Raw genomic sequence first — 57,671 nt, forward strand, 5'->3', positions numbered from 1 at the left:
GGTTTGCTGGCGTTGACGTGTTTTTTGTCATCTCAGGCTTTTTGATGGCATCGATCATCCTGACCCGCCTGCAGCAACAAAGTTTCAGCCTGGGCCACTTTTATCTGGCCCGCGTGCGGCGGATTGTGCCGACTCTGGCGGTGCTGGTGACCAGCCTGCTGCTGATCGGCTGGTGGCTGCTACCGCCCATCGATTACCGCGATCTGGCTGCCAACGGTCTCTACGCTCTGATGTTAATCGCCAACATCCGCTTTCAGCGCGATGCCGGTTATTTCGAGGCGGCTTCTCACGACAACTGGTTGCTGCACACCTGGTCGCTGGCCGTGGAAGGGCAGTTCTATCTGGTGTTACCTCTGGTGCTGATGCTGGTCTGGCGTTTCAGCCGCAACGGCCTGCTACCGGTGCTGATGGCCTTGATGCTGGTATCGCTGGCCCGGTCCGCCTGGCTCGCCCACAACAGCCCAGATGCTGCGTTCTTCCTGCTGCAAAGTCGCGCCTGGCAACTGCTCACCGGCGCCATTGTGTTTATGATCAGCCAGCGCGCCGTCGCTGGCCGAATACAGCCGTACGCAACACCCGTCTCTGCCCTGGGCTTGCTGCTGATCCTGGCAACCATTGTCAGCGTTGATGCCAGTACTGTCTGGCCCGGCATCGCTGCCATTGCGCCGGTGGCCGGCACCGCCATGATCCTGCTGATGGCACCGCAGGCGCCCTGGATGCGTGCTGCCCCTTTGTATTATCTGGGCCTCAGCTCATATTCCCTGTATTTGTGGCACTGGCCGGTGGTAGTGGCGCTCATTTTTCTGGGAATCGCCGATAGTGTGCTGGCCATCAGCGGCGGCATGGCACTGTCGGTGCTGCTGGGTCTGTTGTCCTGGCGGTTGATCGAAAACCCCAGCCGAAAGACGCTAAAGTCCGCCTACGTGCTGGCCGGCATAGTTGCCGTCACGCTCACGCCCGCCGTATTGATCTACTCGCAGGACGGCATCCCGGGCCGATTGCCGGCCAATGCCGAACGCGCCGCGGCCGAAGCGCTAAATTTTGACCCACGACGCGGGGAATGCCTGGCGCGTAACGGCCGCGACTTTCCCTGGTGTCAGTATGGCGGGCCGGATACCCGGGCCATTGTGGTCGGCGACAGCCACGCCAGCAGCCTGTTTACCGCCATCACATCGCTTGTGCAGCAGGATGATGCAGCGGCCGAGGAAGAGCCCGAAGCAGGCATACTCGCCAGCGCCTACAATGGCTGCCCGACCCTGATGCAGGGCAGCAGTGTCGATAACAGTGCCGGTTGCCGTGCTTTTAATCAGTTTCTGGTCGAGCAGCTGGCAAGGCTCGACAGCAATATCCCGCTGATCATTGTCAATCGCAGCAGTGTCTATCATCTGGGCAGCGCCGTGCGCAGTGACAGCGACTTTCAGCGGCCATTGGTGAGTTACGGGCGCCGCCAGGCCCGGCCCAGCCCCGCGCTCACGGCGCGATACCGCGAAGACCTGATTGCCACTGCCTGCCATTTTGCTGCACAGCGGCCGGTATACCTGGTGCGACCGATTCCGGAGATGCCAGTGGATGTACCACGCAGCATGGCGCGCCGGCATCTGCTGAAGCGGGCAGGGGAGATCCGCCTTCCTCGCACCGTCTATGATCAGCGCCACGCCGCCGTGTGGCAGGCCCAGGACCAGGCCGCACAGCAGTGTGATGTGCAGATTCTGGATCCGACGCAGGCGCTGTGCGACAGCGATGACTGCTACGGCAGCGACCACGGACGACCGCTGTACTACGACGAAGACCACCTGTCAGAGTTCGGTGCGGTAAAGGGGACGGAGGGATTTAGCCTGCGTTAAATCCCTCCGTCCCCTTTACCGAAAACATACCCATCAGTCTAATAGTCAGGCTCTTCTGCACCGGCGTAGTATTAAACGCTCTGACATTCCAAATCTCGCCAAGAGGATACAGGTCATGAGTCAGCATCTTGTTTTTCTAATCCATGGCATGGGCGAACACAAGAAGGACTGGTCTCTCGATGCGCAGTCCACGCTTAAACGTGCCTATGAGCAATACCCCAACCTGGCGTCCATGCCGTTTGATGACGCCTATATGTTTCACGAAATTACCTACGATCACCTGTTTGAGGACATCCGTGATGCCTGGCAGGGTGAGGCGGATGCGGTAAAGGAACGACTGGTTGCCATGGGGGTGGGCAGCGGCCTGATTCATACCCTGACGCGCCTGGCACAGTCAGGCACCGGCGACGGTTTCTTTCGCACACATGTGCTGGATGTGATCTTCTACCGGTTTTTCCCCACCGTGCGCGACCCGGTACGCATACACGTGGCCAAGGCCATCACCGAAAAACTCAATGACGTGCGGCGCAACAGCACCCATGCCATCAAATGGTCGGTCATTGCCCATTCACTGGGCACGGCTGTTGCGCATGACACGCTACATTACATGTTTGCCGAACCGTCCCACACAAACAGCATGCCCGACATCGAACCCTTGAGCGTGCGCAACTTCTCACCGCATGTATATATGGCCTGCGCCAATGTCTCGCGCATCCTGTCCAAAGGCAACGAAATTCCCGTCTACAACTCACGCTGCCGGCCCGCTCTCACTCCCAGCCGCGACGCCATCATGCGCTACTTTCTTAACGCCTGGAACATGTTCGACCCCTTTACCCGGCCCTCGCGCTTTGAGCCGTCGCACACCTGGCTGGATGCGCGCACCCAGGCCGCCCGGCATGCCCGGTTCCAAGACATCAAGACCACCGAGGTGCGACAGAAAAACGTCCACGCGCTGGAACATTACCTGGAAAACCCCGCCGTGCACGTGCCATTTTTCCGCGCCACTAACGACTTCATGGGCATCGTCAGCCAGAGCGAAGCCAGCCAGGCGCTGCAGGATTACCGACAGTCCGTGTTGCAGGCGCACCTGGGTTCGCATACCGAAGAGCTGCGCGCGCTGATCGAAACACATGGTGGTGAGCTCGAAGACCTGTTGAGCATGGCCCACACCTTCCAGACCATGCAGGAGGCACTGCGATGAAAACACTCAGCCGCGTTTCCATACAAAGCAGCCGGGTCTTCCTGCTGATTCTGAGCCTCTGCTCAAGCGCCTTGCTGTTGATGCCGGCCACCGCTCTGGCACAACTTCCTGCATGCACCACGCCCACGGGCAACACCGTTGACGAAATTGTGGGCAGCCTGCAGACGCAGTTGCGCAACAACTGTTATGGCGATAGCCGCGACAACAGCGAACTGAAACTGTGGTTCGACCGGCAACTCACCGAGGCGGAAATCCCGGACCAGGGCGATCTGCAGGAAAGCCACCTGCAGGCGGTAGAGGCCATCATGCAGCGCCTGAGCAGCACTGTGCGCAGCCATGCAGCAGCCTTCGAAAATGCCAACCGGCCCGGGTCACTCGCCTTGCGGACCGTGGCAGATCGCCTGGCCAGCGAAACGCCTTCACAAACGTCGGGTCCTTCCCCGGCTACCGTCATCGATGACAACGACGGCGGTTGGGGCGTGTATTTCGACGATGACCTCTACGGCCCCGATGCCAGCAGACAGCCGATGTTTTCCCCGCGCCTCGACTTGCTGCAACCCAATTGCCAGGGGCAAACCGGTAGCGACGATTGCCAGGCCGCTATTGAGGCACTGGTCGACCTGGTCCGCGTCGCCAATCTGATGCAATCGGTCCATCAGCGAGCAAACCGCAGCCTGGGTGTTAACCTGCTGGCCTACCAGCGCGCAGAGGTGATGTGGGACCTGTATACCAACGAGGCCCGCGTGCAATATCCCTGGGAGATGTGGCTGAACGGTCGTTTCTACCAGGCAGACATCGATAAACTGGAAGCAGAGCAGGAGCGTGAGCTGGCTCTGGTTGACCGCTTGCCGCCCGATCGTCAGATCATCCTGCTACACCCCGGGGTAGGGCTGGAGTACGTGGACGATGCCAGCGATGGCGGTCGGCTGGAACCTGCTGTGGTCATGGAGTGGGTGGGGTTTAACAGCTGGCGCTACCGGGGCAGCGGCAGCGACGTCACCATGGCTCGGCCGCTGGGCGTGTCGCTGGTAACCACCCTGTCTGATCGCAACGGTAGCAAAAACGTTGGCCATGGCCTGGCGTTCCACTGGAACCACACCATGACCACCGGCGTCACCTGGCGCAGCGGCGGCGAAGTCGGCCTGTTTATCAGCATCGGCCTTGCTGACCGCTTCAGCAGTGAGCAGGGCAGGTTGTCCAAAATCAAGGATATTTTCGGAGCATTGCGACCCTGAGGCATTTAAGGGGACGTTTAAGGGGACGGAGGGATTTAGCCTTCGTTAAATCCCTCCGTCCCCTTTTAGGCCAAACATAGCCATCTTTCCTATTGCCAGCGTCCCCTTCGTACAATTAGTATGTTCAAGCATTGAACAGAAGGTTCCGTCTAACCCTCAAGCAGAACAACAACAATGCTGACAGATGACGCCCGATACAGAATTCTCAAGACCCTGCAGTCACGGCCGGGCATCAGTCAGCGCGAGCTGGCCAGAGAGCTGGGTATCAGTCTGGGCAAGGTCAACTACTGTCTAAAAGCCCTGATCGACAAGGGCACCATCAAAGCTAAAAACTTCAGCAAAAGTGAACACAAGACCGGCTACCTGTATGTGTTGACGCCATCCGGGCTGGAAGACAAAGCCCGCATCACCGCCCGGTTCCTGAAGCGCAAAGTGGAAGAATACGAAGCCCTGAAGCTGGAGATCGAAGAGATCCAGAAAGAGCTGGGGGCGTAGGAATGAGCCAGCAACGCCAAACAACTGCACAGGGAACGTCTGTAAAGGGGACGGAGGAATTTAGCGAGCTAAATCCCTCCGTCCCCTTTACCTGGTACCTGCTACAGTGCAAGGCCCGGCAGCAAGGCCGTGCCGAGGAACACCTGGAAAATCAGGGCTTTGCCATCTACTCGCCGCAGCACAAGGTCAAGCGCGTACGCCGCGGCCGCTACGAAACCTGCATCGAATCGCTGTTCCCCGGCTACCTCTTTATTCAACTGACCGACGACAGCAACTGGCGGGCCCTGCACGGCACCCGCGGGGTCAGCAGACTGGTCAGTTTTAACGGCCGCCCGCACCCGGTCAGTGACGCGCTGATTGCCGCGCTGAAATCCCGATTTATCGCCCAGACTGAACCGGAAGCGCTGTACCGGCCCGGCCAGCGGGTAATGATCACTGATGGCTGCTTCCGGGATCTGGAAGCGATTGTCAAAGCCGTGACACCTGACGAACGTATTATTGTGCTGCTCAACATCATGCACAGCCAGCAGGCGCTGGCGATGAGCCCGACACAGCTGGCCCGGACCGGTTAGCGGAGAGCGGGTTGTTAAGGGGACGGAGGGATTTAGCTCGCTAAATCCCTCCGTCCCCTTAACAACCCGCCCCCTTACCCCCCCAAAGCCAAACCAAGATGCCGCAGAAATGCACGGGTAGGGCGGTAGCGTGTCTGAGGGGACAATAGACAGGACAATAGACAGGACAAGGGCCTCAAAACATTGCAAAATGCACACATCCAACCAAAACAATGAAAAGCGATTCTATGATTAAGTTGAATACCGGCCGTTTGGCAGCACTGCTATGGCTGATACTGGCAAGTACCCTGGGTGCGTCATATTCACTGGCTCAGGGCGTGACGCTGACCCCCGAGCAAATCCAGCAACTGCAAAGTCTGTCCGAAGAGGAACGCCGGCAACTGCTGGACCAACAGATCAACGGCAACGCCATCAATCAGGAACCCATCGACAACCCCGATGTGGTGATGCCCAGAAACGTCAATGACAGTCGCACCACCGTCAACCAGGGGCAGAATGCCCAGCGCCGCCCCAGTCAGCTAAACCAGCAGACACCGCAAGACCAACAGAACCAGCAACTGCAGCAAAACTCACAAGGCCAACAGAACCAGCAAACCCAGCAATACCAACAAGGCCAGCAAACCCAGCAAAACCAACAGAATCAGTCGCAACAGGCCGGCCCGGAAAACGAGCTGCTGCTGGTCAACCCCTGGCCCCAATTCCAGCAACCGCCCCGCGACCCACTGCTGATAGAACAGCAACGCCAGCGCTTCGATCAGGACCTGGAACCCTTCGGTTACGACCTGTTCGCCGGTACCCCCACCACCTTCGCGCCGGCCACCAATATCCCCGTGCCCAGCACCTATATCGTCGGCCCCGGTGACACCGTCATCATGCAGCTCTACGGCCAGCGCAACGTCACCCACGAACTGGTGGTCAGCCGCGAAGGCCAGCTGATGTTCCCCGAAGTCGGCCCGGTCAATGTCAGCGGCCTCAGCTTCGAAGACATGCGCGCGCAACTGCAGAACATCGTCGCCAATCAGCTCATCGGCCAGAACGCCTCCATCACCATGGGGCCACTGCGCTCCATCAACGTGTTTGTGCTCGGCGAAGCCTGGCGCCCCGGCTCCTACACCGTCAGCTCACTGAGCACCATGACCAACGCCCTGTTTGTCAGCGGCGGTGTCACCACCGTTGGCTCGCTGCGAAACATCCGCCTGATGCGCAGTGGCGAACAGATCACCGAACTCGACCTCTACGACCTGCTGCTGCGCGGTGACACCAGTGGCGATGCGCGCCTGCAACCGGGCGATGTCATTTTTATTCCTCCGGTCGGCCGTACTGTGGGCATTGCCGGCGAAGTGCGCCGTCCGGCCATCTATGAACTCAAGGATGAAACCAGCGCAGCTGATATTCTGGCGCTGTCCGGTGGCCTCACGCCTACCGCATTCCCCGCCGCCTCCCGTATTGAACGCATCAATGAGCGCGGCGAACGCACGCTGATCGACGTCAATCTCAGCAATACCAACAATACGCCGCCACTGGCTGATGGTGACGTTATCCAGATCCACTCGGTGATGGATCAGCTGGAAAGTGTGGTGCTGCTGGAAGGCCACGTGCAACGTCCCGGTGGTTTTCAGTGGCGTCAAGGTCTCCGAGTCAGTGATGTACTGCCCAGCGTTGGTGCCATGTTGCCCAATCCCGACCTGGAGTACGCGCTGATCGCGCGCGAAGTGCAGCCCACCCGTCGCATCGAACTTATCTACGTCAACCTGGGCGCCGCCATCAACAACCCCGGCTCCGCCGATGATCTGGTGCTGCAGCCACGCGATCAGCTGCATACCTTTGGTGCCAGCCAGAACCGCCAGGTGCAATTGCGCACGTTGCTGGATCGACTGTACGAGCAGGCCAGTTTCGAAAACCCGCCGCTGGTGGTCGAGGTCAGCGGCAATGTCCGTTTCCCCGGTGAATATCCGCTGGTACGGAACATGACCCTGGGCGCTGCCATCCGCTTTGCCGGCGGCCTGCTGGCCAACAGCGAACTGGAACACGTGCTGCTGGAGCGCCGCATCGATCAGCGTGGCACCATCGCTGTCGAGCGCCATGGCCTGAACCCGCAAACCCTGAGCACCGAGCAGTCAGTGACGCTGCGCGAACTGGACCAGATCATCGTGCTGAACGCCAACGAGCCACGTGAAGAGCTGCTGGAAGACACGCTGGAACAACTGCGCACCCAGGCCACCACCGGACAACCGACACAAGTGGTCAGCGTCAATGGCCAGGTGCGCTTTCCCGGTGACTATCCGCTGACGCAGAATCTGAGCGTGGATGCCCTGATTGATATGGCCGGCGGCCTGAATGAAAGCGCTGATGCGTCCACTGCCGAAATCACTCGATTTGATGCCGACCCGGCCATCGGCCGGGAAATCGCCCACGTGGAGCTCGATCTGCAAACACCCGGACTGATCGGGAGAGGTTTCCAGTTGTCTCCTTTTGACCAGTTGGTAATCCGGCAGATGCCCAACTGGACCGAGTACGAGACGGTCTATATTGGCGGCGAAGTTAATTCACCAGGCACCTACTCCATCACCAAGCGTGACACGGTCAGTTCACTGATCGCGCGGGCGGGGGGGTTAACCGATTTCGCTGACCCGCGCGCGGCCATTTTCCTGCGCGAGGAACTGCGTGAAACCGAACAACAGATGCTGGATGAGTTTCGCGATCAACTGGAGCGCGATGTGGTGACCCGCCGTCTGCAGGCTGACAGCAACAACGGTGCCACCGGCAATATGGAAGTGATCGAGATGCTGGACCGTATCAGCGACATCACCGCCACCGGTCGCCTGGTGATCGATCTGCCGAGAATACTGTCCGGACGGGCCGATACTGACGCAGATCCGGTATTGCGCAATGGAGACGAACTGCTTATCCCCCGCACCCAGCAGCAGATCACTGTGGTGGGGGAAGTACACCAGCCCACCTCCCACCTGTTTGATCGGCGCATGTCCGTGTCCGACTACATCGGCAGCAGTGGTGGTTATACCCAGGAGGCCGACCGCGGCAGTGTCTATATCATCAAGGCCAGCGGTGAAGTGGTGTCCTACGGCGACACCCGCTGGTTCTTCCAGGAACGTGAACGCCTGAGTGCCGGCGACACCATTATTGTGCCATTTGACACCTACCGGCCAAACTACCTGCAGACCTGGACCAGCATTTCGCAGATTCTGTTTAATATCAGCACGACTTTGCTGGCGATTGAGAGGGTGGGGAACTGATGGATAACAAAGATCCCAGGACTGGCGCGCACCAGCCAGCCTTGGGCTATCCAGCGCAAGGCTATAGCCAGCCCCAAGATGGTGAAATTGACCTGCGGGAGTTGTTCGGCATTGTGTGGGCGGAGAAATGGCTGGTCATTGGTATAACTGCTATTTTCGCTATCGGCTCTGTGATTTACGCTCTGAATCAGACAGATATATACCGGGCGGAAGCGGAGCTGGCGCCAGCGGACCCGGAACGAAGCGGCGGTAGTCTATCATCACAGCTTGGAGGGGCAGCAGCTTTGCTAGGTGTAAATATTGGAGGTAGCAATGGTAATGATATCAGCACCGCGCTCGCAACGTTACGTTCCCGTCAATTTCTGGGGCGATTTATCAGTGATAACGATTTGCTGGTACCGCTGTTTGCATCTGAATGGGATAAAAATTTACAGCAAGCCATCATCGACGATACGGTATTCGACCAATCGACTGGAGAATGGCAGCTGGATAGTGGAGCACCCACCGAGCATGATGCCTACCGCAGAATCAGCGGAATCCTTTCCGTCAATGGTCCCGACACTCAAACCGGCATTGTTACAGTTGCCATCGAATGGCCAAACCCGGAACAAGCCGCAAAGTGGGTTAACTGGCTGGTAGATGCTATAAATCAGGAGGTGCGGGTGCGTGATATTCAGGAAGCCCAAAACGCCATCGATTATCTTCAACAGCAACTGCAAAGCACACAGTTGGTAGATATGCAGCGCGTGCTCTACCAATTAATTGAGTCGCAAACAAGGATCACCATGTTGGCTGATGTTCGGGAAGAGTATGTGTTTCGTGTAATCGATCCCGCCGTTGTGCCGGATCAAAGATCAGCGCCAAGGAGAACATTTATTGTCGTTATCGGCACCATGATAGGTGGTATGTTAGGACTGATGATCGTGATTGTCAGGCGGCTTTTTCGGGTTTAACTAGAGCGCCGAGACGCATCTCTATCATTTACCGATTAAAGAATCTGTGTTCAAGTTATAGGATGAGCTCAACTTCTAAACCTAAAAAGATGCCGAATTAAATCTGATGAAATGTGCGTTGAAGTGGCGAATTAGTTGAATATCACTAGAAGAGAAGGGGCAAACCGATTGTCATCGATAAAGAATTTCGCCTTAATAGGCGCTGCAGGCTACATAGCACCGCGCCATATGAAAGCGATCAAGGAGACCGGAAACGAGTTGATTGCTGCACTGGATCCAAATGACTCAGTCGGCATTATTGACAGCCACTTTCCGGATGCCAATTTCTTTACCGAATTTGAACGCTTTGATAGACATATCGATAAACTTCGGCGCGCCAACAATGGCAAAGCCGTCGATTACATGTCGATCGCTTCACCTAACTATTTGCATGACTCTCACATGCGCTTTGCTTTGCGCAGTGCGGCTAATGCCATCTGCGAAAAGCCGCTCGTATTAAACCCCTGGAACATCGACGGTTTGACCGATATCGAAAAAGATACTGGCCAACGGGTACACACTATTTTGCAATTGCGATTACATCCAGCGATCATTGCATTGCGCGAAAAAGTGACTAAGGTGAAAAGCGATAAAAAGTTTGATGTCGATTTGACTTACATCACGTCGCGTGGGAACTGGTACCTACAGTCCTGGAAAGGCGATGAAAAAAAATCTGGCGGCATAGCTACCAACATTGGTGTGCATTTTTATGACATGTTGCACTTCGTTTTCGGCAAGCTTCAAACCAACATCGTGCATTATAATTCGTCGACCAAGTCAGGCGGCTATCTTGAGTATGAGAGCGCACGAGTGCGTTGGTTCCTGTCGGTGGATGTCAATGACGTACCCGAAGATATACGCACTGCAGGTCAACGCACCTTTCGCTCTATTATAGTAAATGGCGACGAAGTAGAGTTCTCTGGCGGCTTCACAGATCTACACACTCGCAGTTACGAAGAAATTCTTGCCGGTAGAGGGTTTGGTCTGGAAGAGAACCGTATTGCTATTGAAACGGTCGCCAGTATACGAACACAGACGCCGGTAGGGCTAGCCGGGGACTATCATCCGTTTCTGGACAGGTTATAATTATGAGCGTCACGATCCATGCCTCCGCAATTGTAGATGAAGGTGCACAAATTGGTGGCGGCAGCCGCATCTGGCACTTTGTTCACGTTTGTAGTGGCGCTGTTATCGGAGAAAATTGCTCGCTTGGGCAGAATGTGTTTGTTGGTAATAAAGTAGTTATAGGTAATAACTGCAAAATTCAGAACAATGTCTCTGTGTTCGACAACGTGATATTGGAAGATGGAGTGTTCTGTGGTCCCAGCATGGTGTTCACCAATGTCTACAACCCTCGTGCAAGTATAGTCCGCAAAGACGAATATCGCGACACTCTCATAAAACAAGGCGCCACATTGGGTGCAAATAGCACCATAGTCTGCGGGGTCACGATAGGCGAGTACGCATTTATAGGTGCTGGCGCTGTTGTGAACAAGGATGTGCCCGCCTATGCATTGATGGTTGGTGTGCCAGCCAAACAGATTGGCTGGATGAGTCAATTTGGTGAGCAACTATCTATACCGCTGCAGGGCAACCTGGACCACACATGTCCGCACACGAAGCAGGTGTATCAACTCACGGGTAATACGCTAAAGGTAACAAAAGGGTGAGTATTCCGTTTGTTGATCTGAAGACCCAATACGAGGCGTTGAAAACGCAAATTAACGCAAGAATTCAAACAGTTCTTGAGCATGGCAAATACATCATGGGGCCTGAAGTCAAAGAGCTGGAGGACAGACTGTCGATATACTCTGGCGCAAAACATTGCATTACCGTTGCCAGCGGGACTGAAGCTTTGTTGATCAGCCTGATGGCGCTCGAGATCAAGCCTGGCGACGAGGTTATTACAACGCCTTTTACCTTTGTTGCGACCGTTGAAGTAATTGTTCTGCTAGGGGCGAAACCCGTTTTTGTAGATATTGACCCGGATACTTGCAATATTGATGCAGCACTGATAGCCGCCAAAATTACAAAAAGAACACGCGCTATTGTCCCGGTAAGTCTTTACGGTCAGCCGGCAGATATGGAAGAGATTAATAGAATTGCGTCGCAACACGGCAACATTCCAGTCATCGAAGATGCGGCGCAAAGTTTTGGCGCCAAATACCAGAACCGGAAAAGCTGTAATTTAAGTACTATCGCTTGTACCAGCTTTTTTCCGAGTAAACCTCTGGGGTGCTACGGTGATGGCGGTGCCATTTTCACTGATGACGATGAGATAGCCCAGACGTGCCGAGAAATCCGCGTTCATGGGCAAAGTAAACGCTACATACACACAAGGGTGGGTGTGGGCGGTCGAATGGATACATTGCAATGCGCAGTTGTTTTGGCCAAGTTGGATCGATTTGATTGGGAAGTGGAACGCCGGATAGAAATTGGTCAGCGTTATAACGATTTGTTTGATAGGGCCGGTATTGACCGCGTAAAACAACGCCCTGACCGCAGCAGTGTTTTCGCCCAGTACACAATTCGTGTGCCGCAGCGCGAAAAAGTGCAAACCTATCTGAATAACGTAGATATACCCTCTGCTGTGCATTATCCTGTGCCGCTTAATGAACAGCCAGCCTACCGCCATCTCTGCTGCTCCGATTGTACGCCCATATCTATGCAGCAATCGCAACAGGTAATCAGTCTGCCAATGAGCGCGGATTTGGCTGAAACCGATCAATTCCGGATAGTCAGAGAATTGCAGGCGGCGTTACAAGCCTAGTAGCGATTACAGATGGATCAATTCGAAAACTTGGCATAGTCAAATATTAGAAACAGGAATAGAGCATGAATTCTTTGAGTGGAGCTAGAGTACTTGTTATAGGCGGTGCTGGTTTTATCGGCAGTCATGTCGTTGCAGAACTGCTAAAAACCGATATTGGCGAAGTTGTTGTGTATGACAATTTTGCCAGAGGCAAACGTGACTATCTCACTCCTTATATGACAGATGCACGCTGCAAGCTGTTCCTGGATGGTGCCGACATACGGGATACTGATGTCCTGGATAGCGCCATGGCCGGCTGTGACTATGTGATACACCTTGCGGCCATGTGGTTGCTGCACTGTAAAGATTACCCGCGTACCGCCTTTCACGTGAATGTTGAAGGCACCTTCAACGTGCTTGAGGCGTGTGTCAGACACAAGATCAAGCGTCTTGTGTATTCTTCGTCTGCATCCGTGTATGGCGATGCGGTTGAAGTGCCAATGACAGAAGAACATCCTTTCAAAAATCGTAACTTCTACGGCGCCACTAAAATTGCTGGTGAGGCAATGTGTCGTGCGTTTTATGATCGCTATGGTCTGGATTATGTCGGATTGCGCTACATGAACGTCTATGGCCCGCATCAGGATCAGACAGCAGCTTATACAGGCGTTGTACCTATTATGCTGAACAAGATTGATGCAAACGAAGCGCCAGTCATAAACGGAGATGGCAGTCAGGCCTATGATTTTATCTACGTAGAGGATGTTGCACGATCCAATGTACTCGCATTACAGGCCAGCGCCACTGACGAATTCTATAATGTCGGATCCGGCGTTCAAACCAGTATAAAGGAGCTATGTGATCTGATTCTGCAGTTGAAAAAATCAGCTCTTAAAGTTACCTATAAGCCGTACTCTGAAGATGATGCGCGACGTCTCGTGCAAAACAGAATTGGTTGCCCGAAAAAGGCGGCAGAAGATCTTGGATTTACCTACAAGTATGCGCTCGATGAGGGGCTGCTGAGGTTGATCGCCTGGCGCGATGACAATGAGGGTGCGTACTGAGCAATGACTACTAAACTGAATGTCCCCATTGCCCGCACGTCCCTAACTGAGGACGAAATTCAAAGTGTACTTGAGCCTCTACGCAGTGGATGGCTGGTTCAAGGTCCGAAAGTGCGTGAATTTGAAGAAAAGTGGTCTGAATTTACGGGTGCGAAGCACTCCATTGCAGTGACCTCCTGTACCACAGGCTTGCATCTTTCACTGGTGGCGCTCGGTATCCAGCCTGGTGATGAAGTAATAGTTCCTGCCTTCACCTGGGTGGCGACCGCGAATGTGGTCGAACACGTTGGTGCCAAAGTAGTATTTTGTGATATTGATCTGAATACGTTTAATATCGATATCACTCAGCTTGAGAGCAAAGTTTCCCGCAAAACAAAAGCAATCATTCCCGTGCATCTCTTTGGTTTGTCCGCAGAGATGAATGCTATCAACGCACTGGCAAAACGCCATAACATTGCGGTGATCGAAGATGCCGCTTGTGGCTTTGGTGGCACCTATGGTGGCAAGCACGTTGGCACGCTCGGCGATACGGCCAGCTTCAGTTTCCACCCGCGCAAAGCCATAACAACAGGTGAAGGTGGAATGATCACTACGCAACGTGATGATGTGGCTGAACAATTGCGACGTCTTCGCGACCATGGTGCAGCGATTTCTGATTTGCAGCGCCATCTCGGCCCACGACCCTATCTTTTGGCAGACCATCCATTGGCTGGCTATAACCAGCGTATGACGGATATTCAGGCTGCTCTTGGCGCGAGTCAGATGAGCCGGGCAGGTGGCATAGTTACTGAGCGGCGCTCACTGGCTGTGCGATACGACGATGCTTTTGGCGATCTGAGTTACTTGCGCGTACCGGCACATGTTGACAGCTGTGAGCACGGCTACCAGAGTTATCCCTGTTTGTTTATGCCGGAGCGAGTTCAAGCAGCAATTGAATCTGGTGACCTGAGTGAGATTCAAGCTGTCAATAGCGCCCGCAATGAGTTTATGGATAGCTTGCAAAAAGCTGGTGTTTCTACGCGCCCCGCAACACACGCTGTACACATGCTGAGTTTCTATCAGGACAAGTATAAGCTGAAACCTTCTGACATGCCTTGTTCATATGCCGCTAATGATTGCAGTATTTCGTTTCCGCTGTTTCATGGGATGACGGAAGATGAACAAAGCTACGTGATTGAAAAAGTAAGGGAATACAAGATCTAATGTGTGGTATAGCTGGACTGATCAACCTGAAAGGTGAAGCTGTCTCACCAGTCATTCTTAAAAAGATGACTGATGCGATTGTGCATCGAGGGCCCGATGGCGAAGGCCTTTGGATAGACGAGAATGTAGGCATTGGGCACAGACGATTGTCCATTATTGACCTCAGCCCCGCCGGGCATCAGCCGATGGTCAGTGCCGATCATCGGTATATACTCAGCTACAACGGAGAGATCTACAATTTTCGCGAGTTGCGAGCAGAGCTGGAAGCTGAAGGGTTCTGGTTTAGAAGTAATACGGATAGCGAAGTTGTTTTGCATGCGCTGTCTTTGTGGGGTACGGATGCGCTGCTGAAATTTAATGGGATGTTTGCGCTGGCATTATGGGACCGAAAAGAAAAGAAACTTTTGCTGGCTCGTGATCGTTATGGCATTAAGCCTTTGTACTATGCCAAGCAAGGTAAGCATTTCTGGTTTGGCTCTGAACAGAAAGCGATTACTGCGGACCCCAGCTTTAAGCGGACGTTGAACATAGCTGCTTTACTTGAATATTTTACCTTCCAGAACATATTTACAGATCAAACTCTGTTGGAAGGTGTGCACCTACTCCCAGCTGGAAATTTTCTGATATTTCAGGGGGAAAGGCAGGTCGTCGAAAAAACTCAGTACTGGGATTATCGCTTTCGCGAACCTGAGAACCCTGCAAGTAAGCAGGAATACCTGGAAGAGCTTGATCGCTTGTTTAAACAGGCAGTCAATCGTCAACTGGTCAGTGATGTAGAACTTGGCGCGTATTTAAGTGGTGGCATGGATTCAGGTTCCATCACGGCCATAGCGGCCCAACAGTTTCCTTACTTAAAAACCTTCACCTGTGGTTTTGATCTAAGTTCAGCATCCGGAATTGAATTAGCATTCGATGAAAGAGCAAAAGCAGAAGCAATGTCTGCCCGTTTTAAAACTGAGCACTATGAGATGGTCCTGAAAGCCGGTGATATGGAACGCTGCTTGCCAAAGCTAGCCTGGCACCTTGAAGAACCTCGAGTCGGGCAAAGCTACCCCAACTTTTACGCGGCCAAGCTTGCCAGCAAATTCGTCAAGGTGGTGTTATCAGGCAGTGGTGGTGACGAGCTGTTTGGCGGGTATCCCTGGCGGTATTATCGTGCGGCTAACAGTCAAAACTTCGAACACTACATTGATCAGTATTACCTTTACTGGCAGCGATTAGTTGATAATCGCCATCTGAAGGACATGTTTGCGCCAGTTCAAAAGGATGTTGAACATGTGTGGACACGCGATATATTTAGAGATGTATTTGCAACACATGACAACGAACTTTCCCGACCTGAAGATTATATAAACCATTCGCTTTATTTCGAGGCAAAGACGTTCTTGCATGGGCTTTTTGTAGTAGAAGATAAATTAAGCATGGCACATGGTCTAGAAAATCGCGTGCCATTCATGGACAACGATCTGGTAAATTTTGCCATGCGTTGCCCTGTAGGTTTGAAGCTTAATAATCTGTCGGAAGCAATCAAGATAAATGAAAATGATGTAGGAGACAAAAAAAACCAATACTTCCAGAAAACTAATGATGGAAAACAGATACTTAGGGATATGATGTCGCGTTACATCCCATCGGACATTACCCGAGCAGAAAAGCAGGGTTTTTCGTCTCCTGACGCTAGTTGGTTTAAGGGGGAAAGTATTGAGTTTGTGAGGCGTACTCTGCTCAATGGTAAGGCAAATATCTACTCTGTCTTGGACCGCCAGTCGGTATCACCACTGATTGAACAGCATCTTAATGGAGAGCAGAATAGGCGACTTCTAATTTGGTCACTTTTGAATGTTGAAGCGTGGCTCAGCGAAACCCTATGAGTGAGTCTTCCGTAATTCCACACTCTCAACGATAGTTGGCCGCAGCCCTATGACATTAATGAATATATTTTGCTAACGGGTGGAAAAAACGTTGGAATCAATGCTATGTCCAGAATAGTAATGCGCTATACACCAGATTTAGCGTCGCAATACGAACAGTTATTGGCTGAATCGCCGATTGGTATGTTTAATCATTCATTGCGTTACCGAGAATTTTTGAAGGAAATTTTGCCGGATGCTGAAGATCACTACCTCTGCGCTTTTAATAACAATGAAATGGTAGCAGCGCTACCCGTTTTTGTGAAAAAGGGGCCTTATGGTGCCGTAGTGAATTCATTGCCATTCTTCGGGAGCCACGGTGGTTTTATATATAAGGTGCCTGCAGATAGTACTGCTATTGCTGATCTCTTGGTGGCCTTTAACACGCTATGCGCAGACGTTAATGCTTTTTCGAGTACGGTTGTTGAAGCGGCATTGGAGAAAAATGAAGAAAAATACGAAGCATTCTGTGCAAATTTTTTTGATGAAAGAATCGGGCAAATCACGCATCTACCAAATATTTCCAATGCGGAATGTTTAGACAACGAGTTGTTTGGCATTCTGCATCAGAAGACTCGGAATATGGTCCGAAAAGGTCAGAAGGGTGGGTTCTCGGTAACGCATGATGGTTCAATGTCCACATTAAAAACGCTTCATGAAATCCACGATAATAACATTAGGAGCATTGGTGGATCTCCTAAACCGCTAAATGTTTTCATAGCGATCTCTAAAGTATTTAGATACGATGAGGATTATCGAATCTACACAGCATCAAAGAATGGGCGGATAGTTTCGGCATTGCTGGTACTGTATTTCAAAGATATGGTGGAGTATTTTACCCCTGCTACGCTAGAGGCTTACCGCAGTGATCAACCGCTGAGTCTGCTTATTTACACAGCTATGCGAGATGCAATTTTAGAGAGGGAGTCACGACATTGGAACTGGGGAGGAACATGGCTAAGTCAAAAAGGTGTTTATCAATTTAAATCGAGGTGGGGTACAACGGATTACCCCTATCGTTACCATGTGCAAGTTTCCCATACTATCAATGAGTTAAGTATTATTTCTAAAGAAGTATTGCTTAAGGGTTACCCCTACTTTTATACCGTGCCTTTCGCAGCGCTAGATCTCTCTGAGTAATATGTACGGGAATGTTATTTTTCCAAGTACGTGTAAAATTTCCCATCCCCCGCACCTTGTCGATAGTTAAATTGCATGATTGAGCATGCTCTCATTGAGAGCTTGCGGCCAGCGCTGCTCATTGCATTTCACATTTATATTAGAGTTAGGTACTGTCTATGACCGAACAATTCGAGCGCATTAAAAACCAGTACGCAGAAAGTTTTCGGGTTCACGGTGACTCCCCGGCATCGTTGTTGACCCCAAAGGGGCGTAATGAATTACGATTTCGGGCGATTGATCCATTTGTTTTGCGAAGAGGCGCCCGAGTACTAGATTATGGATGTGGTCTGGGCTACTTGTATCAGTACTTGGTCGAAGCAGGTTGTGAGATCGAGTACTTTGGTGTAGATATTCTGCCCGAGTTCATAGATGCTTGTCGTGAAAAGTATCCAAGTGCGAACTTTATGCACATCGATGCGGATGAGGATGTCGATGGGATGTATGATGTCGTCTTTTCCAGTGGTGTGTTTAATTTGTGTACAAGCACAGATACCGCAAAGTCAAAAGAGTATGCCCTCCACAGGATCGAGAAATTGTTCAGCGTTGCTGGAGATGTGCTGGTTTGCGATTTTCTTAGTTCTTTTGTTGATTTTCAGCAGGCAGATGCTCAGCACTTTTCGGTCGGTGAGATAGCTGATTTTTGCGTGACGAAATTGGGGAGGCGATTCCAATTTCGTCACGACCTGTTACCTTACGAATTTACCATGATCGCTTGGAAAGACAGTGAGATTAAGCGCCCAGAAAACATATATGAGGTTGATATATGAGATGCATTGTCATTGGTGGGGGGTTGGCTGGACTCATGGCAGCTAAGAAACTGCGCTCAACGCGGCCTGATGCCAAGATTACCGTCATCGAGCGTAATGAGTCAGTAGGTGGGCTGCTTGCCGGCGTAGATTACCATGATCAGGAACTCTATTTCGATCTAGGGACACATATCTTTCAGGAGACTGGAGACACTGAGATTGACAAAATTTTGCTGAACGCAGTGTCAACAGATGACTTGATCCACTTCCCCGTTGGTGAAGGAGATACCGCCGGTGCAGTTTTTCGTGGTCGTTTACAAACCAACACGCACTATCCAGATATCCGAGGGGGCGTCGTTGATGCCAACGTCGTCGCTTCACTACGGGGACACATAGCCTCAGCTGAGCATACTTTGAACCCTGTGGAGCGAACAGCATCACTTTTGGAAACCGCTAGCTTGAGGTTTGGCGCTTTGTTTGCGGAAGAGATTGTTGGGCCTACATTAGCTCGAGCGTACGGGCACCCAGCTGATGCACTTGCGGGATTCGCAATGCTTCTACCTGGTTGGACCCGTGTTGTGGTCGATGACCATGCTGACTGGGAGGCTAGAGTGTGTGACGAACGGTACCGATCACTTGTGTCAGTCCCTAATCAAAGAGATCTTCCTGCGGAGCTGCGCCACGCGCGACGTAGCTTCTACTCTCGGAGCCGAGGTTCGCGAGCATTCGTGGATGGAGTCGCAAAGCAGTTATGTGATGCAGATGTCGAATTACTGTGTGGTGCGACGATTCTCTCGCTGGACACTGCGCGTCGTTCTATCGAAATGATCGATGGCAAAGGGCTTAGCCGGTCGCTCAGTGCTGACCTTATAATCCTGGCGACAGGGGTAATAGGCGCAGCCCAAATGCTTGGGGTAGATCTGCATCGGAAAGGGTTCGACCGTCCTATGCCACATTGGGTAGTCAACGTCGTGCTGGAGCAGCCCTGCGATAGCGATCTTTGTTATTTGTACGGGTTGGACACAGACTGTGATTGGTATCGAGTTACTAATTATCGCGCGTTCTCAGGTAATAGAGTTGACCGTCGTCTAACCTTTGAGGTTCTCGGCCAGCACAGCGTAGATTCAACTTACCCTCAACGACTCGTAAATCAGCTGCATCGGATTGGAATTATAGCGTCTTCAGGGATTGAGTTTGCCGAATCTCGAAAATTAGGGTCGGGGTTCCCTGCACCAACCGTACGAAATATGCGCGCACTCACGGCTCTGGGCGCAGAACTCTCGGCATCGCTGCCGCCCACAATTATCTTGGGAGGGATTGGTGCTAGCAAAGGATTATTTTTTCAGAACGAAATTATATCCGACTTATGTAATCGTATTGCTGCAACTAGTTGAATCTGCCTTGCTCTCTATCGAGCTATCGAATGCATTGGCGGTCTGATCGTGTTTTTCGAAGGCCGCCCGAAACTCCACGGATAATTTATGAGAAAAACCTACAGCTCTGAAAGCATAACTTTCCGACTTGTTTTGCAAAATATAATTGAACTGGCACCTGGAGTTCGGCAGTTTTTTTTCGACCCTCTTGATTTCGACGAGTTAGATTTTCAGCCAGGTCAGTTTATTCAATTAAGCTTCAATAATCATGGAGAACGCTTTCGTCGCAGCTACTCCATTGCTACTCGCTGCGGTGAGACGACAGCTATTGAAATCGTAGTCTCGTCGGTACTGGATGGGCGAGTGAGTGGTGTTTTGTTCGGCACGAAAGTTGGCGATGTCGTAGAGGCTTCTGGCCCTTACGGGAATCATATCCTTATCAATGAACCGCCCGCACGCCTGTTCATGGTAGCTACAGGAACTGGGGTTATACCTTATCGTTCAATGTTACCAGAGCTGCTTCGGCGCGCGAATCTTGGGTGGCCAACAATTAAAGTTATATTGGGAGTACGATCACGTACCCAGGCAATTTTTGCAGATGAATTTAGCGCGGCGGCAACTAGGAGCGAATCGTTTCAATTCACCTGCTGTTATAGTGACGATGAACCCATCAATCTTCAGTCGTGGGAGAGGGGGGGCATGTACAGAGTGTTTTGGAGGATGAGGATCTGGATCCCATCTCCGATATCATTTATTTGTGCGGGAATCCCAGTATGGTGGATGACCTAGAGTATAAATTAACTTCGTCAGGCTTTGCGCAAGCCAGAGTGCGCCGAGAGCGTTTCATAGCAGGTGCTTAGCGCGTCAACAATAGGAAAGATATATGTATGAACAAGTCAACCATCACATGCTCAAGATGTATATATGATTCAGAGGTCCCGGGGATCGCATTCGATAGCTTTGGCGTGTGTAACTACTGTCAGCAAGTCGTAGATTTAATCGCAGAATATGGAACTGGTAATAAGAAAGGTATGGAGAAATGGTTGGCGATCATTTCGGAAATAAAAAGAAAAGGTAAGGGTAGGAAATACGACTGTGTTATTGGCGTAAGTGGGGGGACAGACTCTTCTTACATGGTGTATCTAGCCAAGCAGTATGGTCTTAGACCGCTAGCTGTGCATTACGATGACACTTGGAATAGCGCAGTAGCATCTGAAAATATTAGGAAAGTTCTATCTGACACTGAAGTAGATTTGTATACCTATGTTGTTGATAACGAGGAGTCGAATGATATTTTTAGATCATTCTTTTACGCGTCTGTACCTGAGCTAGGAACTCCAACTGATCTTGCTTTGGCAGAAGTTCTTTATAGAGCCGCAAAAGAGCACGGCGTAAAGTATGTTTTGGAGGGGCATTCGTTTATTGAAGAGGGGGTTTCGCCAATAGGGAAGAACTACTTCGATGGCAAGTATATCGCTGAGATTCATAGGCGTTTTGGGCGTGTCAGGATGAAGACTTATCCACTAATGACGTTTATTCAATTTATGCGATGGACACTGTTCGGTCGAATTCAGAAAATACGACCTTATTGGTATTTGCAGTATTCCAAAGAAGAAGCGAGGGGTTTTCTACAGGATACGTGCGACTGGACCTACTATGGAGGTCATCACCTCGAAAACCGACTCGTCGCTTATTCAATTAGCACATATCTTCCAACTAAATTCGGGTTAGACTATCGTAATCTGGTACTTTCTGCCCTGTGTCGACAAGGCAAGATGGATCGCGATGAAGCGATGGCGGAATATGCCCGACCTCCAGCATCGGATCCAGAATTGATTGACTACTTTATTCGCCGGCTTGGTATGACACGCGAAGAGTATGAGAGTGTGATGAAAAAGCCTCCTACTTTTTGGTGGTCCTACCCGACCTACAAGAAGCGTTTCGAGATGCTGAGGCCAATGTTCCGTATTTTGGCGAAAGCGAATATTGTTCCCATGAGTTTCTATTTAAAGTACTGCTTTCCGGTAGATACCACCAAATGATTACTATCGTCGACTATGGCATGGGCAATATAGGCTCTATGCTCAACATGTTTAAACGCATTGGCGTCAAGGCCCGCGTTGAAATCGATCCTGAGGCCATTCAACATGCCGACAAGTTAGTTTTGCCTGGAGTCGGGGCGTTTGATGCCGCGATGCAGCGCATAAACAATACGCCAGGGCTGCGTGAGGTGCTGCAACAGAAAGCGCTGCGTGAACGTATTCCTGTCCTCGGTGTGTGTTTAGGCATGCAATTACTTACCCGAGGCAGCGAGGAAGGTAAATTGTCGGGATTAGGTTGGATACCTGGTGACACCACTAGGTTTCCAAAAGGTAGCGGCCTCAAAGTACCGCACATGGGTTGGAATATAGCACAGCCTCGCACACCCAATATGCTCACGGCCGAGGTGGGCAGTGAGCCACGTTACTACTTCGTGCATTCCTATTGCGTTCACGTGGATGACTCCACTTTCTCTCTAATGCGAACGCGTTACGGTATTGATTTTGACTCCGCCATTGGCAGCGATAACATTTACGGTGTGCAGTTCCACCCGGAGAAAAGTCATCGTTTCGGTTTGCAGATATTAAAAAACTTTGCGGAACTATAATTATGCTCCGAACCCGAGTTATTCCCGTACTACTTCTGCGCAACGAAAACCTAGTCAAGACTTTGAGGTTTGGGAAATTCAAATATGTCGGTGATCCTGCCAATACTGTGCGAATTTTTAACGAATTAGAGGTGGACGAGCTGCTATTCCTCGATATTACTGCCTCAAGAGAGCAACGTAGCCCGAACTTGAAGGTGTTGGCAGAAATGGCCAACGAATGCTTTATGCCTTTGGGATACGGAGGAGGGGTCCGCTCGTTAGCTGATGCAAAATCAGTATTTGACATTGGCTTTGAAAAGATATCAGTAAACTCCGGCGCAATCGAGAATCCCACGTTGATCACCGAAATTGCCCGTCAGTATGGCAGTCAGGCGGTAATAGCCTCCATTGACGTAAAATCAGGATTTCTGGGAAAGTTTAGTCTACGCACCGACGCTGGACGACGCAAAATTAGGCGCGACCCAGTAGAATGGGCCAAAGAAGTAGAAGAACGAGGTGCAGGTGAAATTCTACTCACTTCCATCGATCGCGAAGGTACTTGGCAAGGTTTTGACCTGGACTTAGTCAGGCGTGTTACCGACGCGGTTTCTATCCCGGTCATCGCGCATGGCGGTGCAGGAACGATCGCGCATGTTCGCGAAGTAGTCAAAGAAGCGCATGCTTCCGCTGTAGCTTTGGGTAGTATGGTCGTGTTTCAGAGAAAGGGGATGGGTGTCTTGGTGAGCTTTCCTGATCGGAAAAAATTGGAAGAAGCGCTGCAATGAAGATTGGCCTGATCGGAAACATGAATAACAATAACTTTGCTTTGATGCGGTATTTCCGCGACTTGGGAGTGGATGCCCATTTATTGTTGTACATCAACGACGGGCAAGGCACGATTAGCCACTTCAAACCTGAATACGATACCTGGGACATCGAGAAATGGGCGCCTTATATCCTTCAAACAAATATCCCAAATGCGCCTGTGTCAGCGTTGGATTTCCCACTCTCATGGTTGGTCGCCGGTCGTGCTATGTTTCGAACATGCCTTGGCTTACAAGAGGGCTGGGCGCAGTGCGTATCACGCAGGCAAATTCGGAATGCATATACGGGGTTCGATCGGTTGGTTGCGTCTGGCATTAGTCCAGCAACGTTACTCAGGGCAAACCTCCGTTTGGATATATTTTATCCTTATTCCACCGGAGTGGAATTTTTAGAGACCGGTGAATTCGTTGCTCAATTTTCAACGGGGAGTAAATATTTCAATTTAATTCGACGGAAAGTCGCTGAGCGGCAGGCCAAAGGCGTAATGTCCGCGTTCAATTCGGTAAATTCAGAAATGGCTGTGACGCAAGATACTTTTCTATCTATTGGGGTAACTCCTCGAGTTCTTAACACTCCTTCGGTTTATAACAGAGAGCGGCTGCCTGATCTCGCTCCCACGGAAAATTTGCACAGAATCGCGGGATTGATCAGAAGCACATCCTTTAGCATATTTCACCAATCACGACTGATGTGGAAGAACAACGGACAGTTTTCAGATGAAGATTGGCGGCTTGAAAGCAAGAACACTCAGTGGTTAATCCATGCCTTTGCGCAACTTGTGTTGGCGCGACCTGAATTGAAACCATTATTGCTGATAATTGAGTACGGGCCTGATGTTGGACCGACAAAACAGCTAGCGAAGGAGCTTGGTATTGCGGATTGTATCGAATGGCTTCCCAAAATGGGACGTCGAGAGTTGCTGTGGGTGTTGTCTCGAGTCTCCGTTGGTTGTGGAGAATTTTACGATGTGCCGAAGATGATTTGGGGTGGCACTGGCTGGGAAGCCTTGGCGAGCGGAAAGCCTTTGTTGCAAGGATTTAATTTTGAGTTGGGGGAGTTCGAACAGATTTACGGTTACCCTCAACCGCCAATGTTACCAGTGCGTGCACAAGAAGATATTCTCGTCCATCTGTTAGAAATGGCGGATAAGCCTGAAAAGTGTGAGGAGATAGGGCAAAACGCCAAGATATGGTTCAATCGCTACAATGGCATCGGTCTGGCTAGGAAGTGGTTAGATATTCTCATGGCGCCGCGAATGGACGAAAGTGCTGAGAAATATGACCGTCAGACCAAAACTACGCACACATACCCGAGGTGAAAATTCCTACCCCAGTGGGTCTCTCTCAACGCGACCGCCTCAGCTTCCTATTGAGAGACTCCGTTCTATATGGTGGGGCGGCCGCGATCAGCAAAGCCTTCGCGCTGATTACGTTCCCGATGCTAGCAAGACATTTTTCCGTAGCAGATTATGGGGTGCTTGATTACTTCATGGTGCTTTCTAGCTTTTTGGCCATTTTGTTTATCTTCGGCCAGGATTCGGCGGTGGCTCGCTACTTTTACGAATATGAAGACAGGGTTGTCCGTTGTCAGCTCATCTCACAGTCGCTGGCGTTCCAATTAGCTGGGCTTTCATTGCTCCTGCCATTGCTTTGGTGGGGTGCAGAATGGTTTGCTAACTTATTGGTAGAGGCACCGGAGAGCGTACGGCTCTTCAAGATCGTGCTGATGCAACTACCGTTTCTAATGCTGATCAATTTTTCGCAAAATCTTCTCAAATGGACTTTTGCACGTGCTCAGTTTCTCACAATGTCGCTAGGCTTCACGCTTGTGCAGACCTCGTTGCTGGTCGTCGCTGTATTGCTGATGGATGTCGGAATTCAGGGTGTGTTGGTGGTCACCCTGTGTACGAGTATCGTGTTTGGTGCGCTAGGGCTGTTTTTTGTTCGTAGATGGTTAGCCCGCCCACGAGATTTCAAGCGCATTTACGAAATGCTGCCTTATGCTATGCCCTTTGGAGTAATTTGTGTCTTGGCGGGACTTTCTCCGACTCTAGAGCGAACGATTATTGATCAGTTATTGGGTGCGGAAGAGTTGGGCCTATATGCTGCGGGTACCAAGATCGCAATGCTGGTCGGGTTAGCAGTGACTGCTTTTCAGACGGCATGGGGGCCTTTTTCGTTGTCGCTCTATAAACAGGAAGATGCCGGTGAGACTTATAACTTGGTGCTAAAATTTTTCGTCTTAGGTATGTGTGTCATCGTTTGCGTTTTGACGTTGATGGCGCAGCCGCTGATCAAATTATTGGCGACTGATCGCTATATCGGGGCGGTAGTCCTAGTATTCCCTCTTGTGATGGGCTTAGCGATTCAAGCCACAAGCTGGATTACCGAAATCGGCGTCAGTATTGCCAAACGCAGCTATCTAAATTTGTACGCCTATTTCTTAGCTGTCATCGCAACGCTAGCTAGCATTATGTTGCTCGCGCCACATTTTGGCCTTCTCGGCGTGGGACTGGGAGTGATGATCGGTCACATAGTGAAAGCTATTGTCGCTTCGTGGCTGGCACAGCGAGTATATCCGTTACCCTGGCACTATTCGCCGGTAGTTAAAATTCTAGGGCTGACTCTGCTCTTTGGTCTTCTGGCTAAGTGGTTAGAGCATCATTGGGGAGCAGTTGCCTATAACATTGCAATGATAACTGGAATGATTGCTGTATTGTGTATGGGTTGGTCCGTACTCTTTAATCCGGAAGAGCGTCGAGGTTTGATTGCGTTTTTGCGATTACGACTAGTCAGATCGATTTTATAAGGTAATCTTTTGAGACGCTTGCGGCGACAAGCCGACGTTGCAGGCCAACAAGCTTTAGCGGTCAGGCCATCCGCGAGATGAGGAAGTCGCCAATCTCATGCGCGCAGTGGCCCGCGTGAAATTTTACGCCCAACGGCAACGTTCTTTCTTAGGGAGTTGACCTGAAGTATTAGGCGATCCAAAGTTGTCGCGATGAATTTTCCATCCGCCAGATGTGTCGATTTTTAAACGTTCCTACTAGTTATTACGGCTGGTGGTTCGCTAGAGAAAATCATAAAAGCAGAAGTCGCGTTATGGCTTTCCTCGAAATGTATTCACGTGATTTTTTTAATGGCAATACAACCCGTCATTGTTATAGTAGTTTGAAAGCTCATAGGGATTCTTGACAGTCTCGATTGGCATATACAACAGTGCTGCTGTCAACATTGATTCGAGTTTAAGTTTCACTACTCTTAGGGTAGGGGCTTGGGCGTTCACTGTAGTAGGCCGTAACGCATTCGAATAGTAGCTGATTATTGAACTAATATAGTTAAATGTTAATGTCACAAGTAATAGGTTTTTGTCTATGACAGTTTTTGACGAAAAGAAGAGATTTTCTTTCGGTGATAATTGGTCCAATTTCCTAACGGTTCTTGATGCTGAACGAATCGTTGAGGCCGAGCGATCGCTTCGCTTTATGCTAAACGTAGACGCCTTGAACGACAAAACGTTTCTGGATATTGGGTCAGGTAGCGGCCTTTTCAGCTTGGCCGCGCGAAGCTTAGGCGCGAAAGTACATTCTTTTGATTACGATCCTAAGTCGGTCGCCTGCACTGAAGAGTTGCGACGACGTTACTTCCCCCATGATTTAGAGTGGAAAGTGGAGCAGGGGAGTGCATTGGATGCGACCTACTTGCAATCGCTTGGCAAGTTTGACGTTGTCTACTCATGGGGCGTTTTACATCATACTGGCGCAATGTGGCTAGGTATTGAAAACGCGATCGCGAGAGTTGCAAATGGGGGTAAACTTTATTTGGCAATTTACAATGATCAAGGTATAAAGTCGCATATTTGGTGGTTAGTGAAGTTTATCTACAACAAACTCCCGCGTCCGATAAATATGATTTATGCGTACCTTCTTGGCTTAGTTGCAAATATTATTAATATTCTAAAATATACGATTAAATTGCAGCCTATGACAGCTATCAGCCCGCTGTTGGGATATAAAAAGAATCGTGGCATGAGTCTTTCGCATGATCTGATCGATTGGATGGGGGGATTTCCTTACGAGTTCGCTCGATATGATTTGCTGATGGAGTACGCTAAGGCACGTGGATTTACCCTTGAACGAGGCGAAGAGGCTACAAGTCTTGGTTGTCATCAGATGGTTTTTAGAAAGGACTTAATTTAACCCCCCCCATATGTGCGGCATAACCGGTTTTTTTAATGCAGCGGGATTTGATCCTAGTTTAGCTGAATCCACGATTATCGCAATGCGTGATCGTCTTGGGCATCGAGGGCCTGATGATGCCGGAATCTGGCTCGATGGCGATGCTGGTATTGCATTGGGACACAGACGATTGTCTATTTTGGATCTCTCGGCTTTGGGCCATCAACCGATGGTTTCAACTACAGGTCGCTATGTGATTGCGTTCAATGGAGAGATCTACAATCATCAGGAGATGCGGTCCGAAATTGATGGGTTGAACTTTGGACACTGGCGTGGCACTTCGGATACCGAAACCCTGCTGGCTACGATTGAATTATTGGGTCTGGAGGAGGCGCTAAAGAAAGCGGCGGGAATGTTTGCTTTAGCACTTTGGGATCGGCAAGAGCGATCACTTTCACTTGCCCGCGATCGTATGGGTGAGAAGCCATTGTACTACGGATGGCAGCAAGGAACGTTACTTTTTGGGTCGGAACTAAAAGCGCTTCGTAGACATCCGTCATTTGAGAATGATATCGAGCGTGATGTGTTAACACTTTATCTCACGCATGGTTATATTCCGGCGCCATGGAGTATTTGGCGTGGTGTTCGAAAATTGTTGCCAGGGACTTGGGTAAGTTTTGATGCCAAAAATCGGGATACCTTGCCAGAGCCAACCTCATATTGGTCATTAAGCCAAGCTATTATCCGCGGCCAGTCTGAGCCTTTCGTTGGTTCTGACATTGATGCCATTGATGCGCTTGAACGACAGCTTAGTGTAGCTATTTCTGGCCAAAGCATAGCCGATGTCCCTTTGGGTGCTTTCCTTTCCGGTGGTATTGACTCGTCGACCGTTGTGGCTCTGATGCAATCTCAGTCGGCGCGACCTGTAAAAACATTTACGATTGGATTTGATGCGGCTGGTTACAACGAAGCCGAACACGCGAAGGCTATCGCCAAGCATTTGGGCACCGAGCACACCGAGTTATATGTTAGGTCTGAACAGGCGCGGGATGTAATTCCGCGCCTTACCAATATCTATGACGAGCCATTTGGTGATTCTTCAGGGATTCCCACATATCTTGTATCCAGGATGGCGCGCGAACATGTGACGGTTTCATTGAGTGGTGATGGCGGTGATGAGCTGTTCGGAGGATATGGGCGCTATTTCAATCAGAAAGCGGAGAATCTATGGCGTAGCTGCCGCCGCATTCCCAGAGTAATGCAGCCGACGACCGCAGCTGCTTTGCGTTCGTCGCTCCCTAGATTTATTGATAGATGCTCGCAGCAATTCACAAATGCAATGGGTTTACCGATACGTAAGTCTGTCGCTGCCAGGTGTTGTTTAGCTGCCAGCTTAATCGAATCCGAAACACAGAACGCTTACTACCGTACAATGATCAGTCAATGGAACACGCCACCAGTGTTGCAACATAGCCCGAAATTGAAATATGGTTACAGCGATGATCAGGTCAATTGTATTCCCGAATCCGTCCAGCGCATGATGGCTATCGATAGCGTCACATATTTGCCAGATGACATACTAGTCAAGGTTGATCGTGCTGCAATGTCGGTTAGTTTGGAAACTCGAGTCCCCTTGCTTGATCACCGAGTAATCGAGCTGGCTTGGAGTCTACCTTATGATATGAAGGTACGTGATGTTCACGGGAAATGGTTGCTTCGGCAAGTGTTATATCGCCATATACCACGTGAATTAATTGATCGCCCGAAGAAAGGCTTTGGAGTACCCGTTGATCTCTGGTTGCGAGGCCCTTTGCGCGAATGGGCAGAAGAATTGTTAAATCCTCAGCGCTTGCGTGATCAGGGCTATTTGGATGTTAAAGCTGTTCGTAGTCGCTGGGATCAACATATTAATGGTAGTAATAACTGGAAGGACAGTCTTTGGCTGGTGCTGATGTGGCAGGCTTGGTTAGAGAATAATGGGTGATCAGGTTTTTGTGAGTGCGGAGCGTATGAATACTATTCGAGCGGCCGTACCTATACGAGCAGGTCTATCTGGTCGTGTTAACGTTGTTACTGTCGGCATGTTCTACCTTGCCGCTATAGTCAATGCTTTTTCGTATATGTCTTTAGCTCCGATACTCGTCGCGGCAATATTCTTTCTTTCTATTTATTCGCTGCTTATTGTAAGCCCGCTGGGAGGCCTGCCCGAGCGGCGTATGTTCTGCCGGGTGTTTAGCGTTGGGTTTTTTATGGCGGGTATTGCGGCAATATATGCCAACCAATTTCAGGATGCTGGTCAGCTATTCAGTGATCCCGCTGGATTTTTTAATATGGCCACTTCTGATGCAAGAGGCCTGTCGATGATACAAATCCAAGTGGCGCATGAAGGTGCTTTGGGTATTGTGCTGTGGCGTTCCGTCTATGATTTTTTTGCTGCGTTAGGCTTTGAGAAGGCGCGCTACATAGGGACTACCGTCAACATTACAGCCGTCTCTTTGACTGGGGTCATTGGTATTAAGATGATTCGCCAGTTGTTTGGCAACGACGATTATCGCTTTCGACGGTTGACGTTGTTGGTTTCTGCATGTGGTCTTTTTTGGCTTTTTGCAGGAATTCACCTTCGCGACTCCGTTGTTCTATTAGCCGTGTCTGTGCTTTTTTATGCTTGGCTTACCTTTATGATGCGCCCAGACATCGGCTTACGGCTGGGTCTAATAATAGGATGGAGTTTTCTCGGACTTCTGTTTCTGGGTTTTCTTCGAGGGGAGTTTGTGTTTGTGCCTGTTGCTATGGCATTTGCGGCGATAATTGCCTTGTATCTGGGCCGCATTGAGCCACGTCGGCGATTTGTGGTGCACGGGCTAATGGTGTTAGGTGCATTCGCGGCCATGACGTTGTATCAGGCTTACGGGGCCGAGCTACAAAACGTTATAAATCTCAGGCAAGCAGGTTACACTGACTTGGCTAATGCACAGCAGAGCTCGGATTCTCTTGGAATGACGCTTATCGTTAACCAGCCCATGCCCATTCGTCTGATTTTGGGTAGCGCTTATTTATTTGTATTTCCAATCCCATTTTGGTCAGGATTTCAACTGGAAAGCGCTTACAATCTCTTCAAGTCAGTGAATGTCATTTACCTATATTTCGTTTCACCATTGCTCTTGATTGCTGTGATCCAACTGATGAAAGATAAGAAAGAACGTACTCCTGCACTATTGTTTATCCTGTTTCTAGCGGCAGGATTCACTGTCTCAATTGCAGCGACATCGCTGGAAACAAGACATTTCGGAGCTTTCCTGATGCCAATACTCGTGTTGTCAACAGTGCCGGATTTGCGCGAGTTCCATGTTTGGCGACAATACAAGATATTTTTTATTTTATTTGCGAGCGGTGTGATATTGGTACACGCGCTTTGGCTCATATTGAAGCTATTGTGAGAAATTGATGAAAATTCTTTGTGTCATCGATTCATTGGGGTCGGGTGGTGCCCAGCGCCAAATGGTCAATCTTGCGATCGGCTTAAAAGCCAAAGGCCATGATGTAGAGCTACTAATATATTTTCCCGAATTGCGTTTTTTCAAGGGGGAGCTTGGTGCGGCAGGTATTCCTGTTTATGAGGTACACAAAAGTAAAGGTTTTTCCTTCAAGGTCCTTGGTAAGCTAATTACTCTCATGCGATCAGGGAAGTATAAAGCAGTTATAAGCTTTCTGAGTGCACCCAATATTTATGTTGAACTTGCGATAATGATTTCACGACCAAAGTTAAAATCGATTGTCAGTGAAAGAAGCTCATATACTCAGGAGTCCAGGTCACTTTTTAGAAAGATTCCCAGGTATCTGCATATATGGGCCGATACAGTTGTAGCTAACTCTCACTCTCATGCAAATTGGCTGAGGAGTCATGGCCATTTGCGCTATAAAACTCACGTTATCTATAATGGATATCCACTATTGGCTACAGAAGATCAGCCAGATCACTATAAGAAAGATAAAGTTGTTGCATTCCTAGTTGTTGGCAGAATTAATGCCGGAAAGAACGGCGTTCGACTGGTTAAAGCGTTAGTGCTGTTTCATCAGAGGAACGGCTATGCTCCGTCAGTATCTTGGGTGGGTCGACAGGAAACTGACCCGCAATCACTCCAAACCCGGGCGGAGATGGATAGATTGTTAGGCGAAAATCCTCAAGTTTCTGCCCGATGGCGGTGGCTGGGTGAACGCGAGGACATTCCTCAGCTTATGGCAAGTTGCAACTCGCTCATTCATGTAAGTCTATATGAAGGGTTGCCCAATGTCGTCTGTGAGGCTCTTATGGCTGGACGGCCAGTCATAGCATCAAATGTATGTGACCACCCGTTCTTGATTGAAGATGGAGTGCGTGGTCTACTTTGTGATCCATTGTCATCAGATTCTATTTGCGCGACACTTGAAAAGTTTACAGCTATGACCGCTACTGAAAAGGCTACTTTAGGTCAGAATGCTCGAAATTATGCGGAGCAAAATCTAACGATTGCTCGAATGGTAACAGAGTTCGAAACCTTTATTTTTGATGGTACTCATTAGGCGCCGAAATGCCTAGAGTCGAAGATCTGCTAGATTGAGAAAATTGGATGAAATCTCGGCGAGGTCCGACGAAAATATTACCACAAACTGAACAAGCTCACTGCACAGGTGACTTGTCTTAAGTATTCAAGTTATTGCTATAATTTAAATTACTGGTTAGGGAAATAGTCCACTCAATGAAGAATGCCAGTTTAAAGACTATTCTTGTAACGTTAAATCTGCCCAAGAATCGTTCATTCGATTTGATTGATTATCGAGTGACAGATGAAACCTAAACTGCTAATTGTAGGTTCTTTCCCCACGGGCAATTCCAAAATATATGGAGGTATTGCAACAACTTGCAAGACTCTTGTCAGTTCATCGTTTAAAGAGAGCTTTAAGCTTGTCCTGATTGATAGCACTCAAAGGAGCAATCCTCCGCCTAGAATATTTGTCCGCTCTCTTTTCGCATTTCGACGATTTCTTCGTTTTAGTTTGTCTCTTTTTTGGCATAGGCCAGATGCCGTACTTCTATTTGCTGCTGATGGCGCGAGTATTCTAGAAAAGGGTACGATGGCTTGGCTGGCAAAAACTTTAATGATTCCAGTGTTCCTTTTTCCAAGAGCTGCTGGACTGATTGACTCTGTAAGCGCATCAAGACCTAGGCGAGTCTGCGTTAAAATAGCCATGAGAGGTGCTACGCATATCCTATGTCAAGGCGCCTCGTGGCAACGTTTTGCTACCAATGTTTTAGATTTTCATGTATCTAAATCGCCAATTATTTTTAACTGGTCTGCTACCAATGAGCTATTGGATATAGGGGGTAGCCGAACAGAGTATATCCCTGGACATAGACCCCAGTTGCTTTTTCTTGGTTGGCTAGAGAAGGAGAAAGGGATATTTGAGCTGTTGCATGCCTTGTTGATTCTTTCGAAGCGTTACTGCTTCATTTTGACGATTGCTGGCCGAGGGCATGCAGAAATGGAGGCTCGAGACTTTGTGAAAGATAACAATATGGAGGGGGTTGTCAAATTCGTTGGTTGGGTGGAGGGTGCAGAAAAAAATGCGTTAATGTCAAAAGCAGATATTCTAGTACTTCCGTCATGGGCTGAGGGCTTCCCAAATGTAATTATCGAAGCTATGGCTTCTAAGATTGCTGTAATTGTAAGTAGAGTAGGGACCGTGCCGGATATCGTTGTGGACAAGCAACAGGCGCTGTTGGTTGCCCCCAAGAGTATCGAAGATCTAATGCTAGCGTTTACTACTCTTCTAGACAGCCCAGCTGTGTTGAGAAGTATTGCAAGCAATGGCTATGATTTTGCTCGCAATAATTTTTCAGTTGAGATGGGTGCTAAGAAAATGACACTCGTAATTCAAAGGGCTATTGAGGAAGTTAAGTCAAAAAAGTCTTAGAGAAATCCAAGAGGTTTATCCTCTATAGGACATTAAGTAGGGCTCTGTTAGTCAGACCCAATATTTTAGTTCTTTTTTGCGTTTCGAAAACGGTCTGGATATAAGCGGTAGTAGATTTTTTTCGTTCCCTGTGTGTGTACAACCTTTAAGGCGGATCTCCAAAGAGATGAAAAGGTTTTTGGTTGGTTTGGTAGCTCGATGATTGTAAGTGCCAATTTGCGCTATACTGCCGCGCCTCTTGCATAAGCTCACACTTACTTTATAAACTGCGCTTGTTTAATTAGGCTGTATATAAATTAATGCCGAGCTTGCAGGAAAACTCCAATACTTCGTATGTGATCCTCAGTGACGTTGTAGATTTAGGGCCGGAACAACTGCCAAACCTATATGTTTAATGAGCTAGAATACTGTCTCAAGTTAGTACACAGTAGAGTTTGATTATGTTTAATAGGAAGAAGCTGCTAATTACTGGTGGTACAGGCTCTTTTGGCAACGCTGTCTTAAGGCGATTCCTTGATTCTGATATCAGCGAAATTCGCATCCTGAGCCGTGACGAAAAAAAGCAGGATGATATGCGTAAAAAGTATCCGTCCCCGCGGCTCAAGTTCTATATCGGTGATGTGCGCGACTACAATTCCGTGCTCAGTGCCATGCGCGGGGTTGACTATGTTTTTCATGCGGCGGCACTTAAGCAGGTGCCTTCCTGCGAGTTCCACCCTCTGGAGGCGGTCAAGACCAATGTGCTGGGCACTGAGAATGTGCTGGAGGCCGCGATAAACTGCGAGGTAGAGCGCGTTATCTGCCTGAGTACTGACAAGGCGGTTTATCCCATCAATGCCATGGGTATCTCCAAGGCGATGATGGAGAAAGTGGCGGTCGCCAAGTCCAGAAGCAGCCGTTCAACCATTATCTGTGCGACGCGTTACGGCAACGTGATGGCCTCCAGGGGCTCCGTCATTCCGTTGTTTGTTGAACAGATTCGCAGTGGCCGGCCGATTTCCATTACCGATCCGACTATGACCCGTTTCATGATGACGCTGGATGATGCGGTGAACCTGGTGCTGTTTGCCTTTGAGCATGGCAATCCTGGCGACATATTTGTGCAGAAGGCACCGGCGTCCACCATCGAAACGCTGGCCCAGGCGCTGACTTCGTTATTGCAGGTGCCTGACCACGATATCCGCACCATTGGTACGCGCCATGGCGAAAAACGCTTTGAAGCGCTGCTGACGCGCGAAGAGATGGCCGGTGCGGCTGATCTGGGTGACTATTATCGGATACCGCCGGATCAGCGTGATCTGAATTACGAGAAGTATGTTGAACTGGGTGAGACCCGTATTTCCAGTGCCGAAGACTACAACTCTGACAATACCACGCGCCTTGATGTTGACGGCATGAAGCAGCTATTGATGAAACTGGATTTCATCAAGGCTATTGTGGCGGGTTCACATGTCGAACCTGAGGCTTAAGATGAACGTATTGGTAACCGGCGCAGAGGGTTTTATCGGCAAGAATCTTTGTCTGCGCCTGAGTGAAGAGGCATCGGTATCGGTTATCCCTTTTACCCGCAGTAATTCCAGAGATGATCTCACCGGCCTGGTAGCCGATGCGGACGCGGTGGTGCATCTGGCGGGCGAAAACCGGCCGCAGGATCCGGCCGCATTCGAGCAGGTCAACGTGGGTCTGACTCACGCGTTGTGTGATGCCATCAGCGCCGCCGGCAAGTCCATACCCATGATACTGGCATCGTCTGCGCAGGCTGAACTGGACAACCCCTATGGCAAGAGCAAACTGGCTGCTGAGCAGGCAGTGCAGGCGTTGGCGCGGGATGGCGGCAATCCGGTAGCGGTCTATCGCCTGCCCGGTGTCTTTGGTAAGTGGTGCAGACCCAACTACAACTCGGTGGTTGCCACCTTCTGTCATAACCTGGCAAATGATCTGCCGATTCAGATCAGTGATCCAGCCCATGAAATCAAACTGGTGTATATCGATGACGTGGTTAATGCCTTCATTGATTGGCTGCGGGCGCCGGGCACCGGATACCAGTTGCAGGCAGTTGCCCCGGTGTATGAGGTCTCGCTTGGCGCGCTGGCTGAGCAGACCAAGGCCTTTGGCAATTGCCGTACGTCGTTAGTGTCTGAGCGTGTCGGCACCGGTTTTGTGCGGGCCCTGTATGCCACCTATGTCAGCTACCTGCCCACAGACCGGTTCGTGTACGATCTGCCAGTGCATGGCGATGAGCGCGGGGTGTTTGTGGAAATGCTTAAGACGCCCGATGCGGGGCAGTTTTCGTTTTTCACGGCGCACCCGGGCATCACACGTGGGGGGCATTACCATCACAGCAAAACGGAAAAATTCCTGGTGATCAAAGGCCAGGCCCGGTTTGGTTTTCGTCATATGTACACCGATGAAACATTTTATCTGGACACCGATGGTGACAAACCGCAGATTGTGGAGACGGTTCCCGGGTGGACCCACGATATTACCAATATTGGTTCAACAGAGATGATAGTCATGTTGTGGGCCAATGAGATATTCGACCGGGATCGCCCGGACACCATCACAAGCAAGGTTGCGCATGAAAAAACTTAAAGTTGTCTCCGTTGTTGGTACCCGGCCGGAAATTATCAGGCTGTCCCGTGTACTGGCCAGACTCGATGAGTGTTGCGAGCATATCCTGGTGCACACCGGGCAGAATTACGACTATGAGTTGAACCAGATTTTTTTTGATGATCTGGGTATCCGTAAACCCGACTTTTTTCTGGAAGCAGCCGGTGCCAATGGCGCGGAAACCATCGGTAATGTCATTATCGCGGTGGATGCGGTGTTGGCCAAGGTGGCACCGGACTGCATGTTGGTGCTCGGTGATACCAATAGCTGCATGTCGGTGATTCCGGCCAAGCGACGCAAGATCCCGACATTTCACATGGAGGCGGGCAATCGTTGTTTTGATATGCGGGTGCCCGAAGAGATCAATCGCCGTATTGTTGATCACACGGCTGATATCAATATGCCTTACAGCACCATTGCCCGCGACTATCTGCTGCGTGAAGGCCTGTCACCGGATATGGTTGTCAAAACCGGCAGTCCGATGTTCGAAGTGCTGCACCACTATCTGCCCAAGATTGAATCTTCGGATGTACTGGATCGCCTGGGTCTGGATGATGGCAAATATTTTGTGGTCAGCGCTCACCGGGAAGAGAATATAGACTCAGATCGCAATTTCACCAATCTGGTTGCCACCCTCAATACCATCGCCGACACCTATCAATTGCCGGTGATTGTGACGACACATCCTCGTACGCAAAAACGTATTGATACACTCAATGCCCGGTTCAACCCTCTTGTGCGGCTTCTGAAACCGTTGGGTTTTACCGACTACAACAAGTTACAGATTTCTGCCAAGGCTGTGTTGTCGGACAGCGGCACCATCAATGAAGAGTCGTCCATACTCAACTTTCCCGCATTGAATATTCGTGAGGCCCACGAGCGACCGGAAGGTATGGAAGAAGCGGCCGTGATGATGGTGGGATTGGGTGCGGAAAGAGTCATGCAGGCGCTTGCCGTGCTGGAGTCGCAGGGCAGGGGTGACGACAGAACGCTAAGACTGGTTGCCGACTATAGCACGCCGAATGTGTCTGACAAGGTGGTGCGTATTCTTCATAGTTACACTGACTATGTGAACCGGGTCGTCTGGAAAAAGTACTAAGAGCGAAATCGCGCAATGGCACGCCGTATTCTATTGATTACTCAATGGTTTGACCCTGAGCCCACGTTGAAAGGCTTAGTGTTTGCGCGCGAACTTGTTAAACAAGGGTTTGAGGTGGAAGTATTAACGGGCTTTCCTAATTATCCCGGTGGATACATTTACCCTGGGTATCGAATTAAAATCTTGCAACGCGAGGTTATTGATGGGGTGCACATCACGCGCGTTCCTCTTTATCCTAGTCACGATCAGTCGGCTTTTAGAAGAATTTTGAACTATCTAAGCTTCGCTTTTTCAATACTGATCTATGGTTTGTTCTTCGCAAAACGCGCAGATGTTGTTTACGCATATCATCCGCCGTTAACTGTCGGTATAGCTGCTGGTTTCATTCGTCTTTTTAGACGAATACCCGTGGTATACGACATACAGGATATGTGGCCAGATACGTTAAAAGCGACCGGAATGATTCGCAGCCGCACGGCCCTTAAGGTCGTTTCTATAATCTGCACATGGGTGTACGCACGAGTAACCCGTATAGTTGTACTTTCACCGGGTTTCAAGAGATTGCTTATTGAGCGTGGAGTGGCGGAAACCAAGATTGATGTGATCTTCAACTGGGCAGATGAGAAATCTTTAATGGAGCCTGAAGGCACTATCCCTGATGTTTTTCCAGAGAATGATCGATTTCGCATTCTGTTTGCTGGGAATATGGGGGTGGCACAAGCTCTAGATGCTGTCCTCGACGCTGCAGAGCTATTACAAAGTTACCCTGACAAAATTAGTTTCATTATGTTAGGGGGTGGCGTTGACGTGGCAAGGCTTAAAAAAAAATGTAGGGATATGAATCTGGATAATGTTCTATTCCTGCCGCCTGTTCGTATGAATCAAGTAGGCGCTCTATTAGGCGCTGCGGATGCACTACTTGTGCATTTGCGAGTAGATCCGCTTTTCAAAATTACAATTCCGTCTAAAACACAGGCATATATGGTAGTGGGTAAGCCTGTAATTATGGCTGTAGATGGTGACGCCGCGAATTTGGTTCGTGAAGCCGATTGCGGTTTTATCGCAGAATCAGAAAACGCACGTAGTATAGTCAATGCCGCTCTTAAGATGTCAAGGCTCAGCAATTCTCAGTTGGTTGCCTTGGGCGACAACGCGAAACGTTATTATCAAAAAAATCTATCGCTCAGTGCAGGTGTAGAGCGGTTTGCCAAAGTATTCAATTCTTTATAGTTAGCTAGGTTGTTTGAGATACACGTATGGTCAATGACACTGAACATCAATTGGTCAGCCTTATCAGGGATTTGTATGGCCCTGAGTCTCTGCCGCTTCACCGTCCTGTATTTGAGGGTAGAGAAAAGCAGTATCTAAGTGAATGTATCGACTCGAATTTCGTCTCTTCTATAGGAGCAAAAGTTACCGAGTTTGAACAAAGAATTGGCGAGTATACCGGAGGGCGGTTCGCTGTAGCGACAGTAAATGGCACCGCGGCACTTCATATTGCTTTAAAAGTAGCTGGGGCTAAGCCCGGAGATGAAGTTATCAGCCAAGCACTGACATTTGTTGCTACCTGCAACGCGATCTCTTATGCGGGCGCAGAACCTGTCTTCATAGACGTTGATTGTGGCACCTTGGGAATGAGTCCTGACGCATTGCAGTCCTGGCTCAATGACAACGCTGAGCGTCGTGCAGAGGGAGCGTGGAACAAAAACACCGGTGCTCGACTTGTTGCTTGCGTCCCTATGCATACCTTTGGTCTACCTTGCCGCATTCAACAGATTGCGGATGTTTGTGCAACGTGGGGTATTGCGTTAATTGAGGATGCCGCCGAGTCTTTGGGAAGTTTCGTCAACACGCACTCTGGATGGCGTCACACGGGTACGTTTGGAGAATCAGCCACATATAGTTTTAATGGCAATAAGATTATTACCACTGGTGGCGGCGGCATGATTGTTACTAGTGATGAACATCTGTCGAAATCAGCCAAGCACCTCACGACGACGGCTAAAGTCCCGCACCCGTATGAGTTTACCCATGATCAAATCGGTTACAACTATAGACTGCCAAACTTGAACGCTGCACTAGGTTGCGCCCAGATGGAGAAGTTGGAAGTAATGCTTAGGATTAAGTCTGAAATTGCCAACAGCTATCGCCAGTTTTGCAGTGAACACAAGGTACATTTCGTTGATGCTCCGGCTGGAACTCAGCCTAATTTTTGGTTGAATGCTATACAATTGGAGTCTCGTGAGCAACGCGATGAGTTTCTGAAATATACAAACGCAAATGGCGTGATGACACGACCAATTTGGCGTCTAATGAGTTCTCTTGAAATGTTCAAACATTGCCAGCACGATGGACTGAAAAACTCTCACTGGTTGGAGGAGCGTGTAGTTAACCTGCCGTCAAGCGTACCAGAAAGTGAGTTCTGGAGGCTTCGCCAGTGAATATGCTAGAGTTGATAGGGCGCAGTAAGCCACTGTTTGAGGGCGATGTGTTGCGCGAAGAGCGCAATTTGTCTGAGTTGGTGGCTAAGAGCCGATTTCTTGTAATTGGTGGTGCTGGCTCAATTGGCCAGGCGGTGGCCCGCGAGATATTTAAACGTAGACCCGCCGCTTTGCATGTGGTCGACATCAGCGAAAACAACATGGTTGAGTTGGTGCGCGATATCCGCAGCACCCTGGGTTATATCGACGGCGACTTCCGAACCTTCGCCATAGACTGTGGCTCCCATGAGTTTGCAGCCTTGATGAATGCGGGGCAGGGCTACGACTATGTATTGAATCTGTCGGCAATGAAACATGTGCGCAGCGAAAAAGACCCATTCACGCTGATGCGCCTGATTGAAGTCAATATCCTGAACACCATTGCCTCAATGCAGCAGGCGAAGAAGCAAGATGTACATAAATATTTTTGTGTATCAACTGATAAAGCTGCTAATCCAGTGAATATGATGGGAGCAAGCAAACGCATTATGGAAATGTTCCTGATGCGCGAAAGTCTGACCTTGCCGATATCAACCGCCCGATTTGCCAATGTGGCATTCTCCGATGGTTCCTTGTTGCATGGGTTTAACCAGCGCTTTGCCAAACAGCAGCCAATATCTGCCCCCAATGATGTACGCCGCTATTTTGTGACACCACAGGAGTCTGGAGAGCTGTGTCTGATGTCAAGTCTGCTCGGCGAGAACAGGGATATCTTCTTTCCAAAACTAACCGAAGCATTGGATCTGACGCGTTTTTCCGATATTGCCGTGCGCTATTTGCAGGCGCTGGGTTTCGAACCGTTTGAATGTGGTTCAGAAGACGAAGCCCGCGGCCGCAGTGCGGAGTTGATTGCGCGCAAGCAGTGGCCCGTTTATTTCTTCGCCAGCGACACCACCGGCGAGAAAGACTTTGAAGAGTTCTACACGGACGCGGAAACACTGGATATGGACAGGTTTCCGAATCTGGGTGTGATCAAAAATGAACCGATATTTGATGCTGACAAGCTCGATTGGTTTATATCCCGCATCGATGATATTCGTTCTGGCGCCACGTGGGATAAGCCGGAGATTTTGGCGTTGTTTAACGAGATGATTCCGGACTTTAATCATAAAGAAACCGGGAAGTACCTTGATAACCGGATGTGAACGATGGTTGAACGAATAAGGGAGCCTCCAGCGTGCAACTGATTTTTGACCATAAGATGCTCAGGCATATTAATGAATCTGCTGAGAAAGAACACGGCAGATCTTCACGCTTTTTGCGGATGCTAGAGCGTGCTCTCGGTTTATCTGTTATACGGTACCCACTTGCGTTGGTCGAATACGCGGTCGGATTCCTCCTTGCGCTACCGATTCCCATTTACAGTTCTATTGTGTACGGCGCGATTAGCAGCGCCCGCGGCTTGCCGCACATGGGAGGTATGTATTTTCGAGCGTTGTATTACCGGCAAAAGCTTGGGCATATGGAAGCAAATGTTTTCATTGATCAGCGTGTGTTCTTTGCCTACCCGAAAAGAGTAAGTCTGGCCGAGTTTAGCTATATTGATAAAAACGTAATTATCATGAGCAAGTCAGCAATAGTGGGGCGACGAGTACATATTGCGCCGCGCGTGTTCGTGAGCGGTGGGGGCGAATTTGAGATTGAAGATTATGCTTGCGTTGCTACCAACTCCAATATTATTACGTCGACAGAAATTCTCAAAGATGGCGCACGTTGCTCTGGACCCATGGTCAGCGCAAGTCAGCGATATGTTTATAGAGCCAAAGTGTTGATAAAAAAGGACGCTTTTATTGGTGCGAACGCGACATTGCTGCCGGGAGTCGTGATCGCTGAAGGCTCGGTAGTGGGCGCCGGGGTAACGGTCGCCAAATCCACTCAAGCGTGGGGGGTTTATGTTGGTTCAAAGACCCAGAGAGTTTCTGATAGAGAACCGGTGAAGTGGCCTGACGACTGATTTTTTGCTTTTAGGAATTGAGAATGATTAGATTGCTGGACATTTTTTTTGCCGTGCTCGGCCTGTTGGTATTGGGCATTTTTATGATCGGCGCAACAGTAATAAATCTATGCACGGGCGAACACAAGGTGCTTTATAAACAGAACCGGGTAGGAAAGGATGGCAAGGACTTCAAGTTGTACAAGTTCGCCACCATGCTGGAAAATAGCCCCAATATGTCTGGTGGTCTGGTGACAGCCGTCAACGATCCGCGGGTGTTGCCGTTTGGCCGTTTCCTTCGCCGCACCAAGGTCAACGAGCTGCCGCAGTTGCTGAATATCATGAAAGGAGACATGAGTTTTGTTGGACCCCGACCTCAAACCCGTCCACACTACAGCCTGTATACCCCGGAGCAACAGCGCATCATTGACGCCACGGGGCCTGGGCTGACCGGTGTCGGTTCCTTGTTTTTTCGCAATGAGGAGCAAATGTTGGTTGATTGTGGCAGCGACCCCATACGCTTTCATGACGAAGTTGTTACGCCTTACAAAGGCGATTTGGAAGTGTGGTATGCGGAGAACAAGTCGGTTGGCCTGTACTTTAAGATTATTTATCTGACGGCTGCCAGTATTATCAATCGTCACCTAAATACATTGAGCTATTTCAGAGGATTGCCTACGCCGCCGCCGGCATTGATGGCTTTGTTGACGCCGGAGCAGCAGGGGCTGTTCAAGCGAAACTAACAATGGCAATCGTACAACTTAGGGATGTAGACTGAACTTCTACATATGGATGAAACATGAATGATCTGAATCTCGCCATCATCGGCCTCGGTTACGTCGGCCTTCCACTCTGCGTGGAGTTTGCCCGCCAGTATACAACCATTGGGTTTGATATTTCCCGACGCCGTGTTGATGAGTTGGCACAGGGGATCGACCGCACCCGCGAAGTCGATGAAAACGACCTGAAAGCTGTAAGCAAAAACGGGCTGCGCTTCTCCACTGAGCTCGACGATATTGCCGACTGCAATATCTATATTGTTACAGTGCCCACGCCGGTGGACCGGCATCACCGACCGGATCTGTCGCCACTATTGGGCGCATCAGAAACAGTGGGTAAAGTTTTGAAGCAGGGCGACATCGTTATCTTCGAATCTACTGTCTACCCTGGCGCCACCGAGGAAGACTGCGTACCGGTGCTGGAAAAGCAGTCGGGTCTCAAATTCAATGTTGATTTTTTCTGCGGCTATTCACCGGAGCGTATCAATCCGGGGGACAATACGCATACCGTGACGCAGATCAAGAAGGTAACCTCCGGCTCCACACCAGAAATTGGTCAGCGGGTAGATGCGCTTTACAAGAGCATCATTACTGCCGGTACTCACCTGGCGCCTTCCATCAAGGTGGCCGAGGCTGCCAAAGTGATCGAGAATGCGCAGCGTGATGTCAATATCGCTTTTGTGAACGAGTTGTCGATGATCTTTAACCGCATGGGCATTCGTACCTCCGATGTTCTGGAGGCTGCGGCCACCAAGTGGAATTTCCTGCCGTTTAAGCCAGGGCTGGTTGGTGGACACTGCATTGGCGTGGATCCGTATTACCTGACACAAAAGGCGCAGGAGCTGGGTTATAACCCGGAGATCATTCTGGCTGGTCGACGCTTGAACGACAACATGGGCATTTATGTAGCCAACCAGGTGGTGAAACTGATGATCCGCAAGGGTCAGAAAATTGAGGGGGCACGCGTATTAATGCTTGGGATGACCTTCAAGGAAAACTGCCCGGATATCCGAAATTCCCGCGTAATTGATGTGATCCGTGAACTGGCTGACTTTGGCTGTGTAGTGGATGTTTACGACCCTTGGGCTGATGCCGATGAGGTGAGCGAGGAGTATGGTCTGTCCTTGCTGCCGGGAGATCGTGAACCACCCGTGTGTAATTACCAGGCGGTGGTGTTGGCGGTGGCGCACACAGAGTTTGTTGGTATGCCGCTGTGCCCGACATCGACGCAAGTGGTGTATGACATCAAGTCGGTTTTGCCGGAGAGTGACGGGAGTTTGTAGGACGAAAGGGACGGGCACTTAAAGGGGACGGAGGGATTTGCATAGCAAATTTTACCTCCGTTTCCTTTAAGTGCCCGTCCCTTTTTTAGTGTTAACCTGACAGAATCAATAAAAAGTATCGAATCTGCCTAAAAAGAGAAAAAAATTATGCCGATACAGTTCTTGCCTGATGATGAAGATGTCCGGTCAACTAACACAGGAAGCCAGACTGCTTTCACTATAGAAAACAACACCGAAGGATTAATTGGTGTTTTCTGGATTGATCACAGCGGTAGCTACAAACCGTATGGATACGTAAGCCCGGGTGGGGAGCATTCGTTTAACACGAATACCGGCCACCCATGGTTTATCGAAACTGTTAATGACGATTTTAAGTTTTTCCCGACGCAAAAAGGCGTTATCGAGGTCAATAATAAAGGCCCTGTCTTTGTGACGGAAAATGACTCAAGTGAGCAGTTCTTTGGTACATGGAGCACGCTTTGGGGCCACGGCGTACCGGATGTGGCAAAGGCATTAGACATTGACGATGCCCATACGCCATTAATCGAAACCCAGATGAATAATCATGCAATTTTGAACATGCTCAACGTACCGGCAGCCTGGGCTCAAGGCTTGAGGGGAGACGGTGTCAAGGTGGCGGTTCTGGATAGCGGTATTTATACCCATGAAGAGCTTGAAGTTTTTCATGAATACGATGTGACGACCAGGAAAAATGACAGTGGTGCTACTGCTGAGTATCTTCATGGCCTTAGAGTAGCCTCCCCAATTGCCGCTAGATACGATGAGCACAAATACAACGGATCGCCTGTGCCAGATATTTCGGGCGTCGCACCCAATGCGCAGATCATTGATGTCAGGATAACGCAGCAGGGTGGCGGCTCCAACGCTGAAAATATAAAACAGGGAATCGATCACGCACTGCAGCAGGGTGCTAAAGTCATACAGATTTCCCAGATTAACAACGGCAACTTTGTATCTCCAATCATCATGGAGTCGGTAAAAAAGGCATTTGATAGCGGCGCTCTTGTTGTCTGGGCCGGAGGCAATTTTGGCAGCCCTAACCCGACAGGCCTCGCTTTATCGTCTTTGACAGGTATGAGTATCAGCGTCGGCAATTACAATTTTGACAATCGTCAGCCTTTCGGTTCTTCCAACCTAGCTGGCGTGGTGAAGTCACCGTATGTGTTCGCCCCGTCCAATGGTTATTATCCTGATGGCAATGAAGGCTATGAGCGCGTTGTGGATGGTGGCACCTCGTATGCATCGCCCTATGTATCGGGAATAGCTGCGCTATTATTTCAAAAGTATCCTGACGCGACGGTAAGCGACATTATTGACCTTATTGTTGAGTCAAGCTGGATACCGTCGGTAGGGCGCGGAGCTGTGTTTAACAGCAATGGTAATCGCATTGTGAATCTCGACCTGTTGGATCAGGTGACCCTGGATACTGCGGCCACAGATGTGATTTTGGTGGACGGTCAAATTGCCCAGCACAGCTTTACTGTTGATAGTGCTGATAAACGGATACTGACGTTTGATAACCAGCAGTTTGATTTCACGGGCGCAGACAGGATCAAATTTGACGATCGGGCCCTTGCCTTTGACATGGAGGGCAAGGCGGGCGATGCGCTTGAGATCATGTTCGCGCTCACGCAGAGACTGTATTTTGATGATCCCAATATCGTTGGCATACTTTTGAACAAGCTGGACACGCTGCACAGAGATGAAGTCGTGGAGTTCGCCGCCCTGAATGTACTGGGGCCCAATTGGGATGCCCGGCAGTTAATTGCCACTACGGCGCAGAATATCTATGGTTTAGGTCCTGACTCCGGGATTGTTGATGTTTTGCTGGCAGTACAAAACACTAGTGGCGCCTCAGATATGGATCTGTTTTGGGATCTGGCAGAAAGTGAGCAAAATCACGTCAATATCGGGCTGGTGGGGATGCAGGCTGATGGGCTTGAGTACAACCCGGTCTATGGATAGGAAATCTACCGGAAAATAGAGGTTGGCGCTTCAGGGGCAGGGGGGGATTGCGTGACAAATCCCCCCGTCCCCTTTTTACTAGTGCCGACCCTCAGCCAACTCCTCCAGCATCTTGTCGATAAACTGTGGAATGTCATCAGGCTTGCGGCTGGTCACCAACCCATCGTCGACCACCACGGGTTTATCCACCCAGTGTGCGCCGGCGTTTTCCAGGTCGGTTTTGACCGATTCGAATGAGGTCATGGTTTTGCCTTTGACCGCGTCTGCCGTTATCAGCACTTGCGGGCCGTGACAAATGGCAAAAATCGGTTTGGCCTCGCGCACAAAATCGCGGGCGAACGCCACGGCGCTTTCGTCATTGCGCAGGGCATCAGGGTTCATCACACCGCCTGGCAGCATCAGCGCATCGTAGTCTTTGCTTTTGGCTCTGACCGCCGTCAGGTGGACGGCGAAACGATCGCCGGTTTTATCGTGGTGCATGCCCTGGACTTCACCGGGTTTCAGTGACACCACGGTGACCTTGGCGCCGGCTTCGCGCAGCGCGTCTTTGGGCTTCTGGAACTCGACTTGTTCAAACCCGTCGGCGACAAGAATGGCGACATGTTTGTTGGCTAATTGTGTATCCATACTCCCTCCTGTTCAGCACGGCTTCCATGGAAATGGTGGCATGAAAGCGATGTGTAACGGGCCAGTGTACAGATGTTGTGAGGAGATTAAAGGGGGGGGGCCGAAGGGGACGCAGGCGTTTAGCACACTGAACACCTGCGTCCCCTTTTTTATAAACTGGCGGGTCAATGACAGGGTAACGTCGCGTTCACTCGGGAACACCTCAGTTTGCAAGTTGACTGAATCACTAATACCTTACCTGATACCTCAATAAATAGTCAGACAACTGCTCATCGATTGTGTTCGTATCAATCTACAGACGATATCACCGGGATGCAAAGGAGGACGTCAGATGAAGATACCTGTACAACTAGCCGCGCTGGCGGGCACGGCGCTGATCAGCGCCTGTGGTCAAAACGCCCAGTTACCGATTGAGGCAACCATGGGGCCGGATCCGCAAATAGCCGAGTCGGCGGGTACGATGCTGCCCACCATCAACATTCCCGAGACCACAGGCTGGCCGCAGGAGCGCACACCGGTGCCTGCGGAGGGCACCGAGGTGTCGCTGTTCGCTGCGGATCTGCAGAACCCGCGCTGGCTGTATGAGCTGCCCAACGGCGACATCCTGGTGGCCGAGAGCAAGGCGCCGGCAGGTTCCAGCCCCGGCGGTTTCAGAAGCTGGGTCGCCGGCATGCTGATGAGCCAGGCGACATCGGAGGTGCCCAATGCCAACCGCATCACTCTGCTGCGCGATGCTGACAATGATGGCGTTGTCGAAGAGCGGCACACGTTCCTGGAGAACCTGAATTCACCGTTTGGCATGGCGCTGGTTGATGATCATTTTTATGTCGCTAACGCCGATGCGTTGGTGCGCTTCCCGTATCAGTCAGGGCAAGACGCGATCACTGCCGCACCGGAGCTGGTGCAGGACCTGACCCTGGGCAGCATTAATCATCACTGGACCAAGAGCCTGCTGGCCAGCCCCGATGGCGAGTATCTGTATATCGGCGTTGGCTCCAACAGTAATGTTGCCGAAAATGGCATGGACGAGGAAGAGGGCCGCGCCGCCATCTGGCAGGTCGATGTCGCCACCGGGGAGTCGCGTATCTATGCGCAGGGGCTGCGTAATCCGGTGGGCATGGCCTGGCAGCCGCAGACTGGTGAGCTGTGGGTGGCGGTCAACGAGCGCGATGAGCTGGGCAGCGACCTGGTGCCTGACTATATGACCAGCGTCTCGGAAGATGGCTTCTACGGTTGGCCGTGGCGCTATTACGGCAGCCATGTTGATCAGCGTGTTGAGGCGCCGATGCCCTATGAGGATGATGAGGTGCTGACGCCTGACTATGCGCTGGGCGCCCACACCGCGTCGCTGGGTCTGGCGTGGCTGGGGGCCGGGGCTGAACTGCCCGCGCCATTTGCCCGGGGCATGCTGGTCGGTCAGCATGGTTCCTGGAACCGCGATCCGCTCAGTGGCTACAAGGTCATCTTTGTGCCGTTTGGCAGTGGTGAAACGGCGGGCGAACCCGATGGCAATCCGGTTGATCTGCTTACCGGGTTTTTGAGCGACGATGAATCACAGGCCTATGGCCGTCCTGTTGGTGTGCTGGTTGAAGAAGACAGCGGCAGTGTGCTGGTGGCCGATGATGTTGGCGGTCGTGTCTGGCGCGTGACAGGCCGCTGACGCTGGTGAAATCTGTAAACCTTGACAGTTAAACGGCTACTGCATAGCGCCTGTGTAGTCCGCCTTTATCTGCGCTGTCTCTTTTTTTTGTCACATCGACATCAATAGAAACTCAAAAACAGATCCGCCAGCCTTTTCACCCGGCCCCAGAACCAGATGGTGAGCCGATAATTCAGTGGCAGTTGTTGCCACTGCTGGCGGGTCAGCTCGGTGCTCTCGCTGAAGTCCTGTTCAAAGCTGTGTTGCACGGATTGCGACAGTGCCGGGTCCAGGGCGTTCTGGTTGGCTTCCAGATTCCAGTGCAGCGTCCAGTGATCAAAATTGCAGGAGCCCAGCGATACCCACTGGTCGATGAGCGTCGATTTCAGGTGCAGGAAGCGTGGCTGGTATTCGAAGATTCTGACGCCGGCGCGGAGCATTTCGGCGTAGTAGATCTGGCCGGCGTAGCGCACCGGTGGCAGGTCGGTGAAATTGCCGCATACCTGCAGGCGCACGTCGATGCCGCGGCGCGCAGCGGCGGTCAGGGCCCGGCGCAATGAACGTGGCGGCACGAAGTAGGGGGTGGCAAGCCAGACGCGGCTTTGTGCGTGACGGATGCGGCTGACCAGTGACAGCAGCAGGTCGCGGTTGTTGCGCGAGGCGCTGAACGCTACCCGACCCAGACCGGCCCTGGCGTCGGGCAGGGGTACGCTGGCATGTTTTTGTGACGGGCTGTCGAGCCGCTTGCGCTGCGGTCTGTTGGCTTGCTGCCAGGATTGCTCGAACAGCTTTTGCCAGTCGTGGGTGATCGGGCCTGTGATCACCAGCATTTGTTCATGCCAGCGCGTCTGCGGATCTTTTTCGCCGGGTTGGCTGTCATCGGCCTCGCAGAACGCATCAGTGAAACCCAGGCCGCCGGTGCAGGCGATGCGCTGGTCAAATATTAGCAGCTTGCGGTGATCGCGGTGCAGGTTGCGCACGCCGTTATGCCAGGTAAGGGGGTTGTAGAAACGCAATTCGACCCCGGCCTGACGCAGTGTCTCGCGCTCTTCGGGGACAAACTCGGACGCGCCGTTGGCGTCGAACAGGCAGCGCACAGACACCCCGCGCCCGGCGGCGTCCGTCAGCGCGGCCACCACCCGCCGGGTGGCCTTGCCGCTTTCTACCAGATACAGCTCGATGTCGATGTGGTGCTGTGCCTGTTCGATGTACTGCAAAATACGCGGGAAAAACTCGGTGCCGTCGATCAGTAGCTCGAACTGGCAGTCGGAGCGCCAGTTGAACGGTTTTTGCTGCTTTGTCTGCATCGTCATTTGGTTATTTTTTATCTCCTCCGTCCCCATTATCACAGCAGTAACCACAGCGGGATAACGGCGAAGGCTAGCAGGGTCTGGGCGCTGATGATGTTGGCCATCATCACTGCGTTGCCGCCCAGTTGCCGGGACAGGATGTAGGCTGAGGTGGCCGTCGGCAGACACGCCAGCAGCAGCAGGACCTGTCGGCTGAGCAGGTCGAGTTGCCACCAGATCGCCAGACCCAGCATCAGACCGGGGAAGACAATAAATTTGAGCACGCTGGCCAGTACAATGGTGGGCCAGTCCTGTTTCACCGTGCCCAGGCTGAGGGCCACACCCACGGCAAGCAGGCCCAGCGGCAGGGCGGCACTGCCCAGGCGTGCCAGCAGACCTTCGATCCAGGCGCCACCCAGCCCGACGCCGCTGATGTTGAGTACAACGCCCAGCACGCAGGCGATGATGAGGGGGTTGCGCAGCAGTCCTTTCAGCACACCACCGGGCGTCCTGGTGCTGCCGTCGATGACCATTGAAAAACAGATGACACAGAGCACATTGACCAGCGGAATCATGATGCTGACGGCAATCGCGGCGATAACCAGTCCCGGGTCGCCAAACAGTGCGCTGGCCACGGCCAGACCGATATAGGTGTTAAAACGGATGGCGCCCTGAAACAGCGAGGTAAAATCGGCCGCGGTGCGGCTTACCCACGGCCTGAGCAGCCACGTCAGTGCGCTGGTCAGCGCCAGCGCTGCGCAGATCACCAGGGCGAAGCGACCGAAGTCGGCATTGCTAAAGTCGGCCAGCGCCAGACGGTGCACCAGCAGGGCGGGAAAGGCGATGTAGTAGGTCAGGCGTTCGATGCCCGGCCAGAACTCGGCCCCGGGGAAGTTGATCCGGCGCAGCAGCGCGCCAAACAGTATCAGCAGGAACACCGGTCCCAGGGCATTGGCAATCATGGACGATCCTTTTCACGTTTCCTGATGCAGACGGGCCGTGTCGCGCCAGTCTGCTATAGTACGAGTTTGCCGCACCTTCGGAGACAAACCAATGCCTGATCCTGTTTTTAATGGCACTTTTAATGACACTTTGCTGAATAACCGGGCTGAGCTGCTCAAACTTCTCACCCAGGTGGCCCGTGACGCGGGCAGCGTGATCATGGCCGTTTATGCCACTGATTTCACCGTACGCGGCAAGGAAGATGAATCACCGGTGACCGAAGCCGATGAGAAGGCGGAGCAGGTGATTGTCAGCGCGCTGCGCAAGCTGACGCCGCAGGTGCCGGTGATTGCCGAGGAGGCCATGGCCGCGGGCCATCGCGAATCGGTTGGTGACCTGTTCTGGCTGGTGGATCCGCTGGACGGCACGCGGGAGTTTGTCAATCGTAATGGTGAGTTTACCGTCAACATTGCGCTGATCGAGAACGGCGTACCGGTGCTGGGGGTGGTCTATGCCCCGGTGATCGACCGCATGTTTGCCGGCGCCAGTGAGCAGGGTGCGTTTGTGGTTGAAGCTGGTGGCCAGCAGCGGCCGGTGCGCACGCGTGAGGTGCCCGCAGCAGGCCTGACGGTGGTCGCCAGCCGCTCGCATGGTGATCCGCAGGCGTTGCAGGCGTTTCTGGGTGAGCGCACGGTGGCTGAGCTGCGCACGGCCGGCTCGTCTTTAAAAATCTGCCTGGTTGCCGCCGGCGAGGCGGATCTCTACCCGCGCTTTGGTCGCACCATGGAATGGGATATCGCGGCCGGGGACGCCGTGCTGCGCGCAGCCGGTGGGCGCCTGACAGATATGAATGAGCAGGCGATGGCTTACGGCAAACCGGGGTTTGAGAACCCGAACTTTGTTGTGTGGGGGCGTTAGTGAGAAAGGGGACGGAGGAGATACTTTTTATCTCCTCCGTCCCCTTTAACGCTTTTATCTCCTCCGTCCCCTTTAACGGTTCCCTTTAACGTTTAAGACCTGCATCACGCGGGCGGCGCTTTGCTGCGGTGTTTCGGTTTCTGTGTGTATCGTCAACGCGGGCGCCAGCGGCGGTTCGTAGGGAGAGTCAATGCCGGTGAAGTTTTTCAGCTCGCCGCTGCGCGCTTTTTTGTACAGGCCTTTGACGTCGCGCTGTTCGGCGACAGCCAGCGGCGTATCGAGATAGATCTCAATGAAGTGGTCATTGCCAATGCTGGTGCGCGCTGCGTCGCGTTCTGCCCTGAATGGTGATATTAGTGCCACGATGACGGTAAGACCGGCATCCCTCATCAGTTTTGCCACTTCGGCGACGCGGCGAATGTTCTCTGTCCGGTCGGCGTCAGAGAAACCCAGATCCTGGCTCAGGCCTTTGCGGACATTATCACCATCCAGGACAAAACAGGCTTGACCGGCAGCGCGCAGGTCTCGGGCCACCTGATCGGCCAGCGTGGTTTTGCCGGCACCGGACAGCCCTGTCAGCCAGAGTACGGTGGTAGTCTTTGTATTTTCAGTCGGTAAGGATCTGGCCATGAGTCTCGATAATACGTCGTTGACATGATGAATTAACAGGCAAGGCTTGTGCCAGTGCGGTGCCATGCCGGTGTCATAAAGGACCAGCCTGGACAATACCCGGGCGCAGCCGCTCAGTGTGTCAAAACGGTGCGCCAACGCTACCGGGAAGCACCAATAAGAAGCACCCAAAGTGGCATTGTTTCACGATCAAAATGCGTTCGATGTCAGATGTTTACGATGCTTCCAAAGTAAGTTGACAGCACACTGCAAATACTAATACTTTCGTGACTGAGGATTGATTTTGATGCAGCGCGATGTTTGTGATCTGGGTTCTCGTGGCTACATCGTTCATTCATGCAGGCACAGGAATCATAATAATGAAAAACGTTCGCTGCTATTTGCCATCCGGCATTGGTTCTATCGTGACAGGCCGTAAACTAAGCGCCCCAAGCGTAATTGCCCCTGTCGTACTGCTGGGTTTGCTGGCACTCCCGCTCAGCGTTCAGGCGCAATCCCCGAACGCTTTTGGCCAGCCCAGCGCTGATAATCCCAACCCGGCGGCATCGATTGCCGCCATGCCGGGCTCCCGTGCGCAGGGCTGGCGTGCACAGGGGCGATCCGAATTACTGGCGCGTCATGGCGTAGTGGCGACCAGTGACGCTCTGGCCTCGCATGCCGGGCTGGAAATACTGCAGCAAGGTGGCAACGCCATTGATGCTGCGGTGGCGGCTGCTGCCGCCCTGGATGTCACCTCGCAGAACGACACCACCATCGGCGGCGATCTGTTTGCGCTGGTCTGGGTGGCCAGCGAACAGAAGCTATACGCGCTGAACTCGGCTGGCCCGGCACCCTCGGGCTGGACGCTGGATTATTTCCGCAACACGCTGGGGCTGGAGAGCATGCCGTCGTCAGGCGTCAACTCGACCACGGTGCCGGGTGCCATTGCTGGCTACGACGCGTTGCTGTCGCGCTTTGGCACCATGGGCTTTGAGCAGACCCTGGCGCGGGCCGTGCAACTGGCCGAGGACGGTTGGGGGCAATCCGAGCGCCGCTACGATGATATCGCCAGTGTGCATGACAAACTGCTTAACGATGCCGATTCCGCGAGCACCTTTCTGGTGGACGGTGAGGTGCCGCCGTTGTACAGCATCATCCGTAACCCGGCGCTGGCCGATGCCCTCAGACTGATACAGCGCGATGGGGCAGATGCCTTCTACCGGGGGCCGATTGCTGAAGCGATTGTTGCCAAGGTCGAGGCCGCCGGTGGTGTCATGTCGATGGATGACCTGGCCGGATTCTCACCCGAGTGGGTGGAGCCAATTTCGACCAATTACCATGGTTACGATGTTCATCAACTGCCACCACCGGGCCAGGGTTTTGCCACGTTGCAGCTACTCAATATTCTGGAGGTCTGTGCCCCGGCGCACGATCTGTCGCTGGCTGATCTCGGACCCACCAATCCCGATTACTGGCACTTCATGGTTGAGGCCAAGAAGCTGGCGTATTCGGATCTGCAGGCTTACAACGCCGACCCCGATTTTGAAGATGTACCGGTGGCTCGCCTGCTGGAGAAATCCTATGCCGCGACGCTGTGTGACCGTATCGACATGAGCAAAGCGACACCGCCCTCGGTAACCGGTGGCCTGGATGGCGGCACCGTGTATCTGGCGACGGCAGATCGCTGGGGCAATATGGTGTCGTTGGTTCACAGCGGATTTTCGGTGTACGCCAGTGGCGTGACCGTGCCACCTTATGGCTTCGTTCTGCAAAATCGCGGTGCTGCCTTTTCACTGCAGGCGGGCCACCCGAATCAGGTGGCGCCGGGCAAGCGGCCTTTTCATACCATCATTGCCGGTTTTGTGACCCGCGACGGTGAACCCTTGCTGGCATTTGGCAACATGGGCGGCAGCATTCAGCCTGAGAGTCATGTGCAACATATCGTCAACATGATTGATCACGGCATGAATGTGCAGATGACCACGGACGCGGCACGATTTACCCATAGCCAGAACCGGAATCTGTTGTCGCTGGAACAGGAACTCTACAACCTGGTGGGCTCGGCGCTGGAAGCCAGAGGCCATGAGGTCAGGGCGGTGGATGGCAGCGCCGTAGGCGGGTATCAGGGCATCCTGTTCACCCGCGACCCTTCACTGCCGGCGCCGGTGTTCAGTGCGGACAGCATGCTGCCGATCAATGGTGTTTACCGGGCCGGATCGGATCACCGCAAGGACGGCCAGGCCCTGGGCTGGTAGCATTTAATGGGGACGGAGGAGATACTTTTTATCTCCTCCGTCCCCATTAGGGGAGCAGGTGCTCGTAGCGTTGATCAGTGAGCATGCGCAGGAAGGCGCTGAGCGCAGCCAGTTGGCGTTCGCTCAAGGGGAAGCCGACGCGCAGTTTGTCGGTGGCGACGCCGTCAGGGTTGTTTGCTTCAGTCCAGGGCTGACCGGTCTCGGGATTGATCTGGCCGCTGGCACCGGTTTCGTTGTAGTGGTTGTAGAAGCGCAACACGGTATCGAGTTCGCTGAAGACGCCATTGTGCATGTAGGGCGCCGTGACAGCGACATTGCGCAAGCTGGGTACTTTGAAGCGGGCGTTGATGTCACTGGGGTCAAAGCCGGCGGCGAGCGCAGGATTGGCGGCCAGCCCGGGATCGCGAAAGTCAGTGCCCATGCCATTCAGGGTGAGCAGGTCCTGATTGATCGGGGTGCCGATGTTTTCGTAACGGTGGTTACTGAACAGCTCATTGGTGGCATAGGCGGCTGTTGATGACTGATGGCAGGTCGCACAGTTTGTGAAACCGGGCGAGAAAAACAGGCCCATGCCGGCCATTTCCTGCGCGGTTGCGGTGATCTCGCCGCGCACGAAACGGTCGTAGCGCGAGTCATAGCTGTTAAAGGTATCACTGCGCAGGTAGGTGGCCAGGCTTTTCGCGATCAGGCCTGACATGTGCGCGGGTGATACTGCATCGCCAGTAACGTCGCCCAGGTAGGGCTGATATCGTTCACTGCCGGCGACACGTTCAACCAGTTCAGACAGATCCTGCAAGCCCATCTCCCTGGCATTCACAAACGGTGTCAGTACCTGGTTTTCCAGTGTCGGTTCACGTCCGTCCCAGAAAAAACCACCGCGGATAGTATCGGCCGCTTTAGCCGTAGCGGCGACGCGTGAGCGATTCTGGGCAGGTGGCGAGGTTTGTGTGGTGTCGTTCAGGGTAAAAGCGGGTGTGGCAGCGACGTAGGTCAGTGAAGGCGCATTGCGGTGGCCAGTGGAGCTGCCATCGGAGCCGATAGAGGCGCCGCTGCCGACGGTCATCGAGCGCTGGTCGGCAAAGGCGCGTCCCGGATCGTGACAGCTGGCACAGGCCTGATTGCCGAAGCGCGATAACGAGGTATCAAAAAAAAGGGCTTCACCAAATGCCAGTTGTTGCTCTGGTGTGAGCGTCGGTGGTGGTGTTGCTGAGGTGGCGACTGAAAGAGACGCCAGTTGCTCTGGCGCCTCCTGATCAGCAGGTTGTTGTGGTCCGACGAACGCCTGCGGCGCGGCGGTGGTTTGCGGGGCTGGCGACATTCCCGCGTCGGGGTTGTCCTTCAGCTCCAGCAATTGCTTGCGTACGGCATGCACATCATTCATGCGAATGCGGCGGTTCGCGGTGACTTCGGCTTCGCTGTAGAGCTCGGGTTCATCCGCTGCAGCAAAGGTACGCAACATCCAGTTCATGACTTCAGTCAGGTCGCCGTCACTTAACGGCGAGTGTGACGCACCGGGTACACGTACCAGGTAGGAGCGGCCTTCGGTAAAACTGGCAAAGTACCCGAGGTCTTCATTCAGGTCGGGTACGATATCACCCATGCCCGAGCCGTCTTCGATGTGGCAACCGCCACAGTGCAGCAGGTAGTTGAACTGCGGTGTTGCGGCGCTGGCCATCGCGGGTGCGAAGCACAGACACAGCAACATCAACAGTTTCATCAGCGGGCGATCAGGGCAGTGCGTTGTTGTCGCCATGACCAATCACCAGTGCCAGCGTACAATGGTATGCATGGCTGGTAGAACCAAAACACCACAGCACGTTGTTGGATTTAGACGGGAAGTAGACCGGACGATCGCCTTCAGAGCGCGAGCAGCCACAACCACCACAGCTACCTTTACCACAACAGTCGTTGTAGGAGATCAGGTAATTGCGGCCGTCTGTCGGGTTATGACAGGAGCCGACCCAGGCCACGGTAGCTGTCTGCGAACCGGGGGGGCAGGTTGTCAGTGAACCACCACAGCAGCTGCAGATAGAGCCGCTGAATGCACAGTAGCGCCAGTAATCACAGCTTTCGGTATCACCCATTTCCTGAATGTCTGCCACGCCATTGACCGGACCGGCATTGCCGGGCGGGGGAAACGGTGTCGCTGATGTCGATGGTGACGAGGCTGGCTGGGCTGATGCGCGTGACATGGGCAGCACGGGCAGGGCGCCCATACCGGCCATGAGCACACCAAAGCGGCCCAGGAATGAACGCCGGGAGGTACGAGCTGCCAGCATACGAATGGCACCGGTGGTGACCGAGTCCAGATCTTTTATCATTTGTGAAATCAGTTCTTGACGGGTACTCATGACGCCTGCTCCTCCAGATGACCTTTCTTGACCAGATAATCCTGAATTGAATCGTAGCCACTTTGCATAGCTGTAACCAGTGATTCCAGGTGTTCGCGGCTGTTAACCAGACCTTTGGAGCGCAGCGCGCCGCTCTCATCGATCAGCACGGCGTAGGGCAGTTTGCCTACTTCAAAGCGCATGCCCAGCTCCAGTGACACGATGTAAGGGTAATCCTGCAGGTTCATCTTCTCGATGTACTGCAGGTGGGTTTCAGCCTGTCCGCCATCACTGCCGAAGATCAGATCAACGTTGTCGCTCAGTGCCATGCTCTTGGCGGTTGGCACCAGCTCCTTGCAGATCGGGCATGAAGGTGACACAAACAGCAGCAGTTGCGCCTTGGCGGCGTTGATGCCGTTGCCGCTCGCACCAATGGCCACTGGCTTGCCGTGAATGTCAGGAATCGACATATTGGTGATTTTTTCGCCCAGCTTGGGCCCGGCCGTGGTCATCAGAGCACCAGCGGGTGCCAGTCGGGTGTGCAGAATGCCTATCTGTCGTGCCAGTGCGATAACGGCAAATATCAAAGCCAGTACCACGAGCGTCAGTAGAATTAATGTAGCTGCCAAAGCGTTGCTCATGGCTTACTCCTTATCGGTCAGTAAAGTGTGATTGCGGGATAACTGTTCGAACAATGTGTAGCTGAGCGAGCACGCTGCAACAAACAGCACAGCGAACAGCATGTCCAGTGCGTTGAGCGGTCGTGTTGCGACCGGCGCCAATAACAGCAGGGCACCGATTGCCAGCACGCAGTTACGCAGTACCAACAGGCCGGACAATGATTGTGGTGTGTCGCCACAGCCGCAATCGATCTGGGAACGTCCGCGGCTCAGGTTGATACCCATGGCCAGCGCATAGGTGGCCAGCAGGGTTGCTGCCAGCACTGCACCCACAGGACGGGTAGTGGCAAACAGCAGGCTTGCCGCAACTGCGATCTCCAGCCACGGCAACACGCGTGCCGCGGGGGATACCAGGGATTCAGGCAGAATGCGGTACGCCGCCAGCTGTGCTTCAAAACGACGGTGAGCACTAATTTTGTGCCGCGCCGCTAGCAGAAACAGCAATGCCAGGGAGGTGGCAATGACGATGGTAACCAGTGGATCAATCATCATTCCATTCCTTCATACAGTGCCTGCATGGTGCCGGAAACGTTTTCAACAGTGCGCAGCAGGCGGCCGGTGCGTGGGTCACGCACTTGCAAACCTTCGCTGGTGGCCAGCACCATCAATGGATCATCACCGGGGGTCAGCAGCACGCCGCGGGCAGTTACGTCTTCACCCAGTTCGATGCGAATGCCGCGGTTACCGGTCAGCATGTTGTAAACCCACACTTCGGTGCCGGCTTTCTCAAAGGTTTCCTGACCACCGCCTTCATGCATCAGTGTCGCCAGCAGCGCTTCGCCGTCATGGTAGGCGAAAGGCTGATAGCT

The 57,671-nt window shown here is 51.8% G+C and carries 49 protein-coding genes (1 of these 49 running past the window's edge); 40 read left to right on the forward strand and 9 right to left on the reverse strand.

What is annotated here, in order from left to right:
• The 37 genes from ENH71_RS05100 to ENH71_RS05280 form a co-directional block, all read left to right on the forward strand.
• The coding region (locus tag ENH71_RS05100) for an acyltransferase family protein (protein WP_294137546.1) at positions 1-1,844 on the forward strand (1,844 nt) is incomplete at its 5' end.
• 115 nt (positions 1,845-1,959) lie between these two features.
• Positions 1,960-3,045, forward strand: coding sequence for a hypothetical protein (locus tag ENH71_RS05105; protein WP_294137547.1), 1,086 nt, complete (start codon positions 1,960-1,962; stop codon positions 3,043-3,045).
• Positions 3,042-4,280, forward strand: a complete 1,239-nt coding sequence (locus ENH71_RS05110; protein WP_294137549.1) for a hypothetical protein — start codon at positions 3,042-3,044, stop codon at positions 4,278-4,280. The genes ENH71_RS05105 and ENH71_RS05110 overlap by 4 nt, the downstream gene beginning before the upstream one ends.
• 174 nt (positions 4,281-4,454) lie before the next feature.
• Positions 4,455-4,775 (forward strand): MarR family EPS-associated transcriptional regulator, encoded by a 321-nt coding sequence (locus ENH71_RS05115; protein WP_317622741.1) that lies wholly within the window; start codon positions 4,455-4,457, stop codon positions 4,773-4,775.
• Positions 4,776-4,777: 2 nt separating this feature from the next.
• Positions 4,778-5,347, forward strand: coding sequence for a transcription/translation regulatory transformer protein RfaH (gene rfaH / locus ENH71_RS05120; protein ID WP_294137551.1), 570 nt, complete (start codon positions 4,778-4,780; stop codon positions 5,345-5,347).
• 227 nt (positions 5,348-5,574) lie between these two features.
• Positions 5,575-8,601, forward strand: a complete 3,027-nt coding sequence (locus ENH71_RS05125) for an SLBB domain-containing protein (RefSeq protein WP_294137553.1) — start codon at positions 5,575-5,577, stop codon at positions 8,599-8,601.
• The gene (locus ENH71_RS05130; RefSeq protein WP_294137554.1) at positions 8,601-9,554 is read left to right on the forward strand and encodes a Wzz/FepE/Etk N-terminal domain-containing protein; all 954 of its coding nucleotides are present in this window, start codon (positions 8,601-8,603) and stop codon (positions 9,552-9,554) included. The genes ENH71_RS05125 and ENH71_RS05130 overlap by 1 nt, the downstream gene beginning before the upstream one ends.
• A 177-nt stretch (positions 9,555-9,731) precedes the next feature.
• A complete protein-coding gene (locus ENH71_RS05135) occupies positions 9,732-10,679 on the forward strand; it encodes a Gfo/Idh/MocA family oxidoreductase (RefSeq protein ID WP_294137625.1) in 948 nt (315 codons plus the stop codon).
• 2 nt (positions 10,680-10,681) lie between these two features.
• Positions 10,682-11,263, forward strand: coding sequence for an acyltransferase (locus tag ENH71_RS05140; RefSeq protein WP_294137555.1), 582 nt, complete (start codon positions 10,682-10,684; stop codon positions 11,261-11,263).
• Positions 11,260-12,363, forward strand: coding sequence for a DegT/DnrJ/EryC1/StrS family aminotransferase (locus ENH71_RS05145; RefSeq protein ID WP_294137557.1), 1,104 nt, complete (start codon positions 11,260-11,262; stop codon positions 12,361-12,363). Before ENH71_RS05140 ends, ENH71_RS05145 begins: the two co-directional genes overlap by 4 nt.
• 65 nt (positions 12,364-12,428) lie before the next feature.
• Entirely contained in the window at positions 12,429-13,409 is a 981-nt protein-coding gene (locus ENH71_RS05150; protein WP_294137559.1) for an NAD-dependent epimerase/dehydratase family protein, read from the forward strand.
• A gap of 3 nt (positions 13,410-13,412) precedes the next feature.
• On the forward strand, positions 13,413-14,612 hold the full coding sequence (locus tag ENH71_RS05155; protein WP_294137560.1) for a DegT/DnrJ/EryC1/StrS family aminotransferase: 1,200 nt from the start codon (positions 13,413-13,415) through the stop codon (positions 14,610-14,612).
• Complete coding sequence (asnB, locus tag ENH71_RS05160) at positions 14,612-16,483, forward strand: asparagine synthase (glutamine-hydrolyzing) (RefSeq protein WP_294137561.1); 1,872 nt, start codon at positions 14,612-14,614, stop codon at positions 16,481-16,483. Before ENH71_RS05155 ends, asnB (ENH71_RS05160) begins: the two co-directional genes overlap by 1 nt.
• Before the next feature lie 120 nt (positions 16,484-16,603).
• Positions 16,604-17,662 carry a GNAT family N-acetyltransferase gene (locus ENH71_RS05165; RefSeq protein WP_294137563.1) on the forward strand — a complete coding sequence of 353 codons (1,059 nt, stop codon included), beginning with the start codon at positions 16,604-16,606 and terminating at the stop codon, positions 17,660-17,662.
• A gap of 158 nt (positions 17,663-17,820) precedes the next feature.
• The gene (locus ENH71_RS05170; RefSeq protein ID WP_294137566.1) at positions 17,821-18,471 is read left to right on the forward strand and encodes a class I SAM-dependent methyltransferase; all 651 of its coding nucleotides are present in this window, start codon (positions 17,821-17,823) and stop codon (positions 18,469-18,471) included.
• On the forward strand, positions 18,468-19,844 hold the full coding sequence (locus tag ENH71_RS05175; RefSeq protein WP_294137569.1) for an NAD(P)-binding protein: 1,377 nt from the start codon (positions 18,468-18,470) through the stop codon (positions 19,842-19,844). Before ENH71_RS05170 ends, ENH71_RS05175 begins: the two co-directional genes overlap by 4 nt.
• An 87-nt stretch (positions 19,845-19,931) precedes the next feature.
• Complete coding sequence (locus tag ENH71_RS05180; protein ID WP_294137571.1) at positions 19,932-20,612, forward strand: ferredoxin--NADP reductase; 681 nt, start codon at positions 19,932-19,934, stop codon at positions 20,610-20,612.
• Between the two features lie 98 nt (positions 20,613-20,710).
• Positions 20,711-21,865 carry an N-acetyl sugar amidotransferase gene (locus ENH71_RS05185; protein WP_294137573.1) on the forward strand — a complete coding sequence of 385 codons (1,155 nt, stop codon included), beginning with the start codon at positions 20,711-20,713 and terminating at the stop codon, positions 21,863-21,865.
• Positions 21,862-22,470: an imidazole glycerol phosphate synthase subunit HisH gene (gene hisH / locus ENH71_RS05190; protein WP_294137575.1), complete on the forward strand. Its 609-nt coding sequence runs from the start codon at positions 21,862-21,864 to the stop codon at positions 22,468-22,470. Before ENH71_RS05185 ends, hisH begins: the two co-directional genes overlap by 4 nt.
• Before the next feature lie 2 nt (positions 22,471-22,472).
• Positions 22,473-23,234, forward strand: a complete 762-nt coding sequence (locus ENH71_RS05195) for an AglZ/HisF2 family acetamidino modification protein (RefSeq protein ID WP_294137576.1) — start codon at positions 22,473-22,475, stop codon at positions 23,232-23,234.
• Positions 23,231-24,592, forward strand: coding sequence for a glycosyltransferase family protein (locus tag ENH71_RS05200; protein ID WP_294137578.1), 1,362 nt, complete (start codon positions 23,231-23,233; stop codon positions 24,590-24,592). Before ENH71_RS05195 ends, ENH71_RS05200 begins: the two co-directional genes overlap by 4 nt.
• Complete coding sequence (locus ENH71_RS05205; RefSeq protein WP_294137580.1) at positions 24,589-26,082, forward strand: lipopolysaccharide biosynthesis protein; 1,494 nt, start codon at positions 24,589-24,591, stop codon at positions 26,080-26,082. The genes ENH71_RS05200 and ENH71_RS05205 overlap by 4 nt, the downstream gene beginning before the upstream one ends.
• Before the next feature lie 565 nt (positions 26,083-26,647).
• Positions 26,648-27,472 (forward strand): class I SAM-dependent methyltransferase, encoded by an 825-nt coding sequence (locus tag ENH71_RS05210; protein ID WP_294137582.1) that lies wholly within the window; start codon positions 26,648-26,650, stop codon positions 27,470-27,472.
• Between the two features lie 10 nt (positions 27,473-27,482).
• A complete protein-coding gene (asnB, locus tag ENH71_RS05215; RefSeq protein ID WP_294137584.1) occupies positions 27,483-29,435 on the forward strand; it encodes an asparagine synthase (glutamine-hydrolyzing) in 1,953 nt (650 codons plus the stop codon).
• Between the two features lie 25 nt (positions 29,436-29,460).
• Positions 29,461-30,888, forward strand: a complete 1,428-nt coding sequence (locus tag ENH71_RS05220) for a hypothetical protein (protein WP_294137586.1) — start codon at positions 29,461-29,463, stop codon at positions 30,886-30,888.
• Positions 30,889-30,895: 7 nt separating this feature from the next.
• The gene (locus ENH71_RS05225) at positions 30,896-32,011 is read left to right on the forward strand and encodes a glycosyltransferase (RefSeq protein WP_294137588.1); all 1,116 of its coding nucleotides are present in this window, start codon (positions 30,896-30,898) and stop codon (positions 32,009-32,011) included.
• A gap of 264 nt (positions 32,012-32,275) precedes the next feature.
• Positions 32,276-33,403 carry a glycosyltransferase gene (locus ENH71_RS05230; RefSeq protein WP_294137589.1) on the forward strand — a complete coding sequence of 376 codons (1,128 nt, stop codon included), beginning with the start codon at positions 32,276-32,278 and terminating at the stop codon, positions 33,401-33,403.
• Between the two features lie 440 nt (positions 33,404-33,843).
• Positions 33,844-34,872: a polysaccharide biosynthesis protein gene (locus tag ENH71_RS05235; protein ID WP_294137590.1), complete on the forward strand. Its 1,029-nt coding sequence runs from the start codon at positions 33,844-33,846 to the stop codon at positions 34,870-34,872.
• Position 34,873: 1 nt separating this feature from the next.
• Positions 34,874-35,995 (forward strand): UDP-2-acetamido-2,6-beta-L-arabino-hexul-4-ose reductase, encoded by a 1,122-nt coding sequence (wbjC, locus tag ENH71_RS05240; protein ID WP_294137592.1) that lies wholly within the window; start codon positions 34,874-34,876, stop codon positions 35,993-35,995.
• Entirely contained in the window at positions 35,982-37,112 is a 1,131-nt protein-coding gene (wecB, locus tag ENH71_RS05245) for a non-hydrolyzing UDP-N-acetylglucosamine 2-epimerase (protein ID WP_294137594.1), read from the forward strand. The genes wbjC and wecB overlap by 14 nt, the downstream gene beginning before the upstream one ends.
• A 15-nt stretch (positions 37,113-37,127) precedes the next feature.
• Positions 37,128-38,342: a glycosyltransferase family 4 protein gene (locus tag ENH71_RS05250; protein ID WP_294137595.1), complete on the forward strand. Its 1,215-nt coding sequence runs from the start codon at positions 37,128-37,130 to the stop codon at positions 38,340-38,342.
• A 26-nt stretch (positions 38,343-38,368) separates the two neighbouring features.
• Entirely contained in the window at positions 38,369-39,553 is a 1,185-nt protein-coding gene (locus ENH71_RS05255; protein WP_294137597.1) for a LegC family aminotransferase, read from the forward strand.
• A gap of 2 nt (positions 39,554-39,555) precedes the next feature.
• Positions 39,556-40,737: a UDP-N-acetylglucosamine 4,6-dehydratase gene (locus ENH71_RS05260; RefSeq protein WP_317622742.1), complete on the forward strand. Its 1,182-nt coding sequence runs from the start codon at positions 39,556-39,558 to the stop codon at positions 40,735-40,737.
• 32 nt (positions 40,738-40,769) lie between these two features.
• Positions 40,770-41,546, forward strand: a complete 777-nt coding sequence (locus ENH71_RS05265; RefSeq protein ID WP_294137602.1) for an acyltransferase — start codon at positions 40,770-40,772, stop codon at positions 41,544-41,546.
• A 23-nt stretch (positions 41,547-41,569) separates the two neighbouring features.
• Positions 41,570-42,268, forward strand: a complete 699-nt coding sequence (locus tag ENH71_RS05270; RefSeq protein WP_294137605.1) for a sugar transferase — start codon at positions 41,570-41,572, stop codon at positions 42,266-42,268.
• A gap of 56 nt (positions 42,269-42,324) precedes the next feature.
• A complete protein-coding gene (locus ENH71_RS05275; protein ID WP_294137606.1) occupies positions 42,325-43,587 on the forward strand; it encodes a nucleotide sugar dehydrogenase in 1,263 nt (420 codons plus the stop codon).
• Positions 43,588-43,734: 147 nt separating this feature from the next.
• The gene (locus tag ENH71_RS05280) at positions 43,735-45,573 is read left to right on the forward strand and encodes a S8 family serine peptidase (protein ID WP_294137608.1); all 1,839 of its coding nucleotides are present in this window, start codon (positions 43,735-43,737) and stop codon (positions 45,571-45,573) included.
• A 78-nt stretch (positions 45,574-45,651) separates the two neighbouring features.
• Here the strand turns inward: ENH71_RS05280 and ENH71_RS05285 are convergent, their stop codons facing one another.
• A complete protein-coding gene (locus ENH71_RS05285; protein WP_294137610.1) occupies positions 45,652-46,200 on the reverse strand; it encodes a type 1 glutamine amidotransferase domain-containing protein in 549 nt (182 codons plus the stop codon).
• A gap of 331 nt (positions 46,201-46,531) precedes the next feature.
• Between ENH71_RS05285 and ENH71_RS05290 the strand changes: the two genes are divergently transcribed.
• Positions 46,532-47,860, forward strand: coding sequence for a PQQ-dependent sugar dehydrogenase (locus ENH71_RS05290; protein WP_294130196.1), 1,329 nt, complete (start codon positions 46,532-46,534; stop codon positions 47,858-47,860).
• 101 nt (positions 47,861-47,961) lie between these two features.
• Here the strand turns inward: ENH71_RS05290 and ENH71_RS05295 are convergent, their stop codons facing one another.
• Both ENH71_RS05295 and ENH71_RS05300 read right to left on the reverse strand, forming a co-directional pair.
• Positions 47,962-49,152 (reverse strand): phospholipase D-like domain-containing protein, encoded by a 1,191-nt coding sequence (locus tag ENH71_RS05295; RefSeq protein WP_294130195.1) that lies wholly within the window; start codon positions 49,150-49,152, stop codon positions 47,962-47,964.
• A 32-nt stretch (positions 49,153-49,184) separates the two neighbouring features.
• Entirely contained in the window at positions 49,185-50,090 is a 906-nt protein-coding gene (locus ENH71_RS05300) for an AEC family transporter (protein ID WP_294130192.1), read from the reverse strand.
• 91 nt (positions 50,091-50,181) lie between these two features.
• On the opposite strand from ENH71_RS05300, the gene cysQ reads away from it, so the two are divergent.
• Entirely contained in the window at positions 50,182-50,988 is an 807-nt protein-coding gene (cysQ, locus tag ENH71_RS05305; protein WP_294130189.1) for a 3'(2'),5'-bisphosphate nucleotidase CysQ, read from the forward strand.
• A 72-nt stretch (positions 50,989-51,060) separates the two neighbouring features.
• Here cysQ and cysC read toward each other — a convergent pair whose 3' ends face one another.
• Positions 51,061-51,618: an adenylyl-sulfate kinase gene (gene cysC / locus ENH71_RS05310; protein WP_317622335.1), complete on the reverse strand. Its 558-nt coding sequence runs from the start codon at positions 51,616-51,618 to the stop codon at positions 51,061-51,063.
• Between the two features lie 359 nt (positions 51,619-51,977).
• Here cysC and ENH71_RS05315 point away from each other — a divergent pair, with 359 nt between their 5' ends.
• The gene (locus tag ENH71_RS05315; RefSeq protein WP_294130188.1) at positions 51,978-53,852 is read left to right on the forward strand and encodes a gamma-glutamyltransferase family protein; all 1,875 of its coding nucleotides are present in this window, start codon (positions 51,978-51,980) and stop codon (positions 53,850-53,852) included.
• A gap of 46 nt (positions 53,853-53,898) precedes the next feature.
• Here the strand turns inward: ENH71_RS05315 and ENH71_RS05320 are convergent, their stop codons facing one another.
• The 5 genes in view from ENH71_RS05320 to ENH71_RS05340 are tightly spaced (at most 3 nt apart) and all read right to left on the reverse strand, a layout consistent with a single transcriptional unit that may run on beyond the window.
• Positions 53,899-55,605: a cytochrome-c peroxidase gene (locus tag ENH71_RS05320; RefSeq protein ID WP_294130187.1), complete on the reverse strand. Its 1,707-nt coding sequence runs from the start codon at positions 55,603-55,605 to the stop codon at positions 53,899-53,901.
• Complete coding sequence (locus ENH71_RS05325) at positions 55,580-56,203, reverse strand: methylamine dehydrogenase light chain (RefSeq protein ID WP_294130186.1); 624 nt, start codon at positions 56,201-56,203, stop codon at positions 55,580-55,582. Before ENH71_RS05325 ends, ENH71_RS05320 begins: the two co-directional genes overlap by 26 nt.
• The gene (gene mauD / locus ENH71_RS05330; RefSeq protein WP_294130183.1) at positions 56,200-56,823 is read right to left on the reverse strand and encodes a methylamine dehydrogenase accessory protein MauD; all 624 of its coding nucleotides are present in this window, start codon (positions 56,821-56,823) and stop codon (positions 56,200-56,202) included. Before mauD ends, ENH71_RS05325 begins: the two co-directional genes overlap by 4 nt.
• Positions 56,824-56,826: 3 nt before the next feature.
• Positions 56,827-57,354 carry a MauE/DoxX family redox-associated membrane protein gene (locus ENH71_RS05335; RefSeq protein ID WP_294130180.1) on the reverse strand — a complete coding sequence of 176 codons (528 nt, stop codon included), beginning with the start codon at positions 57,352-57,354 and terminating at the stop codon, positions 56,827-56,829.
• Positions 57,351-57,671, reverse strand: the 3' end of a protein-coding gene (locus tag ENH71_RS05340) for an amine dehydrogenase large subunit (protein ID WP_294130178.1). The gene runs 825 nt beyond the window's last position; the window shows 321 of its 1,146 coding nt (coding positions 826-1,146); the start codon falls outside the window, past its right edge — the gene reads right to left on this strand; the stop codon is at positions 57,351-57,353. The genes ENH71_RS05335 and ENH71_RS05340 overlap by 4 nt, the downstream gene beginning before the upstream one ends.

Origin of the sequence: Pseudohongiella sp. (assembly GCF_011050365.1) — a bacterium.
GTDB lineage: Bacteria > Pseudomonadota > Gammaproteobacteria > Pseudomonadales > Pseudohongiellaceae > Pseudohongiella.

Excerpts from the sequence above, each read along its gene's own strand:
- ENH71_RS05315 (WP_294130188.1), top strand. The coding sequence starts at position 51,978 with ATGAAAAACGTTCGCTGCTATTTGCCATCCGGCATTGGTTCTATCGTG.
- ENH71_RS05175 (WP_294137569.1), top strand. The coding sequence starts at position 18,468 with ATGAGATGCATTGTCATTGGTGGGGGGTTGGCTGGACTCATGGCAGCT.
- ENH71_RS05295 (WP_294130195.1), bottom strand. The coding sequence starts at position 49,152 with ATGACGATGCAGACAAAGCAGCAAAAACCGTTCAACTGGCGCTCCGAC.
- ENH71_RS05195 (WP_294137576.1), top strand. The coding sequence starts at position 22,473 with ATGCTCCGAACCCGAGTTATTCCCGTACTACTTCTGCGCAACGAAAAC.
- asnB (WP_294137561.1), top strand. The coding sequence starts at position 14,612 with ATGTGTGGTATAGCTGGACTGATCAACCTGAAAGGTGAAGCTGTCTCA.
- ENH71_RS05165 (WP_294137563.1), top strand. The coding sequence starts at position 16,604 with ATGCGCTATACACCAGATTTAGCGTCGCAATACGAACAGTTATTGGCT.
- ENH71_RS05210 (WP_294137582.1), top strand. The coding sequence starts at position 26,648 with ATGACAGTTTTTGACGAAAAGAAGAGATTTTCTTTCGGTGATAATTGG.
- ENH71_RS05125 (WP_294137553.1), top strand. The coding sequence starts at position 5,575 with ATGATTAAGTTGAATACCGGCCGTTTGGCAGCACTGCTATGGCTGATA.
- ENH71_RS05140 (WP_294137555.1), top strand. The coding sequence starts at position 10,682 with ATGAGCGTCACGATCCATGCCTCCGCAATTGTAGATGAAGGTGCACAA.
- ENH71_RS05115 (WP_317622741.1), top strand. The coding sequence starts at position 4,455 with ATGCTGACAGATGACGCCCGATACAGAATTCTCAAGACCCTGCAGTCA.
- ENH71_RS05325 (WP_294130186.1), bottom strand. The coding sequence starts at position 56,203 with ATGAGTACCCGTCAAGAACTGATTTCACAAATGATAAAAGATCTGGAC.
- mauD (WP_294130183.1), bottom strand. The coding sequence starts at position 56,823 with ATGAGCAACGCTTTGGCAGCTACATTAATTCTACTGACGCTCGTGGTA.
- ENH71_RS05255 (WP_294137597.1), top strand. The coding sequence starts at position 38,369 with ATGGTCAATGACACTGAACATCAATTGGTCAGCCTTATCAGGGATTTG.
- ENH71_RS05320 (WP_294130187.1), bottom strand. The coding sequence starts at position 55,605 with ATGGCGACAACAACGCACTGCCCTGATCGCCCGCTGATGAAACTGTTG.
- ENH71_RS05290 (WP_294130196.1), top strand. The coding sequence starts at position 46,532 with ATGAAGATACCTGTACAACTAGCCGCGCTGGCGGGCACGGCGCTGATC.
- ENH71_RS05170 (WP_294137566.1), top strand. The coding sequence starts at position 17,821 with ATGACCGAACAATTCGAGCGCATTAAAAACCAGTACGCAGAAAGTTTT.
- cysC (WP_317622335.1), bottom strand. The coding sequence starts at position 51,618 with ATGGCCAGATCCTTACCGACTGAAAATACAAAGACTACCACCGTACTC.
- ENH71_RS05150 (WP_294137559.1), top strand. The coding sequence starts at position 12,429 with ATGAATTCTTTGAGTGGAGCTAGAGTACTTGTTATAGGCGGTGCTGGT.
- ENH71_RS05250 (WP_294137595.1), top strand. The coding sequence starts at position 37,128 with ATGGCACGCCGTATTCTATTGATTACTCAATGGTTTGACCCTGAGCCC.
- ENH71_RS05280 (WP_294137608.1), top strand. The coding sequence starts at position 43,735 with ATGCCGATACAGTTCTTGCCTGATGATGAAGATGTCCGGTCAACTAAC.
- ENH71_RS05230 (WP_294137589.1), top strand. The coding sequence starts at position 32,276 with ATGAAACCTAAACTGCTAATTGTAGGTTCTTTCCCCACGGGCAATTCC.
- ENH71_RS05285 (WP_294137610.1), bottom strand. The coding sequence starts at position 46,200 with ATGGATACACAATTAGCCAACAAACATGTCGCCATTCTTGTCGCCGAC.
- rfaH (WP_294137551.1), top strand. The coding sequence starts at position 4,778 with ATGAGCCAGCAACGCCAAACAACTGCACAGGGAACGTCTGTAAAGGGG.
- hisH (WP_294137575.1), top strand. The coding sequence starts at position 21,862 with ATGATTACTATCGTCGACTATGGCATGGGCAATATAGGCTCTATGCTC.
- ENH71_RS05220 (WP_294137586.1), top strand. The coding sequence starts at position 29,461 with ATGAATACTATTCGAGCGGCCGTACCTATACGAGCAGGTCTATCTGGT.
- ENH71_RS05155 (WP_294137560.1), top strand. The coding sequence starts at position 13,413 with ATGACTACTAAACTGAATGTCCCCATTGCCCGCACGTCCCTAACTGAG.
- ENH71_RS05105 (WP_294137547.1), top strand. The coding sequence starts at position 1,960 with ATGAGTCAGCATCTTGTTTTTCTAATCCATGGCATGGGCGAACACAAG.
- ENH71_RS05130 (WP_294137554.1), top strand. The coding sequence starts at position 8,601 with ATGGATAACAAAGATCCCAGGACTGGCGCGCACCAGCCAGCCTTGGGC.
- ENH71_RS05260 (WP_317622742.1), top strand. The coding sequence starts at position 39,556 with ATGCTAGAGTTGATAGGGCGCAGTAAGCCACTGTTTGAGGGCGATGTG.
- ENH71_RS05180 (WP_294137571.1), top strand. The coding sequence starts at position 19,932 with ATGAGAAAAACCTACAGCTCTGAAAGCATAACTTTCCGACTTGTTTTG.
- wecB (WP_294137594.1), top strand. The coding sequence starts at position 35,982 with ATGAAAAAACTTAAAGTTGTCTCCGTTGTTGGTACCCGGCCGGAAATT.
- ENH71_RS05225 (WP_294137588.1), top strand. The coding sequence starts at position 30,896 with ATGAAAATTCTTTGTGTCATCGATTCATTGGGGTCGGGTGGTGCCCAG.
- ENH71_RS05270 (WP_294137605.1), top strand. The coding sequence starts at position 41,570 with ATGATTAGATTGCTGGACATTTTTTTTGCCGTGCTCGGCCTGTTGGTA.
- ENH71_RS05185 (WP_294137573.1), top strand. The coding sequence starts at position 20,711 with ATGAACAAGTCAACCATCACATGCTCAAGATGTATATATGATTCAGAG.
- cysQ (WP_294130189.1), top strand. The coding sequence starts at position 50,182 with ATGCCTGATCCTGTTTTTAATGGCACTTTTAATGACACTTTGCTGAAT.
- ENH71_RS05200 (WP_294137578.1), top strand. The coding sequence starts at position 23,231 with ATGAAGATTGGCCTGATCGGAAACATGAATAACAATAACTTTGCTTTG.
- ENH71_RS05335 (WP_294130180.1), bottom strand. The coding sequence starts at position 57,354 with ATGATGATTGATCCACTGGTTACCATCGTCATTGCCACCTCCCTGGCA.
- ENH71_RS05275 (WP_294137606.1), top strand. The coding sequence starts at position 42,325 with ATGAATGATCTGAATCTCGCCATCATCGGCCTCGGTTACGTCGGCCTT.
- ENH71_RS05300 (WP_294130192.1), bottom strand. The coding sequence starts at position 50,090 with ATGATTGCCAATGCCCTGGGACCGGTGTTCCTGCTGATACTGTTTGGC.
- asnB (WP_294137584.1), top strand. The coding sequence starts at position 27,483 with ATGTGCGGCATAACCGGTTTTTTTAATGCAGCGGGATTTGATCCTAGT.
- ENH71_RS05110 (WP_294137549.1), top strand. The coding sequence starts at position 3,042 with ATGAAAACACTCAGCCGCGTTTCCATACAAAGCAGCCGGGTCTTCCTG.
- wbjC (WP_294137592.1), top strand. The coding sequence starts at position 34,874 with ATGAACGTATTGGTAACCGGCGCAGAGGGTTTTATCGGCAAGAATCTT.
- ENH71_RS05235 (WP_294137590.1), top strand. The coding sequence starts at position 33,844 with ATGTTTAATAGGAAGAAGCTGCTAATTACTGGTGGTACAGGCTCTTTT.